This window comes from Vibrio sp. YT-15, assembly GCF_033337445.1.
GTDB classification, from domain to species: Bacteria; Pseudomonadota; Gammaproteobacteria; order Enterobacterales; family Vibrionaceae; genus Vibrio; species Vibrio alginolyticus.
In genome coordinates, this window is sequence record NZ_JAWOQR010000003.1 from 1 (window position 1) to 57671 (window position 57671).

47 protein-coding genes, 1 tRNA gene and 1 other RNA gene (1 of these 49 running past the window's edge) are annotated in these 57671 nt (G+C 44.1%); 29 read left to right on the forward strand and 20 right to left on the reverse strand.

The genetic code is table 11. From position 1 onward, the window contains the following. Positions 1-67 (reverse strand) — tRNA-Tyr (locus R7D93_RS07020). 292 nt (positions 68-359) lie between these two features. Between R7D93_RS07020 and R7D93_RS07025 the strand changes: the two genes are divergently transcribed. From R7D93_RS07025 to R7D93_RS07035, 3 genes are all read left to right on the forward strand, one after another. After that, positions 360-1454, forward strand: coding sequence for an efflux RND transporter periplasmic adaptor subunit (locus R7D93_RS07025; RefSeq protein ID WP_005389959.1), 1095 nt, complete (start codon positions 360-362; stop codon positions 1452-1454). Beyond that, positions 1454-4567 carry a multidrug efflux RND transporter permease subunit VmeF gene (gene vmeF / locus R7D93_RS07030; protein WP_213893667.1) on the forward strand — a complete coding sequence of 1038 codons (3114 nt, stop codon included), beginning with the start codon at positions 1454-1456 and terminating at the stop codon, positions 4565-4567. The genes R7D93_RS07025 and vmeF overlap by 1 nt, the downstream gene beginning before the upstream one ends. A 221-nt stretch (positions 4568-4788) precedes the next feature. Further along, entirely contained in the window at positions 4789-4986 is a 198-nt protein-coding gene (locus R7D93_RS07035; protein ID WP_031781369.1) for a type II secretion system protein, read from the forward strand. 90 nt (positions 4987-5076) lie between these two features. On the opposite strand, the gene R7D93_RS07040 is transcribed toward R7D93_RS07035, so the two are convergent. Then, positions 5077-5652, reverse strand: coding sequence for a porin family protein (locus R7D93_RS07040; protein WP_005378589.1), 576 nt, complete (start codon positions 5650-5652; stop codon positions 5077-5079). 214 nt (positions 5653-5866) lie between these two features. On the opposite strand from R7D93_RS07040, the gene R7D93_RS07045 reads away from it, so the two are divergent. Beyond that, entirely contained in the window at positions 5867-6184 is a 318-nt protein-coding gene (locus R7D93_RS07045) for a DUF1244 domain-containing protein (protein ID WP_005378586.1), read from the forward strand. A gap of 61 nt (positions 6185-6245) precedes the next feature. On the opposite strand, the gene R7D93_RS07050 is transcribed toward R7D93_RS07045, so the two are convergent. After that, positions 6246-7340, reverse strand: a complete 1095-nt coding sequence (locus R7D93_RS07050; RefSeq protein WP_005389952.1) for a PLP-dependent cysteine synthase family protein — start codon at positions 7338-7340, stop codon at positions 6246-6248. A gap of 140 nt (positions 7341-7480) precedes the next feature. Here R7D93_RS07050 and R7D93_RS07055 point away from each other — a divergent pair, with 140 nt between their 5' ends. After that, the gene (locus tag R7D93_RS07055; protein ID WP_025998626.1) at positions 7481-7945 is read left to right on the forward strand and encodes an Lrp/AsnC family transcriptional regulator; all 465 of its coding nucleotides are present in this window, start codon (positions 7481-7483) and stop codon (positions 7943-7945) included. Positions 7946-8401: 456 nt separating this feature from the next. Continuing rightward, positions 8402-11443 carry a cadherin repeat domain-containing protein gene (locus tag R7D93_RS07060; RefSeq protein WP_225495514.1) on the forward strand — a complete coding sequence of 1014 codons (3042 nt, stop codon included), beginning with the start codon at positions 8402-8404 and terminating at the stop codon, positions 11441-11443. Positions 11444-11511: 68 nt separating this feature from the next. On the opposite strand, the gene tesB is transcribed toward R7D93_RS07060, so the two are convergent. Next, the gene (gene tesB / locus R7D93_RS07065; protein WP_005378575.1) at positions 11512-12372 is read right to left on the reverse strand and encodes an acyl-CoA thioesterase II; all 861 of its coding nucleotides are present in this window, start codon (positions 12370-12372) and stop codon (positions 11512-11514) included. A gap of 240 nt (positions 12373-12612) precedes the next feature. Here tesB and R7D93_RS07070 point away from each other — a divergent pair, with 240 nt between their 5' ends. Beyond that, a complete protein-coding gene (locus R7D93_RS07070; protein ID WP_054577989.1) occupies positions 12613-13047 on the forward strand; it encodes a YbaY family lipoprotein in 435 nt (144 codons plus the stop codon). Positions 13048-13077: 30 nt separating this feature from the next. Here the strand turns inward: R7D93_RS07070 and R7D93_RS07075 are convergent, their stop codons facing one another. Next, a complete protein-coding gene (locus tag R7D93_RS07075) occupies positions 13078-13380 on the reverse strand; it encodes a DNA base-flipping protein (RefSeq protein WP_005378570.1) in 303 nt (100 codons plus the stop codon). A gap of 257 nt (positions 13381-13637) precedes the next feature. Between R7D93_RS07075 and R7D93_RS07080 the strand changes: the two genes are divergently transcribed. From R7D93_RS07080 to udp, 7 genes are all read left to right on the forward strand, one after another. Continuing rightward, positions 13638-14381, forward strand: a complete 744-nt coding sequence (locus R7D93_RS07080) for a hypothetical protein (RefSeq protein WP_005378568.1) — start codon at positions 13638-13640, stop codon at positions 14379-14381. A 152-nt stretch (positions 14382-14533) separates the two neighbouring features. Next, a complete protein-coding gene (locus R7D93_RS07085) occupies positions 14534-16537 on the forward strand; it encodes a GGDEF domain-containing protein (RefSeq protein ID WP_213960407.1) in 2004 nt (667 codons plus the stop codon). A gap of 137 nt (positions 16538-16674) precedes the next feature. Further along, positions 16675-16771, forward strand: an RNA gene (ffs, locus tag R7D93_RS07090) — signal recognition particle sRNA small type. A 212-nt stretch (positions 16772-16983) separates the two neighbouring features. Continuing rightward, positions 16984-17718 carry an RNA methyltransferase gene (locus R7D93_RS07095; protein WP_005378485.1) on the forward strand — a complete coding sequence of 245 codons (735 nt, stop codon included), beginning with the start codon at positions 16984-16986 and terminating at the stop codon, positions 17716-17718. 247 nt (positions 17719-17965) lie between these two features. Beyond that, positions 17966-18385: a CBS domain-containing protein gene (locus R7D93_RS07100; RefSeq protein ID WP_005378483.1), complete on the forward strand. Its 420-nt coding sequence runs from the start codon at positions 17966-17968 to the stop codon at positions 18383-18385. Between the two features lie 172 nt (positions 18386-18557). Next, positions 18558-20864, forward strand: a complete 2307-nt coding sequence (locus tag R7D93_RS07105) for a zinc/cadmium/mercury/lead-transporting ATPase (RefSeq protein ID WP_213868313.1) — start codon at positions 18558-18560, stop codon at positions 20862-20864. A 314-nt stretch (positions 20865-21178) separates the two neighbouring features. After that, a complete protein-coding gene (gene udp / locus R7D93_RS07110) occupies positions 21179-21937 on the forward strand; it encodes a uridine phosphorylase (protein ID WP_005378479.1) in 759 nt (252 codons plus the stop codon). A gap of 156 nt (positions 21938-22093) precedes the next feature. Here udp and R7D93_RS07115 read toward each other — a convergent pair whose 3' ends face one another. Together R7D93_RS07115 and R7D93_RS07120 are read right to left on the reverse strand one after the other, a co-directional pair. Further along, complete coding sequence (locus R7D93_RS07115) at positions 22094-23254, reverse strand: DUF1887 family protein (protein WP_005378476.1); 1161 nt, start codon at positions 23252-23254, stop codon at positions 22094-22096. 163 nt (positions 23255-23417) lie between these two features. Continuing rightward, positions 23418-25409 (reverse strand): methyl-accepting chemotaxis protein, encoded by a 1992-nt coding sequence (locus R7D93_RS07120; protein ID WP_005378474.1) that lies wholly within the window; start codon positions 25407-25409, stop codon positions 23418-23420. Positions 25410-25678: 269 nt separating this feature from the next. Here R7D93_RS07120 and hinT point away from each other — a divergent pair, with 269 nt between their 5' ends. The 7 genes from hinT to R7D93_RS07155 all read left to right on the forward strand — a co-directional run bounded on the left by hinT (position 25679) and on the right by R7D93_RS07155 (position 31892). Further along, on the forward strand, positions 25679-26029 hold the full coding sequence (gene hinT, locus R7D93_RS07125; RefSeq protein ID WP_005378473.1) for a purine nucleoside phosphoramidase: 351 nt from the start codon (positions 25679-25681) through the stop codon (positions 26027-26029). Between the two features lie 69 nt (positions 26030-26098). Continuing rightward, entirely contained in the window at positions 26099-27496 is a 1398-nt protein-coding gene (locus tag R7D93_RS07130) for a COG3014 family protein (protein ID WP_025766940.1), read from the forward strand. After that, positions 27496-27888 (forward strand): YcfL family protein, encoded by a 393-nt coding sequence (locus tag R7D93_RS07135; RefSeq protein WP_064353738.1) that lies wholly within the window; start codon positions 27496-27498, stop codon positions 27886-27888. The genes R7D93_RS07130 and R7D93_RS07135 overlap by 1 nt, the downstream gene beginning before the upstream one ends. A gap of 66 nt (positions 27889-27954) precedes the next feature. Beyond that, entirely contained in the window at positions 27955-28545 is a 591-nt protein-coding gene (lpoB, locus tag R7D93_RS07140) for a penicillin-binding protein activator LpoB (protein ID WP_005378467.1), read from the forward strand. Between the two features lie 24 nt (positions 28546-28569). Further along, a complete protein-coding gene (gene thiK, locus R7D93_RS07145; protein WP_017634746.1) occupies positions 28570-29451 on the forward strand; it encodes a thiamine kinase in 882 nt (293 codons plus the stop codon). Positions 29452-29526: 75 nt separating this feature from the next. After that, positions 29527-30069 carry an alpha/beta hydrolase YcfP gene (gene ycfP, locus R7D93_RS07150; protein WP_005378464.1) on the forward strand — a complete coding sequence of 181 codons (543 nt, stop codon included), beginning with the start codon at positions 29527-29529 and terminating at the stop codon, positions 30067-30069. A 533-nt stretch (positions 30070-30602) separates the two neighbouring features. Continuing rightward, the gene (locus R7D93_RS07155; protein WP_005378463.1) at positions 30603-31892 is read left to right on the forward strand and encodes an NAD(P)/FAD-dependent oxidoreductase; all 1290 of its coding nucleotides are present in this window, start codon (positions 30603-30605) and stop codon (positions 31890-31892) included. 76 nt (positions 31893-31968) lie between these two features. Here the strand turns inward: R7D93_RS07155 and R7D93_RS07160 are convergent, their stop codons facing one another. The 4 genes from R7D93_RS07160 to R7D93_RS07175 all read right to left on the reverse strand — a co-directional run bounded on the left by R7D93_RS07160 (position 31969) and on the right by R7D93_RS07175 (position 37489). Then, the gene (locus R7D93_RS07160) at positions 31969-32517 is read right to left on the reverse strand and encodes a GNAT family N-acetyltransferase (protein ID WP_005387823.1); all 549 of its coding nucleotides are present in this window, start codon (positions 32515-32517) and stop codon (positions 31969-31971) included. A 160-nt stretch (positions 32518-32677) separates the two neighbouring features. Beyond that, a complete protein-coding gene (locus R7D93_RS07165; protein WP_213868314.1) occupies positions 32678-33445 on the reverse strand; it encodes a peptidoglycan binding protein CsiV in 768 nt (255 codons plus the stop codon). A 7-nt stretch (positions 33446-33452) separates the two neighbouring features. Next, on the reverse strand, positions 33453-36914 hold the full coding sequence (gene mfd / locus R7D93_RS07170; RefSeq protein WP_225495518.1) for a transcription-repair coupling factor: 3462 nt from the start codon (positions 36912-36914) through the stop codon (positions 33453-33455). A gap of 5 nt (positions 36915-36919) precedes the next feature. Next, positions 36920-37489 (reverse strand): PilZ domain-containing protein, encoded by a 570-nt coding sequence (locus R7D93_RS07175; RefSeq protein ID WP_203345768.1) that lies wholly within the window; start codon positions 37487-37489, stop codon positions 36920-36922. A gap of 249 nt (positions 37490-37738) precedes the next feature. Here R7D93_RS07175 and lolC point away from each other — a divergent pair, with 249 nt between their 5' ends. The 3 genes from lolC to lolE are packed head-to-tail and all read left to right on the forward strand — an operon-like array spanning position 37739 to position 40894. Continuing rightward, positions 37739-38947 carry a lipoprotein-releasing ABC transporter permease subunit LolC gene (gene lolC, locus R7D93_RS07180; RefSeq protein ID WP_054576372.1) on the forward strand — a complete coding sequence of 403 codons (1209 nt, stop codon included), beginning with the start codon at positions 37739-37741 and terminating at the stop codon, positions 38945-38947. Next, positions 38940-39647, forward strand: coding sequence for a lipoprotein-releasing ABC transporter ATP-binding protein LolD (lolD, locus tag R7D93_RS07185; RefSeq protein ID WP_005378457.1), 708 nt, complete (start codon positions 38940-38942; stop codon positions 39645-39647). Before lolC ends, lolD begins: the two co-directional genes overlap by 8 nt. Before the next feature lie 2 nt (positions 39648-39649). Further along, the gene (lolE, locus tag R7D93_RS07190) at positions 39650-40894 is read left to right on the forward strand and encodes a lipoprotein-releasing ABC transporter permease subunit LolE (RefSeq protein WP_086046604.1); all 1245 of its coding nucleotides are present in this window, start codon (positions 39650-39652) and stop codon (positions 40892-40894) included. A gap of 148 nt (positions 40895-41042) precedes the next feature. On the opposite strand, the gene R7D93_RS07195 is transcribed toward lolE, so the two are convergent. After that, on the reverse strand, positions 41043-41552 hold the full coding sequence (locus R7D93_RS07195) for a DUF2062 domain-containing protein (protein WP_005387834.1): 510 nt from the start codon (positions 41550-41552) through the stop codon (positions 41043-41045). An 8-nt stretch (positions 41553-41560) separates the two neighbouring features. On the opposite strand from R7D93_RS07195, the gene R7D93_RS07200 reads away from it, so the two are divergent. From R7D93_RS07200 to kdsB, 5 genes are read left to right on the forward strand one after another with little or no spacing between them, the layout of a single operon-like run. Continuing rightward, positions 41561-43816, forward strand: a complete 2256-nt coding sequence (locus R7D93_RS07200; RefSeq protein WP_213868316.1) for a DNA internalization-related competence protein ComEC/Rec2 — start codon at positions 41561-41563, stop codon at positions 43814-43816. A gap of 31 nt (positions 43817-43847) precedes the next feature. Beyond that, positions 43848-45596: a lipid A ABC transporter ATP-binding protein/permease MsbA gene (msbA, locus tag R7D93_RS07205; RefSeq protein ID WP_169628364.1), complete on the forward strand. Its 1749-nt coding sequence runs from the start codon at positions 43848-43850 to the stop codon at positions 45594-45596. A 5-nt stretch (positions 45597-45601) separates the two neighbouring features. Further along, the gene (gene lpxK / locus R7D93_RS07210) at positions 45602-46609 is read left to right on the forward strand and encodes a tetraacyldisaccharide 4'-kinase (protein WP_213868317.1); all 1008 of its coding nucleotides are present in this window, start codon (positions 45602-45604) and stop codon (positions 46607-46609) included. Beyond that, on the forward strand, positions 46590-46769 hold the full coding sequence (locus tag R7D93_RS07215) for a Trm112 family protein (RefSeq protein WP_005378451.1): 180 nt from the start codon (positions 46590-46592) through the stop codon (positions 46767-46769). Before lpxK ends, R7D93_RS07215 begins: the two co-directional genes overlap by 20 nt. Continuing rightward, the gene (gene kdsB, locus R7D93_RS07220; RefSeq protein WP_042522127.1) at positions 46769-47524 is read left to right on the forward strand and encodes a 3-deoxy-manno-octulosonate cytidylyltransferase; all 756 of its coding nucleotides are present in this window, start codon (positions 46769-46771) and stop codon (positions 47522-47524) included. Before R7D93_RS07215 ends, kdsB begins: the two co-directional genes overlap by 1 nt. An 80-nt stretch (positions 47525-47604) precedes the next feature. Here kdsB and R7D93_RS07225 read toward each other — a convergent pair whose 3' ends face one another. The 8 genes from R7D93_RS07225 to pflB form a co-directional block, all read right to left on the reverse strand. Further along, positions 47605-49164: a SpoVR family protein gene (locus R7D93_RS07225; RefSeq protein WP_005378449.1), complete on the reverse strand. Its 1560-nt coding sequence runs from the start codon at positions 49162-49164 to the stop codon at positions 47605-47607. An 11-nt stretch (positions 49165-49175) separates the two neighbouring features. Further along, entirely contained in the window at positions 49176-50447 is a 1272-nt protein-coding gene (locus R7D93_RS07230; RefSeq protein ID WP_005378448.1) for a YeaH/YhbH family protein, read from the reverse strand. 47 nt (positions 50448-50494) lie between these two features. Continuing rightward, positions 50495-52429: a PrkA family serine protein kinase gene (locus R7D93_RS07235; RefSeq protein WP_005378447.1), complete on the reverse strand. Its 1935-nt coding sequence runs from the start codon at positions 52427-52429 to the stop codon at positions 50495-50497. Positions 52430-52922: 493 nt separating this feature from the next. Beyond that, on the reverse strand, positions 52923-53423 hold the full coding sequence (locus tag R7D93_RS07240; protein ID WP_005378446.1) for a YfbU family protein: 501 nt from the start codon (positions 53421-53423) through the stop codon (positions 52923-52925). A gap of 136 nt (positions 53424-53559) precedes the next feature. Then, complete coding sequence (locus R7D93_RS07245) at positions 53560-54225, reverse strand: energy-coupling factor ABC transporter permease (RefSeq protein WP_053303246.1); 666 nt, start codon at positions 54223-54225, stop codon at positions 53560-53562. A 154-nt stretch (positions 54226-54379) separates the two neighbouring features. Next, positions 54380-55120, reverse strand: coding sequence for a pyruvate formate lyase 1-activating protein (gene pflA, locus R7D93_RS07250; protein WP_005378444.1), 741 nt, complete (start codon positions 55118-55120; stop codon positions 54380-54382). Positions 55121-55331: 211 nt separating this feature from the next. Beyond that, positions 55332-56309, reverse strand: a complete 978-nt coding sequence (locus tag R7D93_RS07255; RefSeq protein ID WP_053303245.1) for a lipid A deacylase LpxR family protein — start codon at positions 56307-56309, stop codon at positions 55332-55334. Positions 56310-56462: 153 nt separating this feature from the next. Further along, positions 56463-57671: the 3' portion of a formate C-acetyltransferase gene (gene pflB / locus R7D93_RS07260; RefSeq protein ID WP_005378442.1), read on the reverse strand. 1068 nt of this gene lie beyond the right edge of the window; 1209 of the gene's 2277 nt are visible here — the last part of the coding sequence; its start codon lies beyond the right edge, outside the window; the stop codon is at positions 56463-56465.

Consider the following 57671-nt stretch of genomic DNA (forward strand, 5'->3'; position numbering starts at 1 on the left):
GGACGGATTCGAACCATCGAAGGCAGTGCCGGCAGATTTACAGTCTGCTCCCTTTGGCCACTCGGGAACCCCTCCAGAGGATTTTTATACTTAGTAAGATGTTTTCCCAACTCATCTCCCAAGTGCGGAGCGAATCATAGCAAACTCGCTCAGGCTGTAAAGCGTTTTTCTTACGTTTTTACGTTGAATGCTGTCTTTTTGGGCAAAGATGGTAGAAAGTCAGCGTTTTGTTTGTCCTTTGAACAGAAGAGAAGCGCGCTTTTTACTTGAATTTACACTACTTGACGTTAAACACCGTATCTACTGATAAACTGTAAGCAGTTTAATGACATAAGTTTATTCGTTTAGAAGTCAATATCATGAGCATGAAAGCCACGTTATCGTTATCTGTTTTAACGCTTTCTATATTACTGAGTTCTCCATCGGTTTGCGCTGCGATGCGAGGAGGCTCAGCGGTTACCGTTGTGACTGAACAAGTAGAAACGCACGAGATCAATCAATCCTTAACTCTTATCGGCAAATTAAAGGCAGCGGAGTCTGTGGTTGTCGCATCGGAAGTCGCCGGCAAAGTGAATCAAATCGCTGTTAAAGCGAATCAAAATGTTCAGCAAGACCAGTTATTAATTAAGTTAGATGACGATAAGGCTCAAGCCGCTTTGATTGAGGCAAAGGCGTATCTAAAAGATGAACAGCGTAAGTTAAAAGAGTTCCAACGTTTGGTTAAGCGGAATGCGATTACTCAAACTGAAATCGATGCACAAAAAGCCAGTGTTGAAATAGCACAAGCGAGGCTAGATGCTGCTCAAGCCAATTTAGCTGATCTCCATATTACTGCTCCATTTTCTGGCACTGTTGGTTTTATCGATTTTAGCCGCGGCAAAATGGTCAGTGCGGGTACTGAACTTTTGACGTTGGATGATCTTTCCGTCATGGAACTGGATTTACAAGTACCGGAGCGCTATTTATCGATGCTTTCTATTGGTATGGAAGTCATCGCTAAAACCAGTGCATGGGGTAGCCAGATCTTTACTGGTCAAGTCACAGGTATTGATACGCGTATCAGCGCCGAAACACTGAATCTTCGCGTGCGTATTGAGTTTGATAACCCAGAAAATCAATTGAAGCCGGGCATGTTGATGAACGCTTCACTAGCATTTCCTGCTATTAAGGCGCCAATCATTCCTGTTCAAGCGCTTGAATACTCCGGAACTAAACGTTTTGTATATGTAATTGATGAAAACAACAAAGCTACTCGTCAAGAAGTGTCGCTAGGTGCTCGTGTTGGTAACGAGGTGGTGATCGAATCTGGTGTTGAGATTGGTGACAAGATTGTGGTTCAAGGCATTGTTAACATGCGTGATGGTGTCGAAGTGAAAGAAATTGTCGCGCCACTAAAAGCGAACACCACGGATGTGACACGCAATGACAGTGAATCGGATGAGGAAGAAAACTAATGTTACTGTCCGACGTTTCAGTTAAACGCCCTGTCGCGGCGTTGGTTCTGAGCATGCTGTTGTGTGTGTTTGGCTTTGTGTCATTCACCAAATTAGCCGTTCGTGAAATGCCTGATATAGAAAGCCCAGTCGTTTCTATCAGTACGCGTTATGAGGGTGCATCGGCGACTATTATTGAAAGCCAAATTACCTCCGTTTTGGAAGACCAGCTTTCTGGGATCAGTGGAGTTGATGAAATTAGCTCCACTACTCGTAACAGCATGTCGCGTATCACGATCACGTTTGAATTAGGTTACGATCTCAACACAGGTGTGAGCGACGTGCGTGATGCTGTGGCTCGTGCTCAGCGCTCGCTACCTGATGAAGCGGATGACCCTATTGTTTATAAGAACAATGGCTCGGGAGAGGCGTCGCTCTATATCAATCTCAGTTCTGCAGAGATGGACCGTACTCAATTAACCGATTATGCCGAACGTGTATTGATGGACCGCTTTAGCCTGATCTCTGGGGTTAGCTCCATTGATCTCTCCGGTGGTTTGTACAAGGTAATGTACGTGAAGCTTAAGCCAGAACTAATGGCTGGACGTTCAGTTACAGCTTCGGACATTACATCAGCTTTGCGAAGTGAGAACCTAGAAAGCCCAGGTGGTGAAGTTCGCAACGACTCAACGGTAATGTCCGTGCGTACGGCTCGTACTTATAACACGCCTGAAGATTTTCAATATCTTGTCATTAAACGCGCAAGCGACAATACACCTATCTATTTAAAAGATGTAGCAGATGTCTTCATTGGTGCAGAAAACGAAAACTCAACCTTCAAAAGTGATGGTGTAGTAAACATCAGTCTTGGTGTGGTACCGCAGTCAGACGCAAACCCGTTAGAGGTTGCGAAGCTGGTTAGGTCTGAAGTCGATAACATCCAGAAGTTCTTACCAGAAGGTACACGTCTTGCGATAGATTACGACGCGACAGTATTTATCGAGCGTTCAATCGAAGAGGTGTACAGCACGCTATTTATCACGGGCGGCTTGGTGATTTTGGTGTTGTACATTTTCATCGGCCAAGCTCGTGCAACCTTAATTCCTGCGGTTACGGTACCTGTTTCTCTGATTTCTTCGTTCATTGCCGCGTACTACTTTGGGTTTTCTATCAACTTGATCACCTTGATGGCGTTGATATTATCGATTGGTTTGGTGGTGGATGACGCAATTGTGGTTGTAGAGAATATCTTCCACCATATTGAACGCGGTGAATCGCCATTACTCGCCGCATATAAAGGCACAAGAGAGGTTGGTTTTGCTGTTATAGCAACAACATTAGTGCTGGTGATGGTGTTCTTACCGATCTCCTTTATGGATGGCATGGTAGGTCTACTATTTACAGAGTTTTCTGTATTGCTGGCTATGTCGGTCATATTCTCCTCTTTGATTGCCCTGACGCTGACTCCTGTATTAGGTAGTCAGATTTTGAAAGCGAATGTAAAACCAAATCGATTCAATGAAGCGGTTGATCGCTTGTTTAGCAAGCTTGAGAGTGGTTATCGCGCATTATTGAAAGGCACATTGAAAGTACGTTGGGCTGCTCCGCTGGTGATTCTAGCTTGTTTGGGCGGTAGCTATTTCTTGATGAATCAGGTACCGGCCCAACTGACTCCACAAGAAGATCGCGGTGTGATATTCGCGTTTGTGCGCGGTGCAGATGCTACGTCATACAATCGTATGTCAGCCAATATGGATATTGTCGAAGACCGATTGATGCCATTACTAGGGCAAGGTTATCTGAAGTCATTCAGCATCCAAACGCCAGCGTTTGGTGGCCAGGCAGGAGACCAGACAGGCTTTGTGATCATGATTCTAGAAGATTGGAACGAACGTGATATCACGGCTCAGCAAGCCCTTAACAAAGTACGTAAAGAATTGGCAGGTATCCCAGATGTTCGAGTGTTCCCATTTATGCCAGGTTTCCAAGGTGGTTCGAGTGAGCCAGTTCAGTTCGTATTAGGCGGCTCTGATTACGGTGAGCTCGTTGTTTGGGCTGAAATGCTAAAGAACAAAGCAGAAGAATCACCAATGATGGAAGGAGCAGAGATAGATTACTCGGAAAAAACGCCTGAGTTATTGGTTACAGTTGACCGACAGCGTGCCGCAGAGCTAGGAGTCAGTGTTCAAGACATTTCTGACACCCTAGAAATCATGCTCGGTGGTAAAAGCGAAACGACTTATGTTGAGCGTGGCGAAGAGTACGATGTGTATCTTCGCGGTGATGAAAATAGCTTTAATAATGCTGCAGATTTAAGTCAGATTTATCTGCGCACGAATAGCGGTCAGCTAGTGACGTTAGATGCGGTCACAAAAATTGAAGAAGTGGCGGCCTCTATTCGTCTTTCTCACTACAACAAACAGAAGTCTATCACTATTACTGCCAACCTGTCGGAAGGTTATACATTAGGAGATGCGCTGAATTACCTAGACCAGGAAGCCATCGACAACTTACCGGGTGACATTTCGGTGAGCTATTCGGGGGAGTCGAAAGACTTTAAAGAGAACCAAGCGAGTGTTGCTGTTGTGTTTGCATTGGCACTGCTAGTGGCGTATCTCGTGTTGGCGGCTCAGTTTGAAAGCTTCGTAAACCCGTTAGTGGTCATGTTTACGGTGCCGATGGGTGTATTTGGTGGCTTCCTTGGTTTGGTTATTATGGGCCAAGGTATGAACATTTATAGCCAGATTGGCATGATCATGTTGATTGGTATGGTGACGAAAAACGGTATTTTGATCGTAGAATTTGCCAATCAGCTACGTGATCGTGGCGTTGGGTTTGAAAAAGCGATCATTGATGCAGCTGCGCGACGTCTACGTCCAATCTTGATGACTGCGTTTACCACACTTGCTGGCGCAATTCCGTTGATCGTATCGACAGGGGCGGGTTATGAGAGCCGTATTGCCGTGGGTACGGTTATCTTTTTCGGGATGGGGTTTGCGACATTGGTGACCTTGTTTGTTATCCCGGCAATGTACCGATTGATTTCGGCGAAAACACAAGCACCAGGTCATGTAGAAGCAGAGTTAAACAAAGCAATTAGCCATGATACGAAGGGCCGTGTTGCCCACCCCTAGCAGTAGCACGTAAAGCTTTGATTGAAAACGCCGGGCAATTTTTGTTCGGTGTTTTTTTATATAGATAGTGATTACTTATAGATTTAATGATTATTTTTGTTTATTATTTCGCCACTTCTTCGAGGGGCACAGGACTCGCTCATCGTTTTGACTGAATGTTGGGTCTTGTTAGGTTTAATGCTAGGAAAGCAGCCTATGCCTATTATTATTGAGGTGTTTCCTTGAAAAAAGTACGTGGTAGTTACATGGTCGAAATGGTTTTAGTTGCAGGTGTTATGGCGTTGCTAGCAACTACCGCACTTCCAACGTTGACGAATGCATTAAAAGATCGTCAAGATGGTATTTTGCATTCTCTCGATGCTGGTCAACCAAGCAACCATGTGAACAAAGAGGCAACAGAAACGTTCTCTGTTCAGTAAGTGACGACATACTATAGAATCTAAAAGAAGCCGAGGTAAAACACTCGGCTTCTTTGTTTTTCAATTATGGAAACTTGGTGCTATCTAATGTTAGAAGCGTTTCCCTAGGCTGATTTGTACACCTTCGTAGCTGTCGTAAAAATCTTCAAAACCCATATCCGCGACATTATAAATGTACTCTGCGCGTAACCAGATATCTTTGCTCATATCCCAATGGACACCAGCACCGATGTTGAATAGTGCACCTGAATCATCTGTGACTTTTTGTTCGTTTGGAACATACATTTCAGCTTGAGTGCCAAGCGCAGTTACGCGACCAAACAGTGATAGTGGCGTATCGCCTAAGTTATCACTTGTTACAACAGCAGACATACCTGCTTGGTAATAGTGAAGATCTAAGTCAGTTTTTAGAGCATCGTTCTTAAGTTCATTTTGTGAATAGCGCAGAACCCCTTCAAACGCGAGGTATTGGTTTACATGGTAACCCCAGCCAACGGTGATATGTGGTGTTGACCACTCATTGTCTCTATCCGAGCCGAAGTACGGTGTATCAAAACCAACGTTACCAGTACCCAGATAAAAATAAGATTGATGAGCTTGTTCTTGAGCAGCTAAAGTTGGCACGCTAATGGTCAAGGCAGACAATAATAGAATGGCGTTTTTCATAACTAGACGATAACCTTGGTAAAAGACCGTTGTAATGATTTGTTTAAATGTTAATTTAATCAATAGGATGGATGGTAATTATCATATCAGCTTTTATCAAAGGTAGTGATTTTAGAGTGGGAATTGTTGCGCTAAAGCATACTTCTTACTCATGACTACCGACTAACTAGATATGGTGACGAAAGCTAGCTAAATAAGAGAGAAGGAAAGGAAAGTGGCTGAATTCAAATACAAAAACTTGACTCAAGAAGAACAAGATAAGTTAGACGCGGCGACATTTCGCCGTTTATTGGCGCATTTAGATGCCAACAAAGACGTACAAAACATCGACCTGATGATCCTTGCGGGCTTCTGTCGCAACTGCTTTAGCAAATGGTATAAATCTGAGGCTGAAAATCTCGGTTTGGATTTAGATATTGATGACGCTCGCGAACGTGTTTACGGCATGACTTACGATGAGTGGAAACAAAATCATCAACCAGCGGCAACTCCAGAACAATTGGCTGCGTTTGAAGCGCGCCAGAAAAAGTAAAACCCAGCGATAAAAACAGCCCGCATGAAGTTGGGCTGTTTTTTAAAGTCCAGTTTGCACGTTAAGCGTTAGTTGAGCCGCAACAAGCTGGCTCAACGCAACCTTTTGCTTGAATGACTTCGAGTTGAGCTAAGTAAGGTTGAATATCGCCGATGTTCTCTTTTACCCATGTTAAGTCATAATACGTATCTAGGTAACGCTCTCCAGAATCACATAGAAGCGTCACGATTGAACCCTTCTCACCGCGTTGTTTCATCTCACAAGCCAATTGCAGCACGCCGTAAAGATTGGTGCCTGTTGATGCGCCGACTTTACGCCCAATCAGCTGAGATACCCAATGGGCAGTTGCCACACTGGCTGCGTCTGGAATTTTGCGCATTTCATCAATGACACCAGCAATAAAGCTTGGTTCGACACGTGGTCGCCCGATACCTTCAATTTTGCTGCCAGTATCACCTTTCAATGAGTGATTTCCTGACTGGAAAGCGTCGTAAAACACTGAGTTTTCAGGGTCTACCACGCAAAGCTTGGTGTCGTACTTTTGGTAACGAATAAAACGGCCAATGGTTGCTGATGTGCCGCCTGTTCCAGGACTCATCACTACCCAGCTAGGAATCGGGTGATCTTCTAACTCCATTTGGCTAAAGATAGAGTTCGCGATGTTGTTGTTACCGCGCCAGTCAGTCGCACGTTCAGCATAAGTAAACTGATCCATGTAGTGACCATTTAGCTCTTGAGCCAAGCGTCGAGACTCGTCATAAATCTGATCTGAGCGCTCTACAAGATGCGCTTTACCACCGTAAAACTCAATTTGTTCAATCTTTTTACGTGCGGTGGTTTTCGGCATAACAGCAATGAACGGTAAGCCAAGTAAACGCGCAAAATACGCTTCCGAAACGGCAGTGCTGCCTGAGGACGCCTCGATTACAGTGGTTTCAGGACCAATCCATCCATTACAAATCGCATAAAGAAACAATGAGCGCGCCAATCGATGCTTAAGAGAGCCTGTAGGGTGCGTACTCTCATCTTTTAGATAGATATCGATACCATCAAGAGAAGGTAGTTCGAGTTTAAATAAGTGAGTATCAGCAGAACGTTGGAAGTCTGCTTCAATTTTACGCACTGCATTGTTGATCCAATTGTGGTCAGTACACATGGCGTCTCTCCTTGGGAAATCGATAGATAAGTATTAGATAGGGATAATTTATCTATAATTTTCGAGAAAAACTTTGCTATTGTTACTCTTAATAAAGATATCTGTGGAAAAATTTTCTACATTTTATGGGTTTTATAGAAATGAGTTTAGATCGAATAGATAAGCAGCTGCTTGCTTTACTACAAACCGACAGCACCTTGTCATTAAATGACGTGGCTGAGCGAGTCAATCTTACTACAACACCATGCTGGAAGCGCTTGAAAAGGTTGGAAGAAGAGGGCTACATCGAAAAACGCGTGGCGTTGTTAAGTGCAGAAAAGCTCGAGCTATCTTTCATTGCATTTGTTCAGTTAAAAACGATTGATCATTCCGAAGGTTGGTATCACCATTTTGTTACAACTGTGAGTGACTTTCCTGAGGTAATGGAGTTTTATCGTATGGCTGGCGAGTATGACTACATGATGAAAGTACTAGTCAAAGATATGAAGTGTTTTGACGAATTCTATAAGCGGTTAGTTAATAGCGTAAAAGGGCTATCTAATGTGACTTCAACATTTGCTATGGAGTCCATTAAATACACAACAGAGTTACCAATCCTAAAATAACTCGCCCTATAAGAATTCTATCTAATGTTAATTCTACCTTTTAGTTTTTTAAATGTTAAAAGGTAGTTTGATTATGCTTTTAAAACTATTTCCTACCAGATTTTTATAAATATAAACGATATTTATTCTCTCTTCTATTTTTCATTAACCATTTGTTTTTACAGTCCATTAATCCTGTACATCATAATGAAAGAAAAAATAACGCAATTTTTTCTCTTTCTTTTTCATGTTTTATTTTATTGAATATTAATTTTTACTAAATTAATGGAAGAGTTTGATTTAAACGTTTGCTTTTTGTTTTTTCATGTAATTTGGTCGCTATTTTTGAGTATTTGTTTTTAGGATTAATACAGTAGCAATTACTTAAGTAATAAAGTACTCAAAAATGGGGATAGTGATTAATAAAACATCGTATTATTATCGCCCCATCTTGTATGTAACAAAGTATTACTAAAAATGAACAGAAATTACTATTTGCTTTTTCTCGCAGCTTTACTCGCTGGCTGTGGCGGTGGGGGAGACTCTAAGCCGAACAATACGAAGACACCAACTACGATAACAAAGCAGAACCGTCCGCAATTAAAAGTGGAAGACACGGTATTGAAGTTTGAAGGAGTGGGAACGGTTACTGAAGCAAAACTGAGCAATGTACATGGGTCGGTATCTTACCAAGTCATTGACTCTAATCCGCCAAATGTCGTGAAAATTAATGACTCAGGAATACTACAAATTCTGCGCCCAGGAACGGCGACTATTCTTGCTACAGATAGTAGCTCTGCTTATGAATCTTCTGAAGCAAGATTTTCTGTCACTGTAGAGCGAGGCATCAATACTGAACTTTCAGTGAGTGATCTGAATTTCAATGCGATTGAGTCAGAAGGAAAAACGTTGATCGTCCGTGGCCAAAAAGGCGAACTGAGTTATGAGGTAGAAAGTGGTCATAACTTGATTCGTGTTGATGAGAACGGTTCGGTATATTCATTAGGTTCAGTTGGTCAGGCATCGGTGCTGATTACCGATTCAGGTAACGACTTTTACTTGCCGAAACAAGTTCGCGCTGCGGTTAAACTGCATGCAGTAGCTCCGGGGCAATTACAGTTCGCTTTGCTTGAAGACGAGTATCGAGAAGGGTTGACGTTAGAACCAGTGCGTCTAGATAAAGCTCAAACGCAACGTATTTCTTACAAAATTATAAATAGCGTACCAGACAGCAAGGTGGCCGAGTTGCTAGATCTTGAAACGGGTTTGCTTCTTGTTCATAATGTTGGTCGATTAACGGTTGAAGCGACTGCAACTTACAGCGACGCGTTTCTGGATAAACAGCAAACAGCGCAATTTTTTGTGGATATAAAACAAGGCAAGCGTCAAGAAATCAGCGCAGCGGATATCGTCACAACTTATGAGGAAGGTGGACGAATTTTCCCTAAGGTGACGAACGCCTACGGTGACTATGAGCTGAGAATCATTCGTGGTGAAGACGTTGTTGCTAAAACTGAAAATGGTGAAGCATTACTGATCAAAGGTGTTGGTGCTGCTGAAGTGGAAATTTACGAGCATGACATGCGTAATTATCCTGCAAGCAAAACTCGTTTTGATCTTGAAGTTAATCGCGCGCCTCATCCCGTTATAAAAGACATTGAAATGCCGCTTACCTATCAACCAAATCTTTCAATCCCTCTGGCGTTTAAAGGGCAAAAAGGTAACGTAAATCTAGTTAGCAGCTTACCTAATGGCTTACGAATGACTGACGGCAAGTTGGAGGTAGTGACTGCGGGTGAGTACGACCTTAAGTTTGAAGACGATGGTGGGGAGTTCTACCAACCTATTCAATTTAATGTCGTCATCAAAGTTGCAAAGGCTGAAGGCCAACCCATGGCAACGCACGATTATGACGTTGTATACAGCAACAAATACAGTTTTGATCTTCACCGTGATTTTGGTTTGAGTGCTGACGAGCAAATTGAGATTGTAGATAACACCGCACCAGATGTTGTCGGTGGTTTTAGTGAAGGACGTCTCCATGTGTATAAAGCGGGTAAAGCGACGCTAACTGTGCGCAGAAAAGAGAGCGCGAATTATACCGTTGGTCCTGATCAAAAAGTCTACGTGACAATTTTGAGTGCGCCGAGCCGAATTGAAGTTCAATCCGATGTGGAAGAGATTTGGAAGGTTGGCCAAACATTTGTTGCGCCGAAAATCTCTGGTACGGTTGGGGAAGTTACGTACCGATTTGCAGACAACGCAGCAACAGATGTAGTTTCCTTAAACAGCCAAACGGGTGCCATGCAAATTCTTAACGCGGGTAGCACAAAAATTATTGTTTCGGATGCGGGGGACGACAAAGTGGATCCGGGTGAAAGTAGTTTCTCGGTCACGATTAAACAAGGCACAAACCCTGTATCGGTTACTTACCCAACGGTAGAATTCTCCGCTGGTAGTGTTATCTCACCAGTGATGAGTGGTGGGACTGCGAAGGCAAGTTACCGTCTTATTAACCAAAAAGATCCTGTGGTCGAGCTAGTTTCCCCTGATACGGGGCGTTTGAAGATTTTGCACGCAGGCGAGTACCAAGTAGAGGTTACTCTTACTGGACGCAACTACAAAGCTAAAACAATCGTCGTAAATGGCACTATTAACAAAGCGAAGCACCCTGGTTTAAGTACTTCTACAATGAAGGTGGAATTTGAACCATTTAAAAAGGTTAAGCTAGATTTTGGTACACCAATAGGAAAACGCAGTTATCAAATATCCGGCTCAACAACTAACGGTGTCGCTTCATTAGATGTTGATAAGGAAGAGCTGACATTACTTGACCTCCCACCGATAAATAAACGTTGGATTTCTCTTGACGTTTCGGAAGGGGAATCTCGAGATTACGAAGAGCTGGAAAGTAAGAATGTTCAGGTTTTTATAAGCTTCGCTGACAAAGGTGTTGCGGATCAATATGAATTGTTTGAGAAAGAACAAACGGTGTTGATTAGTACTCTGAATAAGCTTGAATTTTCCAATTTAGAAGAAAGTGAGTTTGGTTTGATGAACGCTCGTTCAGTGCGTGAGCCAACGGACGAAGAATTGAAATTATACGGCAAAGGTAAGGTTGCGAAGCTTATATTTAAGCCGGTGGGTAACGATGACCAAACTCTAATAAAAGCTGCGTGGGTACATGTGGCTCGATTTGATGGATGTACATCAGAACTGTTCGAAGATGATCTCAAGCCTTTTGAAGCAATTGACTACGATGACCCAGGATACTGCACCAGCGGCAGCACGATTCGTATGACTCGGTTCTTAATAATTGATGACTCGAAGATGGAAAAGGTAGAGTATGAGTTAGTAGCACCTGTGATTACTTACCGTCGTGGGGTGCGTGAATTTTTAGCAACGAATAAAGGTGGATTCTATGCCGACCCAAATGTCATTTACGGGAAAGGCGAATATGGTTACCCGAAATCACTTTACGAATGGTCGGTTGTTAACATGAAGTATCAACCAAATTAATCATCGTTTGATACCCATTAAAAAAGGAGTGCGGAACAGCACTCCTTTTTTCGTCTAGCGAACACGAGCTATTTCGTGTAGCGCATCACCCCTTCTTGCACGGCGGTCGCCACTAAGTGACCTTGCTGGTTGTATATTTCGCCACGGACCAACCCACGAGTATTGCTCGCCGTTGGGCTCTCTATCGCATATAGAAGCCATTCATCCATCTTAAACGGACGATGGAACCAGATAGAGTGGTCAATGGTGGCCACTTGAAAGTTAGGCGTCATTAATGAGACTTCATGTGGATGCATTGCTGTCACAAGGAATCCCCAATCGGATGCGTAGGCCAGAAGGTACTGGTGAATTAGCTGATTCTCTGGCATTTCACCATTAGCACGAATCCAAAGGTACTGTTTGGGTTCTGCTTTTTTGGGCTTCAAAGGGTTGATAACCGTAACGGGGCGAGTTTCGATTGGCTTTTCCCCGCAAAATGTTTTGCGTAAGCGTTTGGGTAGAAATTCTGCAATATGGCTTGCGAGCTCACTCTCTGAGGCAAAGTTTTCTGGACCAGGGATATCTGGCATTTCTTTTTGATGATCAAACCCAGGTTGATCGCCATGGTAGGATGCGGTTAGGTAAAAAATAGGGCGTCCATTTTGAATTGCCTTTACGCGTCTAGTGCTAAAGCTACGGCCATCTCTCAGATTTTCTACGTCATAAATAATAGGTTTTTCTGGATCGCCAGGGTACAAAAAATAGCTATGGAAGGAGTGTACCGTGCGTGTTTCTTCAACGGTGTAGCGCGCAGCAGAAAGTGCTTGCCCAATTACTTGACCGCCATAAACTTGAGGCAAACCTAGGTTTTCACTTTGGCCACGAAACAAGCCTTCTTCTAATTTTTCGAGTTGTAGTAGGCTGAGCAATTCTCGTAGTGGTTTACTCATTGTGTCTCCTCACCGTTGTCTTTCATTCCAAGTTACCTCAACAGCCTCACTCTTGTGAAGTGGCATAGTTAAGAACTATTGAGTAACTTAGAAATAGTATTGTTCCAATTATGAAACAAAATCAATTGTTTGATAAATTCTAACTCAGTCAAACTATTGTCAAATAAAGTGACAGGAAGCAGACAGTTTTATATTCCACACCTATAATTGCTTCGGTTTAATGCTCTTTTCGAGGAATATATGAAAAAAACACTACTACTTGTTACTTCTCTACTCTTTGGGGCTGCGTTAGTGGGTTGCCAAACTTCTCAAAATACAGAAATGGAATCTACAGAAGCGTCAATGAAGACGATTACAGGTACAGTGGCTTATCGCGAGCGGATTGCCTTGCCACCAAACGCAGTGGTTACTATTGCGTTAGAAGATGTGTCCTTGGCGGATGCGCCAGCAAAAGTGTTGGCGAAACAGACCTTCGAAACGAAAGGTAAGCAAGTTCCTCTTTCTTTTGAGTTGAGTTACGACAGCAATGAAATCAAACCAAACCATCGTTACAGCGTTCGTGCTCGCATTGAGGTAGATGGAAAGCTGCGTTTTATCAGCGACACACATAACGGTGTTATTACTGATGAAGCACAAACTCACCAATTAGATATTCGTCTAGTTGGAACACGTTAATACGACGTACTGAGAACAAAAAATGGCAGCTTAAGGCTGCCATTTGTATTTTTTAAGTGAAGTTTTGCCAACTTCCGAGACTTCAATCCCTTCTGCTTCTAATTTCTTTTTTTGTCGCTCTAAGTCTCTGCCTTTTAAAGATATTTTTCCTTGGCTATTTACCACTCTAAACCAGGGGAGTTTACTGCCTTCTGGTAAGTTGCCCAGTGCTTTACCAACATGTCTCGCATAGCCCGGATAACCGGCCATTTTTGCAATTTCCCCATAGGTGGAGACTTTTCCTTTTGGAATTTGGTGAATTACAGCAAAGATTTGCGCTAAAAATTGGTCCATACTCAAAAGTGTCTATTTTGGATTACTAAGGAATGGTAAACCATTGGACTTGTATATTGCTAACGGTTCTTAACCCTTGTGTTGCCAGCGACTCACTTTGAAGAATTACATTTTCTGTTCTTTAGTGTCGTTGGTTGATGAGCCTTAAACAGCATGAAGCAAACGCAAGCTAAGCTTGAATCTAGACCCTCTCAACGACTTTCAATCCCAGTTTTTGCCGTTGAGTTACCAAGTAGGTGGGGAAGCCAGGAGGCGCTATGATTTTATCGACACTTCAATTTTTCGTTACGACCTTACTCGCTGTTGTCTGTGTTCGGGCGATGAGTTTGAGCGAGGGTGACATTCCCGTTCTTGCACTTATGATCCCCGCGCTGTGGGTTCTGCCACAAGGTGGGTTCGCTGGCCTAGTATTACTGGGCGCGATGATGGCTTTTGGTGCGACACTCTCAATGCAGCCAATTGCTTTGTCGGTTGGTGTTTTGATCCTTTTCCCACTTTTAATGGTGGTATTTTCTCGTAGAAGCTCTTTAGGTGTGTTGCTCACCGCTGGTCTTATTGTACTTACACTGCAAGTTGGTCTTATGGTCACACAGCAAGGCGGTAAGCTGGATGGTTTTGCTTGGGTTACAGTGGTTCAAACCATTGCGGTTATGGCGATGTGGTGGTCGGCTGCGCATTGGACGCCATCCAATAAACACAGCTGGTGGCCGTTATTTTTGTTGCTCCCATTGTGGATTGCAGGCCTACCATACGCCGTTCTTATGGCGTTAAGTTTGACGGGAATGTTAGCGTCAATGGAAGCACTTGCGAAGCTTCAACACACCATTCGTTGGAGCAAATTATTATGCTGGACATTGCCGACTGTGGGTTTTGCCGCTTTAGTCGTCAGCCCGACCACGGATGTGCCAAACCCTGTTTTCGTGGTTTGGATCTGTTTGTTAGGGACGGCTTGGATGACTGACTATATTTTACGTAGTAGCGATGAACAGGCTGAATTATGAGTTTTTAGTCAGGTAAAAAGTGACATGTGCGGCAGAGTATCGAATTGGTTGTGGAACAAAATGGAGATTAGTATATGTTCTTCATTTCATATTTACTACACTTCCAATAATAATAACCACAATATAAGTGGTTGATTTAAGATAAGTTTGTCATGACAACTTTTGCTCGAACACTGTCGCTTTTTGCATGTTGCCTCTTGAGTTTGAATGTAAAAGCCGAAGCCCCTTTAATTGCTCATTATAAAGTCGCGACTGAAGCGGATGATGTCGTCACTCGTGTTCTTTTCAATGCTGCTTCAGAGGAGTTTGGCTTTACCGTTCAATACGTGAACTACTCCAGCTTTGATGCCATTCTAAATTCAGTAGCGAATGGGGAAGCGGACTTTGCTGCGAATATCACTTACACACAAGAACGTGCTCAACGTTTTAGTTATTCCCGCCCAACAAATATCGAATATACCTACCTCTTTGGCTTAAAAGATTCGACGTTGAGTGATATTTCGCGTGTTGGCGTCCCCAAAGATACAGTTTATGCCCAATTACTTAAACAACACTACCCTGAGCTAGAACAGATCTCTTATCAAGGTCACGAACAAGCAGTAACACTGCTACGTTCAGGTGCTGTGGACGGCGTTGTCGATGCCATTAACCAGCTCAAGCCGATGCTGATGGAGGGGTTTGACGCCAAGATGCTCAATGATCAGATTTCGATAAAGCCCGTATCCATCATCAGTAAAAAAGATCATCATCTTGAGGAGTTGGACACGTTCGCCACGTTTATTCACGGAGAAGCGGTGCAAAAGCAGCTTCGCGAAGAAATTTCCCAGTATCAATTTGAATTAAGGCGAGCAGCGTTGCGTGAGTCTATTCGTTTATTGCCCCTTGATTTTAATGAACCAATACGGATTAAGCTCGAATCTATCTTTCCATATGTTGTATACAACGCAGATGGTAGTGTCGAAGGGATGACGGCTGATGTAGTCCTGAGAAGCTGTGAGATCTTGGCTTTAAACTGCTTGATCATTAGTGAGCCTGGTGAAAGCTGGGGTTCTATGTACCATGAGTTTATCCAAGGTAATTTCGAAATTTTGGCGCCGTTAACGGTCAGCCGTGAGCGGCGCGCATTTAGCTACTTTCCAAAGTCCCATTACGCGCCAGCATCGGTGATGGTCAAGCGTTTAGGTTACAAGCCGAGCACATACTCTCATGTTTCACAGTTGATATCTGAGCGGATTGGCGTAGTTAAGGATGACTTTTTCGATCAAATGATGACGCAACTGTTACCGCTAAAAGAACTCAAACGTTATCGTACTCAACAAGAGCTCATTCAGGGGCTATTAAATGAAGAAGTCGATTACATTCCGATGGATACGGCGATGCTCAATCATTTTTTACGTCTCAGTGAATTGGTTCCGATAGAGCAGGATACCGCTATTGGCGAGTTTTATGAGTCACAACTCTCTGTTGGATTGGTCGCGAATGAAAAAGGAGCCATGCTTGCGCCTTTCTTCAGTCGAGCGATAGCGATGTTAGAAGTTGATAAGATCATTGCTCAGTACGATGTACGCCCAGATTGGCGTACCGCACTTGAATATGAGATTCGATTAGCGACGCAAACACAAGCTGTGTTTATCTTTGTATTATTGTTTGCTATTTGTGTTTCGCTTTATCTTTACCGTCAATCGAACACTGACAACTTAACAGGGTTAAGGAACCGTCGTGCGTTGCAAGTAAAGTATCGAAAAGGAGTAAACAAAGATCTATCCATACTTTACTTAGACATTAATCATTTCAAACGAATCAATGACACTTATGGGCATCGCGCTGGGGACGAAGTTTTACAACTACTGGCACTAAAAATTCATTATGTCTGGTCGGGAAGATGTTATCGAATTGGAGGGGATGAGTTCATATTGCTGGGTTATCCTACGCAAGCCGAGTTAACTAGAGCAATGAGAGAGCTCAGTAGAATCGACGTGAAAGGCAAATTATGTAGTGATTTGGAGTCTATAAGTATCTCTATTGGTTTCTCTGCAAAAAGGGAACGGCACATGAGCTTAGAGCAAGCGATGCATTTGGCTGATGAAGACATGTACATGAGTAAGCAGTCCTCACGGCACGACTCCTCTTATCGTGACTGTACGGTTTCATCATAAAGGAATGAATTGATCGAGTTTTGTCCAAACGGTAATGAAATGATGAAATTCAAGGTTTTTGCTCTTGCATTATGAGAGCTGATACTGAATAATCGCCCCATCGATTGAGGCAAGACCTCTCGAAAAGAATTATGGGGCTCTGGTCCTCTCGCAACAATAGCTCGTGAACTCGGTCAGGTCCGGAAGGAAGCAGCCGCAGCGTGTGACTTGTGTGCCGGGATGTGGCTGGGGTCCCACCCTTTGAAAGCCCTGCGTTATCGCAGGGCTTTTTTCGTTTTTGAACCTTCTTTTATTTTGGCTACGCTTGGTGTTCAACGTCTTCTGATGATCAAGCTTCTTGAGGTTATTTAGGTATAATTTATAATCTCATCCGCTTGATACCGAATTTTCGTGAAGATTGTTTAGGGTACGCTCGCCGAATAACCATTTTCACCTGGGATACTTTAATGATTTCAAAAAACCAATTAAAACTGCTTCGTGCTTTAGGTCAAAAGAAACAGCGTAAAGCGCATGGCTTATTCCTAGTTCAGGGTGAAAAGAACGTACTAGAGCTAGCAAGTAGTTCATTGAAGGTGAAGCAGGTTTTTGCAACAGCGGCATTTCTCGAACAAAATGCTGGTACGCTAAATCGTTTTGATTGTGTTGAAGCATCGCTTGATGAATTGACCAAAGCGAGCACGCTTGTGAGCAATAATGCGGCCATTGCTGTGGTTGAAATTCCGAGTGTAAAAGAGCCTCAAGCGAAAGGATTGATGATTGCGCTAGATGGTGTATCCGACCCTGGTAATCTAGGTACGATTATTCGTGTTGCAGACTGGTATGGCATCAAGCACATTATTGCGAGTACAGATTGTGCTGATCCTTATAATCCTAAAACGATCAGTGCGACCATGGGCAGCTTTGGCCGCGTACAAGTGAGTTTGGTGGATTTGCCAAGTTACTTGGAACACGCCAAATTGCCAGTATATGGCGCGTTTTTGGAAGGAGAGAGCGTTCATAAAACGGATTTCGCTGCTGAAGGTATTTTGTTGATGGGCAGCGAATCTCATGGTGTGCGAGAAGCCGCAGCAAAATTCGTGACAGATAAGATCACGATTCCGGCGTTTGGCGGTGCCGAATCACTGAATGTCGCGATGGCGACTGGCATTATTTTAGACAACATGCGCCGCCAACATAGCTAACGCAACAATTACTTAATAACAAAGCCAGTCAATTTGACTGGCTTTGTTGTATTTATTGCCTAGAAAAATCAGCCTGGCTGAATCTTGCGTTTAACGAAATACAGTGAATGTTGTTCGGTGAGTTAATTTTGTTTTAGTTCAATAGGCTGTGCCTATAAATAAAATTACTCCTTTCCATTTAGTAAAATCAGGAAATTAGGCGACACTTATCTAAAGGCCGCAATAAAATGCCCTTAAGGAGATAAGAATGCATTCATTAAAAGTAAAAGATTACATGACGTTGCAAGCGGTGACTTTCACGAAAGATATGTCACTTTCGGCAGCTTTAAACAAAGTAATGCAAAGTGTCACACTAGGTGGCCCTGTCATTGATGAAAATGAAAAAGTGGTTGGGTTTTTATCGGAGCAAGACTTATTAGATAAGTTGGTGAAAGCAAGTTATCACTGCCAAGATACACATACGGTACAAGAGTGTATGCATGATGATGTTTTATCTGTTTCTCCAGAAATGTCAGTAATTGAACTGGCTGACATGATGAAAGTTGGAAAGCCGAAAATGTATCCAGTGGTGGATGGCAAAGGTAAGTTGGTTGGTGTTATCACAAGAAGAGACGTGCTGCGTGCCATCGGAATGACATTAAATGAGTGTTTTAAGCATCCCGTTTAACCTCTCTGTTTAAATTTTACGGAATATTGCTTTTAAACTGGTTTGGAAAGACGCTTCGGCGTCTTTTTTATTTTCTATCGCCGAACTGTACAAATTTATCTTGACCTTGGAGCTTACTCTAAGGTTTATCCTTAGCAATAGGTAAATCACCGATACCAATAAGGAAAAAATTATGTGTACAAAACATCAAGGTTGCCAATCTAGCAAAATCAAAGCTGTGGTGCCGCTTGGTGCAAGCGAGTCATGCTGTGCGCCAGTAAAATCTTCGCTCAATATCTCTCAGGCCAGTGTTGATGTTTCTGAAAGCTCTTGCTGTAGTGGAGGAGGCTGCAGCGTTGACACAGGCGAGGAAGACGATCCCACAAGGGAGAGTAATTCCTCCGTTCGGAACGCTTGGCTTGTGTCAGGTATGGATTGTCCATCTTGTGCGCAAAAGCTTGAGAAAGCCATTACGTCTTTACAAGGCGTCAGCCAAGCCAAGGTTTTGTTTGCAACAGAAAAACTGGTCGTCGATTTTGATGGTCTAGAGCTGATAGCTACGATAGAGCAGACGGCCCAAAAAACGGGTTTCCCGCTCTCTTCACTGGATGCTCCAAAACCAATCACTACAAAGAAAGGCTGGCTTGGCGTCATAAGAGACAACATCCAAATTCTCTCGATTGCTGGTGCAATGGCTACTGCGGCAGTAATTTCTAAGATCGACCCTCAAATAAGCGCTTGGTTATTCACTTTGACGTGTTTACTTGGTTTATACCCAATCGCGCTCAAAGCATTTAAGTTGGCGCGTAGCGGTACGCCTTTTGCGATTGAAACGTTAATGAGTGTAGCGGCGCTCGGCGCTTTATATTTAGGTGAAACCGCCGAAGCCGCAATGGTGTTATTGCTTTTCCTTATTGGTGAAAAGTTAGAAGCATATGCATCATCTCGCGCGCGAAGCGGTGTCCAGGCGTTAATGGACTTAGTCCCAGAAAATTCAATTTTAATAATTGATGGTGAACGTAAAGAAGTACCAGCTGCTCAGCTTAAACCAGGGGATATCATAGAAGTCGCACCCGGAGGTCGTTTGCCTGCCGACGGTGTTTTGCAAGATGCGCTTGCGAGTTTTGACGAAAGTGCGTTAACGGGAGAATCTGTTCCCGTTGAACATCAAACCGGTGGCAAAGTGATGGCCGGGGCTGTGGTTGTCGATAAAGTGGTTCGTTTACAGGTGACTTCCCGTCAGGGCGAGAATGCGATAGATCGAATTCTTCATTTGATTGAAGAAGCAGAATCCCGTAAGGCACCATTAGAACGCTTTCTTGATAAATTTAGCCGTTGGTATACGCCACTAATGATGTTGGTGTCTCTGATGGTTATCGTTACACCGCCATTACTATTTGCCCAACCGTGGGAAACGTGGATCTATCGAGGACTCGCCCTGCTGTTGATTGCTTGTCCATGTGCATTAGTAATTTCAACACCTGCGGCGATCACTTCTGGCTTGGCGGCAGCGGCTAAGCGGGGCGCATTGATCAAAGGTGGAGCGGCGCTTGAGTTGCTTGGCAAGGTTGAGTCTGTCGCATTTGATAAAACTGGGACACTGACGCAAGGTAAACCAGAAGTGACTGACGTCTTTGCTTTTGATATGGATGAAGACAAGTTACTTAGCCTAACTGCGTCAATCGAGGTTGGTTCAAGTCATCCTCTAGCGGTTTCTTTAGTTACCAAAGTGCAAGAGCAGGGGCTTACTATTCCTGAAGCGTTGGATAAAACCGCGCAAGTAGGCTCTGGTGTCACTGGTTACGTCGATGGAAAAATGGTCCAAGTGGTCACGCCTTCAAAGGCAGACTTTCCACTTTCTCAAGAAGCCAAAGAGCAAGTGGTTACGTTGGAACAACAAGGTAAAACGGTTGTCATTGTGCGTTTCGATGACGAGGTCATTGGCGTGATCGCATGGCAAGATACATTGCGCTCAGATGCCCAGCAAGCCATCGCAATGTTGAAGGAACTTGGGGTCACGTCGGTGATGCTAACGGGTGACAACCCGAGAAGTGCAGAAGCAATGGCAAATAGAATAGGCTTGGATTATAAAGCGAGTTTGTTACCTGCAGACAAGGTGCATTACGTCGAGAAGCTATCACAACAACATACCGTTGCGATGGTGGGAGACGGTATCAATGATGCTCCAGCCATGAAAGCTTCGAGTATCGGCATTGCGATGGGAGGCGGTACGGATGTTGCGCTCGAGACTGCTGATGCGGCGTTAACACACAACCGTTTGATTGAGCTACCTGCCATGATAGAACTGTCGCGTGCGACGCTAAGTAACATTCGTCAGAATGTCGCGTTAGCGCTAGGTTTGAAAGGTGTATTCTTAGTGACAAGTTTACTTGGTGTAACTGGGTTGTGGGTTGCTGTATTAGCCGACAGTGGTGCAACAGCACTGGTGACATTGAATGCGTTGAGATTACTTCGTTTTGAGTCCAAGCAGATCAAATAACTGACCTAACCATTGATCCCACTCATTAATAGCCCGAGGCATTCGTGTATCGGGCTTTTTTTAACCGTATTAACCTGATGCGATCAGACGTTTTTCTCGTCCTTGAAATCACGCATTGCTATGCAACAAAATGATCTAACGCCCCTTAAAGTGTGATCAATACCAGTTTTGTTTGAAATTTAATTTTCATTACATTTTGTCATTGTGATTGTGATCACTCTATGTTGGTGAAAGGTTCGCTACAGTGCATCTGTACCCAATAACTGATTAATGAGCTTATTGTTCATAAAATAAGCCACAATAAGGAGCGACTTATGTCTCAAGCTGTATTCCATTTAGGTGTTACTGAAGCTGATCTTAATGGTGCGACTCTAGCGATCATTCCTGGTGACCCAGCGCGTGTTCAAAAAATCGCAGAACAAATGGAAAATCCAGTATTTCTAGCAAGCCATCGTGAATACACGCTATACCGTGCAGAGTTAGACGGTAAACCTGTTGTGGTTTGTTCTACAGGTATTGGTGGTCCTTCTACCTCTATCGCAGTTGAGGAATTGGCACAGCTTGGTGTTCGCACTTTCCTACGTGTTGGTACAACGGGTGCAATTCAACCGCATGTAAACGTGGGTGACATGATCGTAACGACGGGGTCAGTTCGTCTTGACGGTGCGAGCCTACACTTTGCTCCTATGGAATTCCCAGCAGTTGCTGACTTTGAAGTAGCAACCGCAATGAAAGCAGCGGTAGAAGAGTCTGGCGCTACAGTTCACATGGGTGTGACTGCATCAAGCGACACGTTCTACCCTGGTCAAGAACGTTACGATACGTTCTCTGGTCGTGTTGTTAAGCGTTTCCAAGGCTCTATGCAAGAATGGCAAGACATGGGCGTACTTAACTTCGAGATGGAGTCTGCAACACTGCTAACAATGTGTGCGAGCTCTGGTTTAAAAGCGGGTTGTGTGGCAGGTGTTATCATCAACCGTACACAAAAAGAGATTCCAGATCATTCAACTCTGAAAGAAACGGAAGCGCGTTCAATTAAAGTGGTTGTAGAAGCTGCGCGTAAAATGCTTTAAGCCGCTATAGTTGGCATTTAAACAAACAGGAAAACCAGAGGCTAACCTCTGGTTTTTTTCTACTTATAGAAATGCGTACAGCTAAAATTTAGGTATAAAAAAGCAGCATTAATGCTGCTTTTTTATCGTTGTGAATTTTAGCTTTTCTTAATGGCACTAGATCTCGTCTGAACCGCCCGCGTCTTTAAACCAAGCCGTTAAGTGCGTTCTTAAATCTTTAAGCTCATCAGGGCCAATCAGGGCTAGCCCTAAGTCTTCAGCACGAGTAATGTCATTGTGACGAAGAGGACGGAAGCTCACCAACATTGCGCGCGCTTGTAAGCCACCTAATAGATCGCGAAGCGATTCTAACTTATATAAAGTATCGTCACCGTCATCTCTCATGCCTTTGGTTTTGCACTCGATGATGTGCAGCTTGTTGTTTACAACTGTTGCGACATCTAACTCATTGCGTACTTCACTTTCACCAAGTTTGCGATAAACCTGAACATTTAACGATCGATCTTGGATCGTCGGCATGGTGTCTTGGATTTGCTTCACGGTGCTGTGAACCAAAGTCTCTAACCACTCACCGTTTGAAAAGCGTCGAGCATCTTCATCTGCAAACGTTAAAACGCCATTCTCATAGGTGGCGATTTCAGCTTCTACTAAATCTGAAAGCAACATGTTGAGCTCACGGTAGCCCTGCTGTTTTTCGGAGAGCTCGACATCAAGCTTTTGTTCTTTGCGGCATGTGGTTGCAAGGTAGTTAAGTGTTGCTAGACCTGGCCCAAGCTCAAGCGCATTTGAGGCCCATCGTTCACCAAGTTCATACAATTTTTTATCAAGAAGAGGTGGTAAATCAACGTGGTGAAACTCGCCGCGTGCACCAAAGATAGTGAGGTAATCTGCAATCGTAATGTGATCTTCGACTTGGGTATCTTCTTTGCCATCAGGGTATAACCAACAAAGCTTATCGCTACTAGGCTCAACCACAAAAATTGGCCAGCGATAGGTACGGAAAACTTCGTACACCGACAACAAGCGATGACGAAGACCACAGCTCGCGTTCAATTTTACATCTTCGCCGCGTTCATGGAGGTCTTTTGCCAGTTTTTGAATTGCTTGTTTGATCAGAGATGTATTAACAGCGGATGGAATTTCAAAAAATTCAGAAGTAATTTCTCGTTGATCTAAAACGGCACTCAGTCGGTCAAATATATCTAACTGGCTCTTGTCTCCGATGAAGACGATATGTGTGCTTAGCGTACGATTATCTAATAGAGGAGTGACCAATCTCACTGGGTCTTGGTCGATAATACCAACATGAACAGCCATAGATTTTCCTTTTTATGAGGCCGCTCGAAAAGAGTTGTGCAAGGGGATGAGCTGGCCTTATTAATCATATGTAGACATGGCCGACAAAAAACAAGGGCGACTTAACAAAAAGTCGCCCTTATACAGTTGATTGCACTAATTAATGCTCTTAATTATAAAGTATTTATAACTTAAAGCGGTGGACCAATTCATTTTGCTGATGAGCCAAGTGGGTCAGTGATTCACTGGTTTGTGCGATACTCGACATGGCTTGGAAACTTTCATCGGCGATGCTGTTGATATCTTCAATACTGCGAGCAATGTCTGTTGATGTTTCACTTTGCTCTGCTGCTGCTTGTGAAATGTGCGTACTCATTTGGCTGATCTCAATGATTAGCGCCTGGATCTCTTCCATTGAGCTGTTCGCTTTTGACGCTTGCTCAACCGACATCTCCATATCGCTCATACAGCTTTGTATTACTTGGTTTGCTGATTGTGAGCTAGATTGCAGATTACTGATCATGGATTCAATTTCAGTGGTTGATTGAGTCGTTCTTGATGCGAGTACTCGTACTTCATCTGCCACTACCGCGAAGCCGCGACCTTGTTCACCAGCGCGAGCTGCTTCAATTGCCGCGTTCAATGCCAGTAGGTTGGTTTGCTCCGCAATGTTGCGGATCACATCAAGGATAGACCCAATTTGACCACTCATTTTTTGTAGCTCAGAAACTGCGGAAACCGATTCGTTCAAACGTGTTTCTAGTTGATTAATGGTTGAGATATTACTGCTCATAACATTTCTACCTTCTTCAGAGGCAGATTCGACGCGTTGCACCATTTCTAACGAGCCTTGCGCACTTTGCGCGACTTCCTGCACTGAATGAGACATTTCTGTCATCGCGGTAGCGACGTTTGCTGTTTGTTCGCGTTGAGAGCTCAATTTAATTTGTGCTTGCGAAGAGGTGCGTTCGTTGGTTGTCGCGGTTGACGATAGGTTTTCTGACGCTTCGTTGAGTTTCACCAAGATCTCGTGAAGGTTGTCGGCGAGTGAGTTAATGTGTCCACTCACACGGCTGAATTCGTTGTTATAGCGAATGTCGATACGCTGTGTCATATCACCTTCAGTCAGGCTTTCTAACACTTTTAGAATACGAGTCAACGGTTCGCGAACGCTTTGTGCGATGTGGTAGCCAATCGCTGTCGCGAGTAAAACGACAATAACGCCAATGATGATGGCTTTCGTTACACCCGCCGAATATATGTCACCTGCGTCTGCCAATGATTCATTGAGCTTATCTGTTGCGGTTGTCGTGAATTGCTCAAGAATCGCCATGGTTGAATCCACTTTATTTGCTAGGTTGGCGATATTGTTATACAAAGCGGCGCGAGCATTGAGGTAATTATTATGTTGGTCTAGCACACCGCCACGCATACCAACGTCACGAGTAAATTGCTCTACAGATTCGCCAAAAGCTTTTTCTAGCTCAGGAAGCTGAGTCACCAACCCGCGGAATGCGTAATTCAAGTGCGTTACTGCTTTGCGGTTTTTAGCTACGGCTTGCGTAACAAACTCAGGGTTGGAACTGGCGAGGGCATCAGAGGTAATTACTTCGGCATCTTTTAACTTGATAAAGTAGCTCTTTGCCATGACTTTGACAGAAATGCTGGTTTGATCTGCCACATATTCTTTAAGACCAACCGAAAGTTCGGTATTCAGTTTTTGGAAGCGGCGTGAGGATTTTTGCACTTCTTCTTGAGCCGCAAACATTGCTTCGTAGTTGTCCATGGCCTCTAGAGCTTCTGTAAAATAGCTCTGCTCTAACGTTTTTAACTGTGAAAACGGTTCGGCAAGAGAAGGGTAGATTTGGCTTGCGGTTTTCAGTTGAGCCAATGTGGATTCGAAGCGCTGTTGAGATCTAGCAAATTCCTGACGCATTTCATCCATGCGTTGTTTATTCTCTGTCGTCAGGAAGTCTTTAAATGATTTGTCGGCAGAAAGCAGCTCAACACTGGTTTGATTAGATAACGATACCAACGGTAGGGATGATTTAGAAACCGTGCCAAATTTTCCGTGAATATCACTCATTCCTCCCATCATAATGGCAATTGTGACGGCAAATAGGATGATGATCAGTGCAAAGCCGGCATACATCCTTTTAATAACTGAACCTCGCATAAGTGAGCTTCCTCTCCCAAAAATAGACAAGCTACCCAAGCATTTTTGAGTTTACTTGGGTATAAAAATAATAATTGTCTTAAAAAAGTAACAAAATTCATTGGATTGTATTCAGTTTGTGACGCGCATTTTATGACGCACACGACAAAAAAAGCTTCGTTAATTAGCATTTGATTAATAATGTTAAGTGAACACTGTTTTTATTGAGCTCCGCTTTTGGTTGGCGCATACTAATTGGGGTCTAATTACGTTTATAAAATGGAGTCCTCATGGCGGAAGAAACGATCTTTAGTAAAATTATTCGCAAGGAAATCCCTGCCGATATCCTTTATCAAGATGATTTGGTGACTGCGTTTCGCGACATTAACCCTCGCACACCAAGCCATATTCTCATTATTCCGAATAAACTGATCCCAACAACGAATGATGTAGAAGCTGAAGATGAAGCAATGATGGGGCGTTTGTTCACTGTTGCTAGAAAGTTAGCGAAAGAAGAAGGTATTGCTGAAGACGGCTATCGCCTGATCGTTAATTGTAATCCACATGGTGGCCAAGAGGTTTACCATATTCACATGCACCTACTAGGCGGCCGCCCTCTAGGTCCAATGGTATTGAGCTAAGCTTTTAAAAGTGGGTGGCGATTCACCCACTTCTTTTTCCTGTCGAATGACACATTTGTGGAGATAAATGTGAAACTAGGTGTAAAGCTGTTAGGGCTGATGAGCTGGGCTTTAATGGCCTCTGGCTGCGCGAATTTATCTGCGGGCAATCTGTTTAGCCATTACAGCAACCAGAATCAAGAAGTTTATCAAGCCGTTGTTGCAGGGGAATATGCCAAAGCAAAACAACTTCAATCAAGTGAAGTGGGTGGCGAGATACTTGGCAATTTTGAAAAAGGTCGTATCTCTTTTCTTGCTGAAGATTACCCAACAAGTTTAAATGCGCTAGAAAGCAGCGATCGTGCTGTACGTGTTCAACAAGATCGTGCGACGATATCTGTGTCAGACACGGCAACGAGCGTCGGCTCTCTCGCAGTGAACGACAATCTCCAAGACTATCATCCCGCCGATTACGAACTTGGCTTTTTGCACCTGTATCTAGGACTAAATTACTTACAGAAAAACGATTTAGAAGGGGCACTAGTTGAAGTGCGTCGAGCTAATCAAGTTCAGGAAGCAGCAAGAAAGGCGCGTGAAAAAGAGCTAAAAGCAGCAGAGAAAGACCTTAACAAGCAAGGCATGTCTGCCAATTTAGGCAGTGTGTTAGCGAACTACCCTGATGCTGGTAAAAAACTAAGCGCGGTACAAAATGGTTATCTGTTCTATCTTTCTGGCTTGTTATATGAAGCGTCGCGAGACTTAAACAGTGCTTATGTTGATTACCGACGAGCACTCGCTGTAATGCCAGACAACAAGCAAGTTGTGGAAAGTACCTTATACGCTGCTAAGAAGCTGGGCATGCGTGAAGACTTGCGCATGCTAGAGAAGCGGTATGGCAAAGCACCTTCTGGATTAACTCAGTCACAAGGGCGAGTCATCGTTATTGATGAGCAGGGTGTTGTTGAGGCGATGAAAGGGTGGCGTATTGATTTACCGATTTACGACAGTCGCGATAATGGCGCGATTTATTCGTTGGCGCTTCCTTATTATCAGAACCGAGGTGCTCAACGTTTTAGCGATGTTGTTTTAAATGGTCAGGTATTGCCTTCCAGTACGCTGACTGATGTTAATGCGATGGCGCAAAACGATCTTAATGAACGTCTTACTACAATAGTGATCCGTCAAGCTCTTCGTGTTTGGGCAAAAGATCGAATCCGAAAAGAGGCGGCGAAAAAAGGCGATGATGTGGGCAACATACTTTTCAATGTATGGAACACATTGACCGAACAGCCAGATACAAGAAGTTGGCAAACATTGCCAGCGCAAGTGAAAACGGCTTCAAAAATCGTGAAACCGGGAACACAAAGTTTAAACTTGGGTGATCAAACCTATCAGTTTGAAGTGCCTGCACAGCAGACTACATTGGTATGGGTATCTCGTCAGGGAGCACACTCAACCGTGTGGCATAAACAGCTAGGGAGACTGTAATGAAAGCATGGCTTGTTTGTTTAGCAATGGCTATTGGTTTAGTTGGATGCGCCGAAAACACGGCTGGTATTCGAATTGATGGCCAAACGCAAAAAGTATTTTTTAATGATAACGTTTTAGGTAGTCGCTTATTAGTTGACAACATCACCACCACTTACGTTGATGATCGCCCACGAGGAGTCGTGCTGCTGAGTAGCAATTACAAAGGTGATCAGCACATTCTTTACCGATTTTATTGGTATGACAACAATGGTTTAGAAGTGAATACCAAACCTGGTCCGTGGCGAAAAATGATTGTGCGAGGATTTGAGCAAGTCACGTTATCTGAAGTTACTGTGAATCCAAATGGCACAAAATTCCGTGTGCAAATTAGAGAAGCACAAGACGATTAATCTTAACGGCTCTGCCGAAGCTGCCGCGCTAACGATGCGCTGGTATTGAAAAACTAAGGAACTCTCATGAAAAAAAGTATTATTGCTCTTTTAGGTCTTGCCGTCATTTTAGGTGGCTGTTCTAACAAAGTCTCTTACGGCGATGCGCAAGCAACAGAAACCACGACTATCGATTTTGGCTCAACAGATTTACAAAAAATCGCGGCTGAAATGGTGGATAGCATGATGATGTCGGGCTCTGTAGCAGCAATTACTCGTGACCAACGTCCTATCGTTTTTGTTGAGCGAATTAAGAACAAAACCAGTGAACATATTGACACTGAATCCATTACTGACACGATCTCTACTAAGATGTTGAACTCAGGTAAGTTCCGTTTTGTTGATATGGACCGTGTTGAGTCTGTGCGTGAACAACTTAACTTCCAAAACACGGATGAGCTTGTTAACCAAAGCACAGCTATCCAATTTGGTAAAATGGTTGGTGCTCAATACATGCTTTACGGCAACCTATCTAGCATTGTGAAAAATGCAGGTAGCGATAAAGATGTATACTACAAGATGACCATGCGCCTAATGGACCTAGAAACAGGTTTGATTGAGTGGGCGGATGAAACTGAAATTCGTAAAGCGCAATCTAAGAGCCTATTCGGTCTTTAATCGAACAGGGTGGAGAAGTCATCAATGGCATGGTTTTCTTGGCAACAAGCAAAACAGTTAGATCCGAGTCTTAACGCTCTCGATGGCTTCTTTACGGAGCCTCCGGTAAAAGTACAAACTGTTACCGGGGGGCTCACCAACCGTTGTTGGCGGTTGGAATCTTCTCAAGGCCTTGCATACATCTGGCGACCGACCAGTCATGTCTGCAAGGCTTTTTCAATTTCTCGTCACAGTGAATATCAAGTGCTGAATGCAGTCTCTTCATTGGAAATTGGCCCCAAGCCAGTTTTTATTCATGAGCAAGGGTTGCTGGTGGAATGGATAGAAGGAGAGGCACTGACGGAGTCAGGCTTAGCACTAAGCGATTTATTATCCATTGCGGCGAAGATTCATCAATATCCGATAAGCGCAATTCCTTTGGTTCCATTTTCATATATTTCTCGCATCGATCATTATTGGCTTGAGCTTGATGGTCAGTATGTGGGTACGGAGTTTGAGGCTTTGTACATGAAGTGGCGCACGGAACCGAACGTTGCACCTGTTCCGCTTGCCCTATGTCACTTCGATTTGGGGTGTTACAACCTAGTGCGAGGGGAGAGTGGGGTGAAAGTCATTGATTGGGAGTATGCCGGGATTGCTGACCCTAGGCTTGATTTGACCTTAACTATTCAGGTCGCGAATGCGCCTGTGGAAGAAGCGGTAAAGCAGTATTGCCAAATTCGAGGTATCGAAGATGTGTCTCTTTGGCTGAGAGGTGTACACGCTTGGCAACCAAGAACCTTGGTGATGGCGATGCTCTGGTATCTACTTGCCTATAAATTGTGGGGAACTGAACAATACTTAAACAGTGCGTATGAGTTGAAAGGCTCATTGTGTATGGAAGATCACTGTTTTGAGAACTCGTGATATTTTCCCCTTTAACAGTAAGGAAATAGTGGTAGTTTTAATAAAAGTACCAGATACACACAGGGAGAGGTACACATGATTATTTACTTACACGGCTTTGACAGTACAAGCCCGGGTAACCACGAAAAAGTTCTTCAACTGCAATTTATCGACGACGACGTTCGTTTTATCAATTACAGCACCCTTCACCCAAAGCACGACATGCAACACTTGTTAAAAGAAGTGTCTAAAGTTATCGATCAATCTGATGACCCAAACCCGTTAATCTGTGGGGTTGGTTTAGGTGGTTACTGGTCTGAGCGAATTGGTTTTCTATGCGGTATCAAGCAAGTGATGTTCAACCCGAACTTGCACCCAGAAAAAACGATGGCTGGTCGAATCGATCGCCCAGAAGAGTACGAAGATATCGCAACAAAATGTGTTGATCAGTTCCGAGCGAAAAATCAAGCTCACTGCTTAGTGATTCTCTCTAAAGATGATGAAGTGCATGACAACTCGAAAACGGCAGCTGAGCTAGAAAAACACTATCAAATCATTTGGGATGAAACTCAGTCTCATAAGTTCAAAAAAATCTCTCATCATTTACAAGCGATAAAGGCATTTAAAAATACTTATTAATGTTGAGTGTAGACAGTAAAGCGGCGTTTTTATCGGCTGCTTTGCTGCGATTCCTTCTCTTGAGTATGCCGAGCCACTGTCTCTTTGAAAGGCACATTTTCTTGGTTTAACGCTTTGAATATTGTGTTCTCCTTACCGTTTTCTTACTTCCCTCCTATGTAGCACGAACACCTTGTTGTAGAGTAGTCGAAAAGTAGTCAATCCGTACTCGTTACACGGATTTTGGTTGCCTTCAAAGTTGGTCTCTATATAATGAACCGGACTAAAATAATTTGATAAATATCAAAAAAAAATTGAGAGCGAGTAATAAACTTGCCCAAAAATTCTGGCGTCGTATGCGTACCAGATAAACGTGCCAAACCCTGACAAGTCATTGATAGATAAAGAATCAAGGTGAGTGGCAGTTTTTTAATCCAAGTAATTGAGACACCTCTAAGAACCAAGAATTCATCGGTTGGATGGATGCCACAAATGTTTGTGAGTCATGCATCGAGCTGAACCCCATATATTCATTTTTGTAGAGGAAAATCATTGTGACACGCATTATCGTTGTAGGCGGCGGTGCAGGTGGTCTTGAGTTGGCAACTAAGCTTGGTCGAACTCTAGGTCGCAAAAACCGTGCGCAAATTACGCTAGTCGATCGAAAAGCGAGCCACTTGTGGAAGCCATTATTGCATGAGGTTGCTACAGGTTCTTTGGACGAAGGAGTAGATGCACTGAGCTATCGAGCTCATGCAAAAAACCACAGCTTCGACTTCCAAATGGGTAGTCTTCAAGACATCGACCGTGAACGTAAAGTGATCATCTTAAGTGAGCTTAAAGACGAACACGGTGAACTTCTTATGCCAAGCCGTGAGCTAGAATACGACATTCTAGTGATGGCAATTGGCTCGACATCAAACGACTTCAACACGCCTGGCGTTCGTGAAAACTGTATTTTCCTAGACAGCCCTGAGCAAGCACACCGTTTCCGTACAGAAATGAACAACGAGTTCCTAAAGCTGCACGCCAAAAACGGTAACGGTACGGTCGATATTGCGATTGTTGGTGCTGGTGCAACTGGCGTTGAACTATCAGCTGAGTTACATAATGCTGTTAAAGAGCTGCGCACTTATGGCTTCGGTGATCTTGACTCTAGCAAGTTGAACGTCAATCTGATTGAAGCAGGTGAGCGTATTTTACCAGCGTTACCTCCACGAATCTCTTCTGCTGCTCATCAAGAGTTGGTGAAGTTGGGCGTAAACGTGCGCACCGCCACTATGGTGACTAAAGCTGAAAAAGATGGCCTTACTACAAAAGATGGTGAGAAGATCCCAGCTCAAATCATGGTTTGGGCTGCGGGTATCAAAGCTCCAGACTTTATTAAAGATATCGCTGGCTTAGAAACGAACCGTATCAATCAGCTTGTAGTGAAAAACACACTACAGACAACACGAGATGATGACATCTTTGTTATTGGTGACTTAGCACAATGCACCCAGTCTGACGGTTCGTTCGTGCCGCCACGCGCTCAAGCTGCACACCAAATGGCAAGCCAGGCATTTAGTAACATCGTCGCGAAGATCAACGGGCGCGAGTTGAAAGACTATGTATATAAAGATCACGGTTCATTAGTGTCTCTAAGTCGCTTCTCAACCGTTGGTAGTCTGATGGGGAACCTAACTAAAGGGTCGATGATGGTAGAAGGCCGTATTGCTCGTGTCGTTTACATCTCATTGTATCGCATGCACCTAATGGCGTTGCACGGTGTATTCAAAACCGGTCTGATGATGCTCGTCGGCCGCATTAATCGCGTGCTGCGTCCAAACCTTAAGCTGCACTAAGGTTTTAAATCCACTCTGTGTGGATGTGTTGTATCTTAAAAAATGCAGAAGCCACCGCAAGTCGGTGGCTTTTTGTTTATGTTAGATCTGTCGGTAAAAGTGAGAACACAACGCCATCTTTAGGCTTACCCTGAAAAATAAACCGGTTTCTGGCGATGGCTTCTTTTTGTGCACCGACGGACTCAATTAAGGCTTGGCTAGCTTCGTTGTCGGGGTCACAAACAATCTCTAGTCGAGTTAAACTTAGCTTTGCGAAGCAGAATTCTGCTAAGGCTTTAACGGCTTCTTGGGCATAGCCTTGCCGTTGATAGCGGTCGGCAACCCAGTAACCAATACTCGCCATATTAAACGTATGATATAACTCATTGACCGCTGCCATTCCAACCAAAGTGTTACTTTGCCGCTCATAGATACCGAAACCAAAAGCCTCAGTTTTGACCCAGTTAAGACGGGTTGCCAACAGAAAGTCCTGCGCGGTTTTCAATGTGACGTTTTTATCACACCAGTCAAGCCATTGGTGCAGCGAAGGGGATTCTGCAAGTAATCGTTGTAGTGAATGTGCTTCTTCAGCAGGGATGAGCTTGAGCGCTAAGCGGGGCGCAATGATTTCAAAGTCTGGACTCATGAACTAATACGACTTCCATGTTGAGTGTAAGTAAATTGAAAGCTGTCTATTTATACTTGAACGCAGCTATTTTCCTTGCTCTGCGTTGGTTAGGAATAACTGAGGTATAGCAGATAAAAACAAAGCGCAGCTTTGCTGCGCTTTGTCGAACCGCTCGTGCTTATCGAACCCGACGAACTTGAATGATCATACCCATCAACGGGTTATCTAGGTAATGAGTCTCGCTGCTACGCATACGACGTTTTTGATCCATTCGATAACTCTTCAGGAATTTCTCTTCGGTTACTGTCGGCGATATTTCTGCCAAGTTACCGACTTGGACGTTACCATCTACTTCACCTAAGTCATCCGCCAATTGCTCAGTTGAGGTTGGTTCAAAACGCACCTCTCTAACACTTGGTTCGCGCAGATCTAGTGTTGTTTCGGCGAAGAGGTAATGCTGTACGTATATTTGGAATCGACCATCTAGTTCATATAAAGGACCATTGACCGTCTCTTCACTGTACCCGTCGCTGGAAAATGTTTGATTGCCATTGAGTGGGCGGCCATCTGCTTGATAAGAATCAGAGAAATCTCGCCCGCCAACGATGCGGAAAATTGGGGCGCTAGATTTACCTCGGTCACCTTGACGCCAGGCTACGTGTTTAAGCACTTTAAAGCCGGCATGATTATTTAGTGCCGCTTCTTGCTCGTTGAGACGGAAAGAAGAACTTGGCAAAAGTGTCACGCCTTTAGAGCGGCGGTAGGATTCACTCTCTAGGCTACCGACATTTTCCATATCGATTTTTGGCAGTTGATTCGGCCAAGATTCTGTTGTGCTTTCAGCGTCGACTGCTCGCTTGAAAATGATCACTTCAATATCAAATTGGCGCTGTGCCCAAGAGGGCATTGAGACACATAGAAGCAATAACGGGATCAGTATTCTCATTCGACTATTAGCTCGTTGGTAATAAATTCTGTTTAAAATCATTCAGTAAGTCTTGAACAAACTGAATGCGTTTACGTCGGTCCACCAATGGTACGCTAAACTTGAACTTAGTTGGACCTTCCATTGCAAATTTTTGCGGCTGTGATTGCAGTAGTTTAACTAAATACGCTGGATTTATGTCAGCATCAGGGTAAAACTCGATAAATCCACCTTTATCATGGGCTTCTATCTTTTTCGCTTTTAAACTACCAGCCGAAATTTTCAATTCTGAGACGGCAAGTAAGTTCTTTGTTGCGTCTGGAAGCAGACCAAAGCGATCAATCAGTTCCACTTTTAGCTCTGATAGTTCATCACTGCTTGTGACACTCGCAATGCGTTTGTACATCGACAGTCGTGTGTTTACATCCGGAATGTAATCATCTGGTAAGAGCGCTGGGATTCGCATTTCCACTTCAGTTTGCTCACGAAGCAGCTCATCCAAAGATGGCTCCTTGCCTTCTTTTAATGCTTGCACTGCTTGTTCCAGCATTTCCATATAAAGTGTAAAACCAACGGATTGAATTTGCCCACTTTGCTCATCACCAAGCAGCTCACCAGCACCACGGATTTCTAAATCGTGGGTTGCTAACGTAAAGCCAGCACCTAAGTCTTCCAGTGAAGCAATCGCATCAAGACGCTTGATGGCATCTTTGGTCATGGCTTTTGGATGTGGCGTTAATAAGTAAGCATAGGCCTGATGGTGCGAACGTCCAACACGGCCACGCAATTGATGCAACTGCGCCAAGCCAAGATTGTCCGCACGATCCATGATTATGGTATTTGCCGTTGGTACGTCGATACCGGTTTCGATGATGGTTGTACACACCAACACATTAAAGCGCTGATGGTAGAAGTCATTCATGATTCGCTCAAGTTCGCGCTCGCGCATTTGACCATGAGCCACGGTAATGCGTGCCTCTGGGATGAGTTTCTGTAAGTCTTCTGCCGTTTTTTCAATGGTTTCAACCTGATTGTGCAGGAAGTAAACCTGACCACCACGCATAATTTCACGCAGTACCGCTTCACGGACCACTGGCTCTTCTTTTTGTCGAACAAAGGTTTTAATGGCTAAACGGCGTGCAGGAGGTGTCGCGATGATCGACAGGTCTCGCATGCCACTCATTGCCATATTCAGTGTGCGTGGAATTGGTGTTGCGGTGAGGGTAAGAATGTCCACATCCGCACGCATTGCTTTGACTTTTTCTTTTTGACGAACCCCAAAGCGGTGTTCCTCATCAACGATCAACAAACCTAAATCTTTGAATTTAATGTCGCTCGAAAGCAGCTTATGCGTACCAACGACAATATCGACTTTACCATCGGCAACGTCTTGCAGAATGACTTTTTGTTCTTTGGCAGATTTAAAACGAGACAGTACTTCAACTCGGATTGGTAAGTTGGCAAAACGGTCACGGAAGTTTTCGAAATGCTGCTGAGCAAGCAAGGTTGTTGGTACGAGTACGGCGACCTGTTTACTGTTATCCGTTGCGACAAATGCTGCGCGCATAGCGACTTCCGTTTTACCAAAGCCCACGTCACCACACACTAAGCGATCCATCGCTTTTGCCTGGCACATGTCTGACAAGACGGCATTGATGGCCATCGCTTGGTCATCTGTTTCTTCAAACGGGAATGTTGCTTTAAATGTTGCGTATTGCCCACGATCTAGCTCAAATTTGAAGCCAGGTTTTAATTCTCGTTTAGCATACACATCCAGCAATTCTGCCGCGACATCACGCACTTTTTCTGCCGCTTTACGACGTGCTTTTGCCCACGCTTCACCACCTAATTTATGCAGTGGCGCACTCTCTTCAGCGCCGCCAGAATAACGGCTGATAAGATTCAGTGATGAAACTGGCACGTAGAGCTTGGCATCGTTTTGATACTCAAGAGTGACGTATTCCGTTTTCATACCACCGGCTTCAAGTGTTTGTAAACCGATGTAGCGGCCAATACCGTGATCAATATGAACCACAGGTTGACCGGGTTTTAGTTCCGCAAGATGGCGAATAACGGTGTCACTGTTGACGGCTTTTTTATCTTTGCGGCGTCGCTGGATAACACGGTCACCGAGTAGATCACTTTCACAGATCAGAGCGAAGTTCAGCTCTTCGTGAATGAAACCATGCTCTGCTGCGCCTAAGATCAAGCTGAATCGATCACCCGAGTCTAGAGCTTGGTAAAGTGAGCCATGTACGACTGGCCGAACTTTGATGCCTTGCAACAGCTCCGTTAGTGCTTCACGACGACCTTCTGACTCTACCGAGAAAACGATTTTTCCGCTGAATTGCTCACTAAACTGACGAAGGCGCGAGAGCGGCTCTTTATTTTGTTGCTGAACGCCAAGCTCGGCTAACGATTGTACGGGTAGGTTTTGACGACCGGCACGCTTAACCACTTTATCTAGGCTCAATTGAGCGATAGGGAGCTGTTTTAGTTGACTGAAAAGTTCGTCTTTTTTCAACCAAAGCTGTTCAGGAGTCAAAAGAGGACGCAACGGATCAACTTTTTTCTGGTCGTATCGATATTCGACATCGGTTAAGAAAGTATCGACCGCAGATTCGATATCACCATATGTGATGACTTGAGAGTCTTCTGGCAAATATTCAAATAAAGTCTCGGTATGGTCAAAAAACAGCGGCTGCCAATACTCAATACCAGCGGGCCACGTGCCTTTGGTCACTTGCATGTAGATTGATTCAGGCTCGCGGCGTGCGTCGAACTGGGTGCGCCAACGTGTACGGAAATCTTCAATCGCTTCTTTAGTGGTTGGGAACTCATGTGCAGGCAGCAATTGGATTTGCTGAATATCGTCGATAGAGCGTTGGTTCTCTGGATCAAACGTGCGAATGGTATCTATTTCATCATCAAAGAAGTCGATGCGGTACGGGTCATTGCTGCCCATAGGAAAGAGATCCAGAATAGACCCACGACTTGCATATTCACCTGGCCCAAATACTTGATCTACATGGCGGTAGCCTGAATTTTCAAGTTGTACACGTAACTTCTCTAGCGAGATTCGATCACCAGTTTTCACCATTAAAGTGTGTTGCAACAGAAAATCACGTGGCGATTGGCGTTGCAATACTGTACTGACCGGGACGATGGTTATGCCATTACGCTGACTTGGCAGTTGGTATAGGCGTGCGATACGTTCAGAGATGATTTCTTGATGCGGAGAAAAGTTATCGTAAGGCAGCGTTTCCCAGTCGGGGAACAGGCTTACCGTTTGGTCGGTGAATTGCTCAATCTCTGCCTGAAGCTTTAAAGCAATTTGCGGGTCAGGCACAACGAGTAGAGAGTGACTCGAATGCTGCTTGGCTAGCTCTGCAATGGCTAGAGGTAGAGCTGCGCCCGGCAAATTACCTAGCTGTTTTTTGTCGCCACGCTCTGAAGGGTTGGTGACGGAAAGAATCGTTGCTTTTGTCATAGGAATTATTTTTTATCTCGCTCTATCGAGCGCTGACGTAAAAGTTTTTGTTGTTGATACAGTGCCGCCTTTATCAGTAAATCTTGATCAGATTCTCGGAGCATCTTGTATCTAAGCGTGATAATGAAATCTTGCTCTGAAGCATCACATTCTTCTACTTGAGCGTAACAGTAAATCGCCGCAGCAGGGTGATCGAGGAACAGTTTAACACGAACGAGTTGTTGAGTAGTTAACGCTGTATCTGAGCGGAAACTGAGTTGACTAGCACCAAACTGCGTCGTTTGATATCGAATGGAGGCGTCATCTTGTTGTGAAAGCATAAAGCTCAACAAGAGGTTAAGTTTCGCGTTTTGCGTATCAAGCAAGTTGATCACATGCTTTAACTCTTTGTTTTTCAGCTCTAGACGCGCGTTGTCTGCCAACATATCTAAGTGACTAAATTCACTGGCGACAATAAATGGTGCTGGAATTTCGGAGGCAAATGTTTCTTCATCTGGCAAAGCAAAGTCCGCACTCAACGTTTCGACGTTGATGGTGAGGTTATGATGGACGGTAAAGTATTCTTGCTCTGTCATATAGTCGATCCTTTTGCCAGTGAGCGCTCCCTGTTCACTCAACAAACAAAGAGAAATAGGGCACTGATTATCGCTAACTGAATGAAGTTATCAAGTTTAGCTGATTTGTCCTTGAACTTTTTGCCCTAAATACAGACTTATTGCATGTCGTTGACAAATTTAGCGATTCTCTTGTCTTCTTAATGAGAAGAGTAAGGTAAGATAATCCGCTAAAGCTTTATATCAAAACAACCAGTTGGTTTGTCTTATATGTATCATCCTATCTCATTGTTTATTGGCTTAAGGTATCTTCGGGGACGCTCTGGAGATAGGTTCAGCCGATTTGTTTCTTATATGTCGACGGCGGGTATTACGATCGGTGTAATGGCGTTGGTGACGGTTCTTTCTGTGATGAACGGGTTTGAATCGCAGTTAAAAGAACGCATTTTAGGTGTGCTACCTCATGCCGTTGTTTCGCAACACGATGGAAAAACGCCTATGACCGAGTCTGCCCCTCCATTTGTTCAAGCGATGTCGAGTGAATCTCAGCCGGAGCCTATCGTTAGAGGAGAGGCTGTTATTCAGAGTTCTGCACAGCTGACGGCTGGTTACCTCATCGGTATTGAACCTAAGAAAGGCGATCCGATTAGCAACCATTTGATTGCCGGACGATTATCGTCACTTCAAGCAGGTGACTACAATGTATTTTTGGGTCACAGTTTGGCACGTTCACTAAAGGTCTCAATCGGGGATAAAGTACGCTTGATGGTGACCAACGCGACGCAGTTTACCCCACTTGGTCGTATTCCTAGCCAGCGAAACTTCACTGTCTCAGGCATTTTCAATACGGGATCGGACGTTGATGGTCAATTAATGATTGTGAACATGACGGATGCATCTAAGCTGATGCGTTTCCCTAAAGACACGGTTTCTGGTTGGCGTGTCTTTTTCTCTGACCCATTTATGGTGACGGATTTTGCTGACCAACCCATGCCTGATGGATGGGAATGGAGTGATTGGCGCGAACAGCGTGGTGAGCTTTTCCAAGCGGTGAAAATGGAAAAGAACATGATGGGACTTATGCTAGGTCTAATTGTGGGTGTCGCTGCATTCAATATTATCTCCGCTTTGATCATGGTGGTAATGGAGAAACAATCAGAAGTCGCAATATTGAAAACTCAAGGCATGACTCAATCTCAAGTGATGACCATTTTCATGGTGCAAGGTGCAAGCAGTGGTGTAATTGGCGCGATTGTTGGTGGCGCTGCGGGCGTGATCTTGTCACTTAATCTAAATGCGATTCTTGAATCTGCTGGTGTGGCGCTATTCAGCTTTGGTGGTCATCTACCCATCTTGATTGATTCAATGCAAATTCTTTTAGTGGTGGTGTTGGCGATTGCTCTTAGCCTTGCTGCTACGCTTTATCCTTCTTATCGAGCATCTTCTGTTAAACCTGCTGAGGCACTTCGCTATGAATAAGCTATTAGAATGTCGTGATATTCGTAAAGTCTACCGAGAGGGTTCGTTAGATACGGAAGTGTTGAAAGGCGTAAGTTTCGATATCGACAAAGGGGAGTTGGTTTCTATTGTTGGCTCTTCTGGTTCGGGAAAAAGTACCTTATTGCATATTTTAGGTGCGTTAGATGACGCAACTCATGGTGAAGTTGATTTTCTAGGGCAAAACTTATCAGCTTTGAGCTCGAACAAACAGGCGGCATTACGCAACAAGCACCTTGGTTTTGTATACCAGTTTCATCACTTGTTGGCTGACTTTACTGCGCTTGAAAATGTGGCGATGCCACTGATGATTGGCGGTGCTAAAGTAGCGGATGCAAAACAGGCGGCTAAAGCGCTGTTAGATAAAGTTGGTTTGAGTCATCGGATGCAACATAGACCCTCCGAGTTATCGGGCGGTGAGCGTCAGCGTGTTGCGATTGCGCGTGCGTTGGTGAATAAACCTGATCTGGTCTTGGCTGATGAACCTACGGGGAACTTAGATCACAATACGGCACTGTCTATCTATGATTTGATGCGCGAGCTCAATAAAGAGTCAAACATTGCATTTTTGGTTGTCACGCATGACAAAGAGCTGGCAGCAAAAATGGATCGTCAAATGCACATGCAAGATGGTTTGCTCGTAGATCGTTTTGTGACTGATACAGCATCTGCGGAGGGCTAGTTTTGTTTACCTCTTTAGCTTTGATGATTGGTGGTCGCTTCAGTCGAGCGAAAAAGCGCAACAAGATGGTGTCTTTCATATCGCTTTCTTCGACTATTGGTATTGCGGTTGGCGTTGCTGTGATCATTATCGGTTTGTCTGCAATGAATGGCTTTGAGCGCGAGCTGCAATCGCGTGTGTTGTCTGTGATCCCACACGGCGAGTTAGAAGGTGTTAATGGACCACTTCATGACTACACCAAAACGATGAATCAAGCTCTAAAACATGAACATGTTGTCGCGGCAGCACCGTACGTTCGTTTTACGGGTTTGGCAGAAAAAGGCAGTAAGCTAAAAGCGATAGAAGTTCGTGGCGTAGAGCCTACTTTCGAGCAAGCGGTGTCGAGCTTGTCGAATTTTATTGACCAAGAAGCTTGGCAAAACTTTTATGCCGGTCAGCAGCAAGTGATCTTAGGCCGAGGTGTAGCAAACGAGCTAAATGTCGCCGTGGGGGATTACGTTACGTTAATGATTCCGCAAACAGGCGGCGCAAATAAAGTGCAGGCTCCTAAGCGTGTGCGCGTGAAGGTGTCAGGGTTCTTAACGTTGAATGGCCAAATCGACCACTCTCTAGCGTTAGTACCATTAGCTGATGCGCAGCAATACGCGAGGTTAGGGGGAGGGGTCACAGGCATTTCACTAAAAACTGACGATGTTCTCAATGCGCCTTCTATTGTTCGCGAGGTTGGTAGCATGGTTGATGTTTACGTGTATTTGAAAAGCTGGCAGCAAAAGTTTGGTTTTTTGTATCGCGATATTCAGCTCGTGCGCACCATTATGTACTTGGTGATGGTACTGGTGATTGGCGTGGCATGTTTTAATATTGTGTCTACGTTGATGATGGCAGTGAAAGACCGAGCGGCGGAAATTGCAATTTTGCGAACAATGGGAGCAAAAGATAGCCTAATCAAACGGATCTTTGTTTGGCAAGGTGTATTCTCTGGTGTATTTGGTAGTCTCGTCGGCAGTGTTATCGGTGTCTTAGTGGCGTTAAACCTGACTCCGTTAATTAAAGGGTTAGAGAGCTTAATTGGTCATCAGTTTTTATCGGGTGATATTTACTTCGTCGACTTCTTACCATCACAACTACACTGGCCAGATGTGGCATTGGTGTCAGTGACGGCGATAGTGCTTAGTTTACTTGCGACGTGGTATCCTGCTTCGCGTGCCGCAAGGTTGAATCCGGCGGCTGTACTGAGTTCTAAATAGCGGATTGTTTTACAATATGCGAAAAACAAAAAGGACCGAATTCGGTCCTTTTTTGTATTTATCCGACTTGAGTAACATCGCGTTTCATTCTAACTGTTAGATGCCCCTCAACTGATAGCTCAAATGCTGATTTTTACGCAGTAAGGTCTTATCTTATTTTGCGTTTTTGCCAGCTCCGTACCACGGAGTAGCGCCAAAGCCCTCGAATTCCGAAGTAGCCAATAATCGCGGATACAACCCCACAAATTGCGCAGCCCAATAGAAATGGAGGTCCAATGGTGCTCATTTGCTGCATGATGAATTCCCACGATAGTTCAAAGTGAAAAGGTTGCGGGGGAAGACGCATCACTAGAGCACCTAGCTTGTACGCAAAGTAAAATAGCACAGGCATAGTGATAGGATTGCTGATCCATACCAAAGCGACGGAGAGGGGCAGATTGACACCCAACATAATGGCCAAACCAGCGGCCATGATCATTTGGCTCGGCAGCGGAACAAAAGCCATAAATAACCCGACAGCAAAAGCCCCTGATGCCGAGCGGCGGTTTAAGCACCACAAGTTTGGGTTGTACAACACATTGCCGAAGACCTTCAATGCTTTTTGGCGTTTGATCAATTCATGATCTGGCATGAAGCGTTTTATCAGCTTTCTAGGCATAGGACAGCATGACTCTCTCAGAAAAAAGTTGGACCTTGGCGTTATTTGTAGCGAGCGTAATCTCGTCAGCTTGGTGGCCGACAATACCAGATTGGCGTTGGTTGCTGCTGGGAATAATAACCACTGGCTCAATAATCAAATTACGTCGTGGCTTAATTAGCATAGGCGCAATTGCGGGCTTTATGGTTGTCATCGTCCACGGCAATGTATTGGAGTCTCAGAGACAAGCCCTTTTTCAAGCAGGGGAGAATATTACCATAATTGGTAAAGTTGACAGCCCTTTTACGCAAATAAGTCACGGTTATGAAGGTATTGTCGCTATAGAAGCGGTAAATTCTCAAACTCTGTTACCTTTTCTTAAACCTAAAATCCGTCTTATTACGCCTTTTCCACTCGATGTTAACAGTGAGTTTACGACATCCATCTCGTTAAAGCCGATTACAGGTCTACGCAACGAAGCTGGCTTTGATGCTGAAAAGCACGCGATGGGTAAAAATATTATCGCCCGAGCGGTTGTTAACAAAGACGCTCAGTGGATTGTTCGTTCTAATGTATCTCTGCGTCAATCCATTATTGCCGATGTCGCTGATGATGTGTCTTCCCTTCATCATTTCTCGTTAATAAGTGCGTTAGTTTTTGCTGACCGTTCTTGGTTGTCTAAGGAAGATTGGCAAGCGCTCAGGGACAGTGGTTTACTGCATTTGGTCTCCATTTCTGGTTTACATATTGGTATGGCGTTTACTTTTGGGCTAGTCGTGGGCGGTACCGTTCGTTATCTATTACCCCAATACCAGTTGTTACCTAGCTTATATGGGCTGATCTTCGCTGTTGCCTACGCTTGGTTAGCGGATTTCTCTCTGCCTACTACGCGAGCAGTGTCGGTATGCGTTGTTTACGTTCTCCTGAAGTATACTCTGGTGCACTGGACTTCTTGGCGAGTTCTTTTGCTTGCAGTATCTCTACAACTGCTTGTCCAACCTTTTGCATCCTACAGCATGAGCTTTTGGTTATCATACCTCTCCGTTTGTGCGGTATTGTTCGCAATTAATTTGATTCGACATCAAAGGGGAGGTTGGAAAGCGCGATTAAAAGCGTTATTGCTTACTCAATTGATGTTGAGCGCTTTAATCGTACCTGTTAGTGGCCATTTCTTCTCCGGTTTTAGTTTGTCCTCAATAGCCTACAACTTGGTATTTATTCCTTGGTTCGGATTTATCGTTGTACCTTTGATGTTTCTAGCCCTGTTCTCATCTTTGTTTCTTGAAATGATAGCGAAGCCTCTGTGGCATTTGGTGGACTGGTCATTACAGCCATTGAGCACGTCAATACAGTACGCAATAGGTTCTTGGCAACCTATTAGCATGGAAATGACAATGCTGGTTATGGCGATAGTGGTTTGCTTAATATTTCAACGGTTCATGTCTCAGTACGCGTGGTATTTGTTACTCGGCATCGTTATTAGTATCAAGCTTGCATCGGAGTATGAACCGCATTGGCGTATCGATGTATTAGATGTAGGTCATGGCCTTGCAGTGGTTGTAGAAAAAGACGACAAGGTGTTGCTGTATGACACTGGTAAAGCATGGCAAAGCGGCAGTATCGCAGAGCAGGTCGTCACTCCGGTTTTGCATCAACGAGGTTATGAAAGCATAGATACACTGATTCTAAGCCATTCCGATAATGATCACGCAGGCGGCCGCTTTTTCATTGAAGATGCCTTTTCTCCACAGCGTAAACTTAGTAGTCAATTCTTTATCGGATATGAGCCTTGCACTAGAGGCGACCAATGGAAATGGCAAGGATTAAAGATGGAAGTGCTCTGGCCTCCTGCACTTGTTCAACGTGCGTATAATCCGCACTCCTGTGTATTACGACTTACTGACCCTATTTCTAACTTTAGTATGCTTTTTACTGGTGATATTGAGGCCATTAGCGAGTGGATTTTGCTTAGAGAACCCGGAAAGTTACAAAGTGATGTGATGCTAGTCCCTCACCACGGGAGTAAAAGTTCATCGAATCCTCGATTTATTGAGGCGGTGAGCCCGAGTGTGGCGGTTGCTTCTTTAGCAAAAAACAATCGATGGGGAATGCCAGCGGAAAATGTCGTTGCTTCATACCGAAAGCTTGGCGTTACTTGGCTTGATACTGGTGAGGGTGGTCAGGTAAGCTTCTTTATTCACCGTGATAATTGGCGCTCAGAAACCAAACGTAGCGATACATTTGAGCCTTGGTATAGGCAGATGCTGCGTAAGGGAGTAGAATGAGAGTCTTAATGTAAGAAAATAAAGCACTTCTATGTCGATAAATACTGATGAAACGACTTGGCAGACGTTTAAGCGTCTATGGCAATTTATTCGCCTTTATAAGTCAGGTCTTGTCGTTGCAGTCATTGCATTAGTTATTAATGCAATATCAGATACCTATATGATTTCCCTGCTAAAACCACTACTCGATGAAGGTTTTGGGAACGCTGAATCTGATTTTTTACGCACGCTTCCATTGATTATTTTTGCCATGATGTTCATCCGTGGCATAAGTGGATTTGTCTCCACCTACTGTTTGAGCTGGGTATCTGGCAACGTAGTTATGCAAGTCCGTCGCATGGTGTTCAATCACTTTATGCATATGCCAGTGTCATACTTTGATAAGGAAAAGACGGGCAACTTATTGTCGCGTATAACCTACGACTCAGAGCAAGTATCAGCGGCAACTAGCCAAGCGTTGGTGAGCATTGTGCGTGAAGGCGCAAGTATCATTGGTCTGTTAGTCTTGATGTTTTACAACAGCTGGCAATTGTCGCTAGTGCTGTTTGCTGTTGCTCCCGTTGTGGCATGGGGTATTGGTGTTGTTTCTAAACGTTTTAGAAAAATATCCAAAAATATGCAGACCATGATGGGTAACGTAACTGCATCAGCAGAGCAGATGCTGAAAGGCCATAAAGTTGTGTTGAGCTATGGCGGCCAAGACATCGAACGTCAACGATTTGAAAAAGTCAGCAACCAAATGCGTCAACAAAGCATGAAGTTGGTGACGGCTCAAGCGGCGGCTAACCCTATCATCCAAATGATTGCATCACTTGCAATTGTTGCCGTTCTTTATTTAGCAAGTATTGATTCGATTAAAGAGCAACTGACTCCTGGTACATTTACTGTTGTCTTCTCTGCAATGTTTGGTCTGATGCGCCCACTTAAAGCGCTGACTAACGTTACTTCTCAGTTCCAACGTGGTATGGCCGCGAGCCAAACGCTCTTCGCGTTAATTGACCTCGAGCCTGAGAAAAACGAAGGTAAGTTGACAGTTAAACGCGCAAATGGCGATGTTTCAGTTAAAAACGTAAGCTTTACTTACACTGGTGCAGAAAAACCAGCATTGGAAAATGTCAGCTTCGATATTCCAAGAGGAAAAACGGTGGCGCTAGTTGGCCGTTCTGGCTCAGGTAAAAGTACCATCGCGAACTTGTTCAACCGCTTCTATGATGTTGACAGTGGATCTATCACATTAGATGGGCATGATATTCGTGATTACGAGCTAAAGAATTTACGTCAGCAATTTGCACTAGTATCGCAAAATGTTCATTTGTTTAATGACACGATAGCAAACAATATTGCGTACGCAACGGATGGCCAATACGAGCGCAGTGATATCGAGAAAGCGGCAACACTCGCGCATGCGATGGAGTTCATCGGCAAAATGGATGATGGACTTGATACTATGATTGGTGAAAATGGTGCTAGCTTGTCTGGTGGTCAACGCCAACGTGTTGCGATTGCGCGAGCTCTATTGCGTGATGCTCCAGTGCTGATTCTTGATGAGGCAACTTCGGCTTTGGATACCGAATCCGAGCGAGCTATTCAAGCTGCACTTGATGAGCTGCAAAAAGATAAAACGGTACTTGTAATAGCGCACCGCTTATCCACAATCGAGAAAGCCGATGAAATTCTTGTGGTTGATGATGGTGCCATCATTGAACGTGGCAACCACGCTGAGCTTATTAAGAAAAATGGTGCGTATGCACAATTGCACCGTATTCAGTTTGGTGAATAAGCGCGGTGATTGAAAAAATCTGGTTTGAAAACCATCCAATAAAATACCTCTTGTGGCCGCTTTTGTGGCCACTGAGTTTATTATTTGGAACGATAAGCAAGTCAAAGCGAAAGCAATACCAAACTGGCCGCAAGCAAGCCTATAATGCGCCAATACCTGTTGTTGTGGTTGGCAATATCACTGCTGGTGGCAATGGTAAAACACCAGTTGTTGTGTGGCTTGTTGAGCAACTACAGAAAATGGGCTTTAAGCCGGGGGTTGTTTCTCGTGGTTATGGGGCAAAGGCTCCTGCCTATCCGTTAGTGCTAAAAGAAGATACGCCAGCGAAGCATTGTGGCGATGAACCTAAATTGATTCATCGCCGTACAGGAGCACCTGTTGCGGTAGATCCTGTGCGTTCAAATGCAGTGAAAGCACTGCTAGATTTGGATGTGGATATCATAATTACGGATGATGGATTACAACATTATGCGTTAGGCCGTGATATTGAGTTAGTGATTGTGGATGGGAATCGCCGGTTTGGGAATGAAAGCCTGATTCCATTAGGTCCTTTACGTGAAGGTATTGAGCGACTTAAAGAAGTCGACTTTATCATCACCAATGGCGGTCAAGCGCATACGGGCGAAATCGCAATGGCTTTAGCACCCTCTAAAGCTATTAATCTTAAGACTAAGCAACATGTGGATGTTTCGGAGTTGAAAGATCTCGTCGCATTTGCGGGCATTGGGCATCCTCCGCGTTTTTTTCATACACTAAACTCGATGAACGCAGATGTTAAAGTCACAAAAGGTTTTGCTGACCATCAAGACTTTGATCAACAAGAATTAGAAGCATTGGCTCAACAAGGGACCAATGTGATTATGACCGAGAAAGATGCCGTCAAGTGCAGCCATTATGCGCAAGATAATTGGTGGTATCTGCCTGTATCTGCCCAGTTTGAATCAAACGATGCAGAGCAAATTTTAAATAGAATAAAAGAGGTTAAAGCGGCTTATGGATCACCGTCTACTTGAGATTGTAGCTTGCCCTGTTTGCAAAGGTAAGCTGACGTACGATAAAGATAATCAAGAGTTGATCTGCAAATTGGATCGCCTTGCTTACCCGATCAAAGAGGGTATTCCAGTTCTGCTAGAGCCTGAAGCTCGCACTATGAGCATGGATGAGGGACGCTAATGTCTTTTACGGTTGTCATCCCTTCGCGCTACGCATCGAGCCGTTTGCCTGGTAAACCGCTAGCGGATATTGGTGGTAAGCCTATGGTTCAGTGGGTTTATGAACAAGCGCTGCAAGCGGGTGCGGAAGATGTCATCGTTGCAACTGATGACGAGCGTGTTGCGAAAGCGGTTTCGTCATTTGGTGGTAAAGTTTGTATGACCTCTCCCCAGCACGAATCAGGTACGGAGCGTCTTGCAGAAGTTGTTGAAAAGATGGCTATTCCGTCAGACCACATTATTGTTAATGTGCAAGGGGATGAGCCTTTGATTCCGCCGTCCATCATTCGTCAGGTTGCTGATAACTTATCAGGGTGTGAAGCCCCGATGGCGACGTTAGCTGTAGAAATAGACTCGGAAGAGGAAGTGTTCAACCCGAACGCTGTTAAAGTTGTCGCAGATGAGCAAGGCTATGCGTTGTACTTTAGTCGAGCAAGCATCCCTTGGGATCGCGATAACTTTGCTAAACAAGACAAAACCATTGCCAACCCATTAATGCGTCATATTGGTATTTATGCTTATCGAGCTGGTTTCATTAATACGTATGTCAACTGGGCACCAAGTGCATTAGAGCAGATTGAGTGTCTTGAGCAACTGCGAGTGCTTTGGTACGGTGAAAAAATTCATGTGGCGGTAGCGAAAGAAGCACCAGCGGCAGGGGTTGATACGCCCGAAGACCTAGAAGCCGTGCGCGCGATTGTTGCAAAGCAAGCGTAACAAATGCTCATATAGATTTAAGAATAAACAAGGCTCCTGAATTAGGAGCCTTTTTTGTTTTACTCGTATCGCGGTATTAGTTAAATGTTAGTGTCGTATTGGTTCCGTTTAGGGCAGGTCGCTAACACCTCTCGGTGACCGGTGTCTTTCACTTCTTGGAGAATGACATCAAAGCCCCATAATCGGTACACGTGCTTTAGAACTTCTTCGTAACTATCATCAAGTGGGATGCGGTTGTGAGGAACGTACTGCAACGTAAGCGATCGATCACCACGGACATCGACATTAAACACCTGAATGTTTGGCTCAAGATTAGATAAGTTATACTGAGCGGCTAAGGTTTCTCTAATGCGTTTATAACCCATCTCATCGTGTATAGCAGCGACTTCAATAAAGTTCTTATGGTCATCATCGTTGATCGCAAACAGCTTGAAATCACGCATTAATTTCGGAGAAAGGTATTGGCTAATAAAGCTTTCATCTTTGAAATTATGCATCGCGAAATGCACTGCATCTAACCAGTCGGTTCCTGCTAAATCTGGAAACCACTCCTTGTCCTCATCAGTTGGTTCTTCGCAGATACGCTTAATATCTCGGAACATGGCAAAGCCTAACGCGTAGGGGTTAATGCCATTAAAGTAAGGGCTGTTATAAGGTGGCTGAGCCACGACACTGGTGTGGCTATGTAAGAACTCTAGAATGAATTTTTCAGACACCAAGCCCTCATCATAAAGATGGTTGAGTATGGTGTAGTGCCAGAACGTTGCCCAGCCTTCATTCATGACTTGCGTTTGTTTTTGCGGATAAAAATACTGACTGATCTTACGGACGATCCGAACAACTTCACGCTGCCATGGCTCTAACAACGGCGCATGTTTTTCGAAGAAGTAGAGCAAATTTTCCTGAGGCTCGCTTGGGAATCGCTCTTTAATGTCTTCCTCTTTCGTCTTGGCTGTTGGTACCGTGCGCCAAAGCTCATTAACTTGAGACTGTAGGTATGCTTCGCGTTCTTCTTGTCTTGCTTTTTCCTCTGTAATTGAGATTTTCTCTGGACGCTTGTAGCGGTCTACACCAAAGTTCATTAACGCGTGACAAGAGTCGAGCAGTTTTTCCACTTCTTTTACGCCATATCGTTCTTCACACTCGGCTAAATACTTTTTGGCGAACAGCAGATAGTCGATAATAGAGCTGGCGTCAGTCCACGTTTGGAATAGGTAATTACCTTTGAAAAAAGAGTTATGGCCGTAACACGCGTGCGCTATAACGAGTGCTTGCATTGTTACCGTATTTTCTTCCATCAAATAAGCAATACAAGGGTCGGAGTTAATCACAATCTCGTAGGCTAACCCCATTTGACCATGTTTATAGTTCTGCTCTGTTTGAATGAATTTTTTACCAAATGACCAGTGGTTGTAATTGATTGGCATGCCGATACTTGAGTAGGCATCCATCATCTGTTCTGAAGTAATCACTTCTATTTGGTTAGGGTAAGTGTCTAGGCGATAATGCTCCGCGACACGCTTAATTTCTTTGTGGTATCGCTCTAACAGCTCAAATGTCCAATCTGGTCCATCTGGCAACACTTTACTGTTACGCTTTTTAGGCGCCTCTCCTGAGAGGTTTCTCGTTGCGGTATTCATCGCTAGCCTCCTTACGCCGTTTCTTTTTGGAATAGTTCACGAAAGACTGGGAAAATATCCTCCACAGAGCGAATGTTTTTCATTGCGAAATTAGGAAACTCTTCAGTGAGTTTTTCGTACTCATGCCATAGAGTTTGGTGCGATCGCCGCGTGATCTCTATGTAAGAGTAATACTGACAGTTTGGAAGTAATTTGTTCACTAACAGATCCCGGCATCTTGGCGAATCATCTGCCCAGTTGTCACCGTCGGATGCTTGAGCTGCATATATGTTCCACTGACCAATCGGGTATCGCTCTTTTACTATTTCATCCATTAACTTGAGCGCGCTAGATACAATGGTACCCCCGGTTTCTTGTGAGTAGAAAAATTCGTGCTCGTCCACTTCCTTCGCTTGGGTATGGTGGCGGATAAAGACGACTTCGACATTCTCGTAGGTACGAGTTAAGAACAAGTACAAAAGAACATAGAAGCGTTTTGCGATGTCTTTCGTTGCCTGGTCCATCGAACCGGATACGTCCATTAGACAGAACATTACCGCTTGGCTCGATGGTACCGGGCGTTTCTCATAGTTCTTGAAGCGTAAGTCGAAGGTATCGATGAACGGCACGCTTTCGATTTTCTTGCGCAGTTCTTCAATTTCAGCCTTCAAGCGGTTCTCTTCAAACTGCTGAGCAGGTTCAATATTTTTGATGCGAGCAAGTTCGTCTTCTAACTCTTTAAGAAGTCGTTTCTTACCAGCAGTCATTGCAGTACGGCGCGCAAGAGATTGTTGCAGAGAGCGTACTACGGCGATATTGGAAGGGATACCGGCAGTTTGAAAGCCTGCACGGTGCGTTTTCCATTCTGTGATTTTGGCAATTTGGTTTTTTTCTAGATTAGGCAGCTCGAGATCTTCGAACAAAATATCGAGGTACTCATCTTTTGATATTTGGAATACAAATTCGTCTTGGCCTTCTCCATCTGGACTGGCGTTCCCTTCTCCAGAGCCGCTACCTTGACCGCCACCTTTGGGACGCTCAATTTTATCACCAGTAATGAATTGGTCGTTACCGGGATGAACTCGTTCTCGAACACCACCTTTGCCTTGATGAAATATAGGCTCATTGATGTCTTTGTGAGGGATAGAGACGTCTTCGCCCGTTTCCGTATTCGTAATCGAGCGTCGATTCACTGCGTCTGCTACCGACTCTTTTATTTGCTCTTTGTGGCGCTTCAAGAAGCGCTGTCGATTAACAGCGCTCTTGTTCTTGCCATTGAGCCTTCGGTCTATAAATTGCGCCATGAAATAGCCCTCTTCATGTTTCACAAGCGACCTAACTCAATACTGGGTTAGGATGACTTACGTACTCGTAGGTACCACTCAGAAAGTAGGCGAACCTGTTTCTCGGTATAGCCTTTTTCCATCATGCGAGCGACAAAGTCGTCGTGCTTCTTCTGATCTTCAGAAGAGGTTTTCGCATTAAATGAGATAACCGGAAGTAGCTCTTCGGTATTGGAGAACATTTTCTTCTCGATTACTGTGCGCAGTTTTTCGTAGCTGGTCCAAACCGGGTTTTGACCATTGTTATTCGCTTTCGCACGAAGCACAAAGTTAACGATTTCGTTTCGGAAATCTTTCGGGTTAGAAATACCAGCTGTTTTTTCGATCTTCTCTAGCTCAGCATTCAGTGAAGAGCGATCAAATAGCTGACCAGTTTCTGGATCTCGGTACTCTTGGTCTTGAATCCAGAAGTCTGCATAGGTGACATATCGATCGAAGATGTTTTGGCCGTATTCAGAGTAAGACTCAAGATAAGCGGTCTGAATCTCTTTACCGATAAATTCAACGTATCGAGGCACTAGGTAGCCTTTCAAGAACTCGAGATATTTCTCTGCTGTTTCAGCAGGGAACTGTTCGCGCTCAACCTGTTGTTCAATCACATAGAATAGATGTACAGGGTTGGCTGCCACTTCGGTTTGGTCGAAGTTAAATACGCGTGACAAAATCTTAAAGGCAAAACGTGTTGAGAGACCGTTCATACCTTCATCGACACCAGCATAATCACGATACTCTTGATAGCTTTTTGCCTTTGGATCCGTATCTTTCAGCGTTTCACCGTCGTATACGCGCATCTTAGAGAAGATGGACGAGTTCTCGGGCTCTTTAAGCCGAGAAAGAATACTGAATTGTGCCAGAGTCTCGAGCGTGCTTGGTGAACAAGGGGCTTGAGACAACTCACTGTTTTCAAGAAGTTTTTGGTAGATTTTGACTTCTTCTGAAACACGTAGACAGTAAGGTACCTTCACAATATAAACACGGTCCAAGAACGCTTCATTGTTCTTGTTGTTACGGAAGGTCTGCCACTCAGATTCGTTTGAGTGAGCCAGAATCATACCGTCGAATGGAATCGCAGAAAGGCCTTCTGTACCGTTGAAGTTGCCTTCTTGCGTTGCTGTTAACAGCGGGTGAAGCACTTTGATTGGTGCTTTGAACATCTCAACGAATTCCATTAAACCTTGGTTTGCTTTACACAGCGCACCGGAGTAGCTGTAAGCGTCTGGATCGTCTTGCGAATAGTGTTCAAGCTTACGAATATCGACTTTACCAACCAATGATGAGATATCTTGGTTGTTTTCATCGCCTGGTTCAGTTTTGGCAATACCGATTTGGTCAAGGATAGAAGGGCGTACTTTCACTACTTTAAATTTGGTGATATCACCACCAAACTCGTGAAGACGTTTAGCGGCCCAAGGAGACATTATCGAGCGAAGATAACGGTGCTCGATGCCGTATTCTTTTTTCAAAATATCGCCATCTTCTGTGGCTTTGAATAGGCAGAATGGATGGTCATTCACTGGGCTGCGTTCGCCGTTAGCAGTAAGAACATAAATAGGCATCTGTTCCATCAGAGCCTTAAGCTTTTCTGCAAGCGAAGACTTACCGCCACCTACAGGGCCGAGTAGGTAAAGAATCTGCTTACGCTCTTCTAGGCCTTGCGCCGCATGTTTTAGGTAAGACACAATTTGTTCTATGGCATCTTCCATGCCATAAAAGTCTTTAAAGGTTTCATAACGAGAGATAACACGATTCGAGAAGATTCGGCTTAGTCTCGGATCCTTTGCCGTATCGATTATCTCTGGTTCACCAATCGCCATCAGTAGGCGTTCTGCTGCATTAGCATAAGCGCTTTTGTCATCTTTACACAGGGCTAAAAACTCCTGTAACGACATCTCTTCATCTTTTGCAGCTTCATATCTTGATTGATAGTGGTCGAAAATACTCATGTCGCTTTCCCCTTTAATAGTCAGTCTACCGACGAACGTTGATTCAGGCTTTCCACCAACAGTTATGCTCGTTGTTGTTTGAATATACGTCCTGTTATCACATTTGGTTCGTACAGAATGTAAGATTGGCGACACCAAAGACTTTGCTTTATGGACGGTTTTTTCGTTACAACGGTGAGCGGTGGATATGAATTTTTCAATCACAGCCTTTCTCTACTTAAGCCTAGTCGGGGATTTGCAATTTTGCTTAACAATTATGAATTTATTGTAAAAGTGACATTTGAATCACTCTTTTATTAAGGACGAATTTATGTCGTGAATAGGTGCAATAGAAATCAAATATTTGGCAAAGACAGAAGAGTCTCAGTGATTCGTTGTTCTACATTGAGCAAGGTAAGTGAAAGAGGTAGGAAGAGAGCAAAGTCTTAGATAAGTTTGTGACAGGGTAAATAACAAGGAGAGCGGGCGCTCTCCTCATTCTTAGACGACCATTTTATGCGCTGAAGATTTGCGCTAGTTCGTTTTCACATAAATGATACTGACGAGGGCAGTTACGCCAAGTTTGCAGCATACGGCGGTATTTATCTAGCATCGGCATTTGGCTGTTAAAGTGATGATCTGCCTTGTCAAACTGAGGGTACAAACCTTCAGAATCGATGAGAAAACGTACGTAATGTACTTGTTGCGCTTCTGAAGCGATATCAAATCCCAAGAACTTCAAGCGACGTTGATCCACGTTGCTACGATCTTCATCGTCTAGCATGTTGTAAGACTCTTGCATCGCATGATACATCTCCATAACGTCGATGATCTCACGACACTCTGCTTCTGAGAGGCAGCCGAAATCTTTGTTCAACTCTCGCATTTGTAGTTCATAACCACGTTCAACGATCGTTTGTAAGCGTTTGTATTTGGCCGCATTACTTGGATCAAGTTGAGACATAAGGTTGTATTGGTTTGATAGAATCAAACGTTGAGCGTTTGACATTTCCATGGTGACCTCACTAGATATCTAATACATTTTTAATGTGCTTAGGTTAACGCTTAAGACATGAGTGAAACATGATCTCAACACATATTTAATACTAAAAAATGGCAAGAACTGTCACTTTTGACCAGTTTGAAAACACTTATTTATGGTAATGATTGTATATGTAGTCTCGGTCTGAAAATACTCTCAGCCACTCTGGCTTGAATACGGTTAAAACCGCCAGTGCCATACCATTTAATAGACCTTCTGGAAAGGCGAGCAACGGCACAAAAACAAAGTAGTTATGTTGAATGGTTTCCCAATCGTAGTGACCAACTGATAGGTGATAAAAAGAGTTAATGATGAGGTGCAGACTTCCTGTTATCGCGCCATTGAAAAATCCAGCAACGAAGATGAAAACAAAAATGTTTCGTGGCAAGTAGTGGTAACTCAGAAGAAACACTAAGTAACTAATGAAAATCGGAATTAGGGCAGATAGAACTAACGACGTGGGTAAGAGTAGCAAGGACACATCATGTAGTAGGTGGTTGACCAACATAGCGGGAATGCTGAGTAGAAATGCCATGCGCCAACCATACATCATCGTCAGCGTTGTTAGTGCAAGAAAATGAATCTGTAATCCTTCTTTTACACCTGCTTGAGCGGCCCATAAAATACTGAAAAAGAAGAGCGTTGCAAAAACGAGGTGCTGAAATCCTTTCTCTTTTTCCAGTTTTGGCCAAACGACTTTTTTCCAATCTGGTAGGCAGTAGACTACTACTATCCAAATTGAGACAACAAGAGAGCCTAAGTTAAACAAATCCATGTTACTTCCTTCCTATGCGAACATGACGCAATCATTTCTATCGTTCTTTTTCTACCTAAATGACCGCAGAGAAACTCACTGATAAGGCTTAGATATAATCAAAAAAATACCAGCAATAAGCTGGTATTTTAAAGAGGTTAGTCTTGCGGTTCACTTAGTATTTTACGTTATCGTTGTATTGAGCAAGAATGGATTGAATTTCATCCATGGTTTCTTTCGGTGGCGGGTTTACGCCTTCGAGTGGGTATTCTAAGCCTAACGCTTCCCACTTATGAGCCCCTAATTTGTGGTAAGGAAGTAACTCGACCTTTTCGATGTTATCCATGTCTTTAATAAATTCACCAAGCATGTGTGCTGCTTCTGGGTCATCTGTGTAACCAGGCACGACGACATAGCGAATCCATGTTTTCTTTCCGATTTTTTGTAAGTAACGAGCAAAGTCCAATGTGCGTCGGTTGGATACACCGATGAGATCTTGGTGCACTTCGTCTTTCATGTGTTTGATGTCAAGCATGACTAAGTCTGTTGCATCCAGTACTTCATCGATAACATCAGTGTGCTTACGAACATAACCGTTAGTATCTAGACATGTATGAATGCCTTCGGCTTTAGCAGCGCGGAAAAAATCACGTACGAATTCCGGTTGAAGCATCGCTTCGCCGCCAGAACAAGTAACGCCACCACCTGATGCATTCATGAAGTGGCGGTAACTTTTCGCTTCGGAAATGATTTCTTCAACCGTGACTTCTTTGCCATCATGCGTGTCCCAAGTATCGCGGTTATGGCAATACTTACAGCGCATTAAACAACCTTGCAAGAAGACGATAAATCGAATACCAGGTCCGTCTACGGTACCACATGACTCAAATGAGTGAATACGACCAGCTGTTGACATCTTTTGCTCTCATTACTAGTAAATTCTAGCTGTTATTTTATTACAAAAAGCAGGGTTAAAACAGCTTTGTCGGTACTAAAGGCAAGGTTATTTGAAGAAAGAAAATAGATGGAGCCAATCTACATAAACGCTTGAACACGAGGTGGTTAATACCTACCCCGAGAACTTGCCGTGTATCTAGATTGACTTCGATGCTGGGATAATCCAGTTTTTAGAAAAAGGCGAACACGGAGAACGAGCCTGTCCCATAAACATCGGTTTGGGCTTCTTCATAATCCGGTGTTTTAATTGTAAAGGTGATGCTTGCACCGTAATTTTGGTTGTACCAAGATACCCCCGCGACGGCACTTGCTTGCCAATTTTGCAGTGTGACGTCGTATGGCGCTGACGGTTCAGGAATGCCAGGACGATCTCCTTCGATAGTCATGTCATTAAAGCGGTAACGACCTTCAAACCCGGTGAACAAGAACCAACTCGACGTATTCTGAGCGATCATACTTGCTGAAAAAGGGCTTTCGACACTGATATTGGCGGCTCCGATGCTATTCGCTAGGTTTGTACCCCAACGAAACATGACGCCTTGAGAGACATCACTACGGAAGTTACCCGCATTGATGTCGTTAATGTTGGTGATCTCCCATTGTGTTTTTTGTTCTTCGCTGCGCATCAATTTGTTAAATACGCGGTAACCAAGGCTGAACGCAACTTTATCTTCAATCTGGTAATCCCAACCTTGAGGGTCCGTCGATCCTGTTATGCCGTGAACGATTTCTTGCGCCTTTTCTGATAGCGAACTTTCACCCGTAGCTCCTATGGTGAAATTGTACCGTACAGCTTTGTCACTCGTTAGGGAAAGGTAGTTGATTTCGGTGTGTAGGTAACCGGCATATGGGCGATCATTGATTAGTGGATAATCGGCTTCAATGTCGCTTGGAGTCCACATTTTGTGGCCAAGAACCAACTCTATTTTATCGATATTGGCGTGCTCTGAGTTAGCTAGACTCAGCCATTTCCATTGGCTTTCTTGTATCAGTTGGTCTGTCGCGTACGAAAGGAATACACCATTCGTATAGTCTTGATCGACGCCAAAAATACCATCGTTGTCGATGGTAAAAGAAACCGTAGACTTAGTGGATGCTATTGCAACTGGAGAAAGAAGGGTAAGAATAATTAATTTACTAAATCTCATAGACTTTATTTGCTAACTTTTTTCGCATCATACGTAAGAATGCGGGCAAAAGTCTTTCGCGATATCACAACTTTCATTCAAGAAATAAAAAAAGGCTGATGCTACTTAGCATCAGCCTTTGTTGTATTACTAGAACGTTATTTCGCTATAGTCTTATAGAGACTCAGTGAATGTACGTGCGATTACGTCAGCTTGTTGCTCTGCAGTTAGAGAGTTGAAGCGAACAGCGTAACCAGATACACGGATTGTTAGCTGAGGGTATTTCTCTGGGTGCTTAACTGCGTCTTCTAGAGTTTCACGGTTAAGAACGTTCACGTTTAGGTGTTGGCCACCTTCGATACCCGCTTCGTGGTGGAAGTAACCATCCATCAGACCAGCAAGGTTAGCGCGTTGTGAACCCTCATCTTTACCTAGTGCGTTAGGTACGATAGAGAATGTGTAAGAGATACCATCTTGTGCGTCAGCAAACGGCAGTTTAGCAACTGAAGTTAGTGATGCTACAGCACCTTTCTCGTCACGACCGTGCATTGGGTTTGCACCTGGAGCAAATGGAGCACCAGCACGACGACCGTCAGGCGTGTTACCAGTTTTCTTACCGTAAACCACGTTTGAAGTGATAGTAAGAATTGACTGAGTAGGGATTGCATCACGGTAAGTCTTAAGCTTACGGATTTTGCCCATAAATACAGAAACAAGTTCACATGCAATGTCATCAACGCGTGGGTCGTTGTTACCGAATTTAGGGTAATCGCCTTCGATTTCGAAGTCGATTGCTAGACCGTCTTCGTCACGAATTGGCTTAACTTTTGCGTATTTAATTGCAGATAGTGAGTCAGCTGCAACAGATAGACCAGCAATACCACAAGCCATAGTACGCTTAACGTCACGGTCGTGTAGAGCCATTAGCGCCGCTTCGTAGCTGTACTTATCGTGCATGAAGTGGATAGCGTTTAGTGCAGTCACATATTGTTTCGCTAGCCAATCCATGAAGTGGTCCATTTTCTCCCACAGTTCATCGTAGTTAAGAACATCGCCTTCGATCTTAGGCATTTGCGGGCCAACTTGGATTTTTAGCTTCTCATCCACACCACCGTTGATGGTGTAAAGCATTGTTTTCGCAAGGTTCGCACGAGCACCGAAGAACTGCATTTGCTTACCAACAACCATTGGAGATACACAACATGCGATCGCGTAGTCGTCAGAGTTCATGTCTGGACGCATTAGGTCGTCATTTTCGTACTGAATAGAAGAAGTATCGATAGATACTTTCGCACAGAACTTCTTGAAGCCTTCAGGTAGTTGCTCAGACCAAAGAACAGTGATGTTTGGCTCTGGAGAAGGACCCATAGTGTATAGTGAGTT

Excerpts from the sequence above, each read along its gene's own strand:
- kdsB (WP_042522127.1), top strand. The coding sequence starts at position 46,769 with ATGTCTTTTACGGTTGTCATCCCTTCGCGCTACGCATCGAGCCGTTTG.
- msbA (WP_169628364.1), top strand. The coding sequence starts at position 43,848 with ATGTCGATAAATACTGATGAAACGACTTGGCAGACGTTTAAGCGTCTA.
- R7D93_RS07025 (WP_005389959.1), top strand. The coding sequence starts at position 360 with ATGAGCATGAAAGCCACGTTATCGTTATCTGTTTTAACGCTTTCTATA.
- R7D93_RS07105 (WP_213868313.1), top strand. The coding sequence starts at position 18,558 with ATGTGTACAAAACATCAAGGTTGCCAATCTAGCAAAATCAAAGCTGTG.
- R7D93_RS07120 (WP_005378474.1), bottom strand. The coding sequence starts at position 25,409 with ATGCGAGGTTCAGTTATTAAAAGGATGTATGCCGGCTTTGCACTGATC.
- R7D93_RS07165 (WP_213868314.1), bottom strand. The coding sequence starts at position 33,445 with ATGAGAATACTGATCCCGTTATTGCTTCTATGTGTCTCAATGCCCTCT.
- R7D93_RS07100 (WP_005378483.1), top strand. The coding sequence starts at position 17,966 with ATGCATTCATTAAAAGTAAAAGATTACATGACGTTGCAAGCGGTGACT.
- ycfP (WP_005378464.1), top strand. The coding sequence starts at position 29,527 with ATGATTATTTACTTACACGGCTTTGACAGTACAAGCCCGGGTAACCAC.
- R7D93_RS07160 (WP_005387823.1), bottom strand. The coding sequence starts at position 32,517 with ATGAGTCCAGACTTTGAAATCATTGCGCCCCGCTTAGCGCTCAAGCTC.
- pflA (WP_005378444.1), bottom strand. The coding sequence starts at position 55,120 with ATGTCAACAGCTGGTCGTATTCACTCATTTGAGTCATGTGGTACCGTA.
- vmeF (WP_213893667.1), top strand. The coding sequence starts at position 1,454 with ATGTTACTGTCCGACGTTTCAGTTAAACGCCCTGTCGCGGCGTTGGTT.
- R7D93_RS07080 (WP_005378568.1), top strand. The coding sequence starts at position 13,638 with ATGATTTTATCGACACTTCAATTTTTCGTTACGACCTTACTCGCTGTT.
- lolC (WP_054576372.1), top strand. The coding sequence starts at position 37,739 with ATGTATCATCCTATCTCATTGTTTATTGGCTTAAGGTATCTTCGGGGA.
- R7D93_RS07245 (WP_053303246.1), bottom strand. The coding sequence starts at position 54,225 with ATGGATTTGTTTAACTTAGGCTCTCTTGTTGTCTCAATTTGGATAGTA.
- tesB (WP_005378575.1), bottom strand. The coding sequence starts at position 12,372 with ATGAGTAAACCACTACGAGAATTGCTCAGCCTACTACAACTCGAAAAA.
- udp (WP_005378479.1), top strand. The coding sequence starts at position 21,179 with ATGTCTCAAGCTGTATTCCATTTAGGTGTTACTGAAGCTGATCTTAAT.
- R7D93_RS07055 (WP_025998626.1), top strand. The coding sequence starts at position 7,481 with ATGAGTTTAGATCGAATAGATAAGCAGCTGCTTGCTTTACTACAAACC.
- R7D93_RS07235 (WP_005378447.1), bottom strand. The coding sequence starts at position 52,429 with ATGAGTATTTTCGACCACTATCAATCAAGATATGAAGCTGCAAAAGAT.
- R7D93_RS07200 (WP_213868316.1), top strand. The coding sequence starts at position 41,561 with ATGACTCTCTCAGAAAAAAGTTGGACCTTGGCGTTATTTGTAGCGAGC.
- R7D93_RS07060 (WP_225495514.1), top strand. The coding sequence starts at position 8,402 with ATGAACAGAAATTACTATTTGCTTTTTCTCGCAGCTTTACTCGCTGGC.
- R7D93_RS07135 (WP_064353738.1), top strand. The coding sequence starts at position 27,496 with ATGAAAGCATGGCTTGTTTGTTTAGCAATGGCTATTGGTTTAGTTGGA.
- R7D93_RS07255 (WP_053303245.1), bottom strand. The coding sequence starts at position 56,309 with ATGAGATTTAGTAAATTAATTATTCTTACCCTTCTTTCTCCAGTTGCA.
- mfd (WP_225495518.1), bottom strand. The coding sequence starts at position 36,914 with ATGACAAAAGCAACGATTCTTTCCGTCACCAACCCTTCAGAGCGTGGC.
- R7D93_RS07195 (WP_005387834.1), bottom strand. The coding sequence starts at position 41,552 with ATGCCTAGAAAGCTGATAAAACGCTTCATGCCAGATCATGAATTGATC.
- R7D93_RS07175 (WP_203345768.1), bottom strand. The coding sequence starts at position 37,489 with ATGACAGAGCAAGAATACTTTACCGTCCATCATAACCTCACCATCAAC.
- lpoB (WP_005378467.1), top strand. The coding sequence starts at position 27,955 with ATGAAAAAAAGTATTATTGCTCTTTTAGGTCTTGCCGTCATTTTAGGT.
- R7D93_RS07115 (WP_005378476.1), bottom strand. The coding sequence starts at position 23,254 with ATGGCTGTTCATGTTGGTATTATCGACCAAGACCCAGTGAGATTGGTC.
- R7D93_RS07215 (WP_005378451.1), top strand. The coding sequence starts at position 46,590 with ATGGATCACCGTCTACTTGAGATTGTAGCTTGCCCTGTTTGCAAAGGT.
- R7D93_RS07085 (WP_213960407.1), top strand. The coding sequence starts at position 14,534 with ATGACAACTTTTGCTCGAACACTGTCGCTTTTTGCATGTTGCCTCTTG.
- lolD (WP_005378457.1), top strand. The coding sequence starts at position 38,940 with ATGAATAAGCTATTAGAATGTCGTGATATTCGTAAAGTCTACCGAGAG.
- thiK (WP_017634746.1), top strand. The coding sequence starts at position 28,570 with ATGGCATGGTTTTCTTGGCAACAAGCAAAACAGTTAGATCCGAGTCTT.
- hinT (WP_005378473.1), top strand. The coding sequence starts at position 25,679 with ATGGCGGAAGAAACGATCTTTAGTAAAATTATTCGCAAGGAAATCCCT.
- R7D93_RS07050 (WP_005389952.1), bottom strand. The coding sequence starts at position 7,340 with ATGTGTACTGACCACAATTGGATCAACAATGCAGTGCGTAAAATTGAA.
- R7D93_RS07240 (WP_005378446.1), bottom strand. The coding sequence starts at position 53,423 with ATGGAAATGTCAAACGCTCAACGTTTGATTCTATCAAACCAATACAAC.
- R7D93_RS07230 (WP_005378448.1), bottom strand. The coding sequence starts at position 50,447 with ATGGCGCAATTTATAGACCGAAGGCTCAATGGCAAGAACAAGAGCGCT.
- R7D93_RS07070 (WP_054577989.1), top strand. The coding sequence starts at position 12,613 with ATGAAAAAAACACTACTACTTGTTACTTCTCTACTCTTTGGGGCTGCG.
- R7D93_RS07075 (WP_005378570.1), bottom strand. The coding sequence starts at position 13,380 with ATGGACCAATTTTTAGCGCAAATCTTTGCTGTAATTCACCAAATTCCA.
- R7D93_RS07095 (WP_005378485.1), top strand. The coding sequence starts at position 16,984 with ATGATTTCAAAAAACCAATTAAAACTGCTTCGTGCTTTAGGTCAAAAG.
- R7D93_RS07040 (WP_005378589.1), bottom strand. The coding sequence starts at position 5,652 with ATGAAAAACGCCATTCTATTATTGTCTGCCTTGACCATTAGCGTGCCA.
- R7D93_RS07225 (WP_005378449.1), bottom strand. The coding sequence starts at position 49,164 with ATGAATACCGCAACGAGAAACCTCTCAGGAGAGGCGCCTAAAAAGCGT.